Origin of the sequence: Actinokineospora bangkokensis (genome assembly GCF_001940455.1) — a bacterium.
In the GTDB taxonomy this organism is placed as follows: domain Bacteria; phylum Actinomycetota; class Actinomycetes; order Mycobacteriales; family Pseudonocardiaceae; genus Actinokineospora; species Actinokineospora bangkokensis.
The window spans coordinates 718,259-760,655 of record NZ_MKQR01000028.1; the positions used below are offsets into that span (position 1 = coordinate 718,259).

Consider the following 42,397-nt stretch of genomic DNA (forward strand, 5'->3'; position numbering starts at 1 on the left):
CGCGCGGGTTAGAAGCCCAGGCCGGGGCGGCGCCCCGCGCGCACGGCGAGAGCGGCCGGAGCGAGGATGGGGCCATGGCCAGCTTCGGGCCGCGGCTGGCTGGGGTGGGCCCCAGGCTGGCTGGGGTGGGCCCCAGGCTGGCTGGGGTGGGACAGGTAGCCGGTTGGGGCGAGTGCGGCAGGCGCGGGTGGTTGGTTGGCCGCTTGGGCGGCCTGGTCGGGCCGAGCCGGTCGGGCGGCTGGGTCGGGTCGTGAGTGGGCGGGTAGGGGATGGGATTGGCGTGCGGGTGGTTGGGCGCGGGGTGGGTGGGTGGTGGGGCCGGGGTGGGGGAAAGGCCTGATCAGGGGCACCTAGACTCGCCCGAATGGATGAGGTTGGCGGGCTGGGTGGGGTGTGGGGGTTGCGGCACCACGGGGATGTCGACGCGGAGCCGGGGTTGGTGGACTTCGCGGTGAACGTGCGGCCCGGGGGGCCGCCGGGGTGGTTGCGGGAGCGGTTGGTGGGGGCGTTGGGGCGGGTCGGGGCGTACCCGTCCGCGGGGGATGACCTGGGGGCTCGGGAGGTCGTGGCTGGGCGGTTCGGGCGGGGGGTGGATGAGGTGGTGGTGTTGAACGGGTCGGCGGAGGGGTTCGCGCTGTTGCCGAACCTGCGGCCGCGCAAGGCGGCGTTGGTGCACCCGTCGTTCACCGAGCCCGAGGTGGCGTTGCGGCAGGCGGGGGTGCCGGTGGAGCACGTGCTGCTGGATGCGGCGGACGGGTACGCGCTGCACCCCGGGCGGGTGCCGGAGGACGCGGACCTGGTGGTCGTCGGGAACCCGACGAACCCGACGTCGACGTTGCACCCGCGGGAGGTGGTGTTGGCGCTCGTGCGGCCGGGGCGGACGGTGGTGGTGGACGAGGCGTTCATGGACGCCGTGCCGGGGGAGCCCGAGTCCGTCGCCGCGGTGAGCGGGGTGGGGGTCCCCGGGCTGATGGTGTTCCGGAGCCTCACCAAGACCTGGGCGATCCCCGGCCTGCGCGCCGGGTACGCGCTGTCCGACCCGGGCACCCTCGCCCGCCTCACCTGGAACCGTCCACAGTGGCCTGTCGGCACGCTCGTCCTCGAAGCCGTCCGGGCCTGCGAGGAACCCCGGGCCGTCGCGGAGGCGCGAGCGGGGGCCGTCCGGCTCGACGAACACCGGGTCGAGTTGCAGAAGGCGCTGGCGGAGATCCCCGGTGTGCGCGTCGAAGGCGACCCCCGGGCACCGTTCCTGCTGCTCCGGGTGGACGACGGCGCCGGGCTGCGCGCGCACCTGCGGGGTGTGGGGATCGCCGTGCGGCGGGGCGATACGTTTCCCGGGCTCGGGCCCGATCACCTCCGGGTCGCGGTGCGGCCGCCTGGGGAGTTCGGGGTGTTGGTGGAGGCGGTTCGGGACTACCAGGAGGGGTTGTCGTGAGCACTGTCGGTGACGCTGTGGCGGCTTTGGAGCGGGCCTACCCGCCGGAGTTGGCCGAGAGCTGGGACGCGGTGGGGCTCGTCTGCGGTGACCCCGCGGAGGTCGTCGACACGGTGCTGGTGTGCGTGGACCCGGTGGAGTCCACTGTGGAGGAAGCGGTGGAGCTCGGGGCGCAGTTGGTCGTCGCCCACCACCCGCTGCTGCTCAAGGGGGTGCACGGGGTCGGGGCGGACACGCAGAAGGGCAGGCTGGTGCACCGGATGATCCGCAGCGGGGTCGCCCTGTTCTGCGCGCACACCAACGCCGACTCCGCCGACCCCGGGGTGTCCGACGCGTTGGCTGCGGCGTTGGGGCTCACCGTCACCGGGCCGCTGGACCCGAAGGCGGACGGGCGGACGGGGATCGGGCGGGTGGGGGAGCTGGCGGAGGGCGAGCCGTTCTCGGCGTTCGTCGAGCGGGTGGCGGCGGCGCTGCCCGCGACGGCGTGGGGGGTGCGGGCGGCGGGGGACCCGGGGCGGTCGGTGCGGCGGGTGGCGGTGTCCGGGGGTGCCGGGGACTCCTACCTCGGGGCCGCGACCGCGGCCGGGGTGGACGTGTTCGTCACCGCCGACCTGCGCCACCACCCGGCGGCGGAGCACCTGGCCCGGCCGGGGGCGCCCGCGCTGGTGGACGTGGCGCACTGGGCGAGCGAGTGGCCCTGGTGCGAGCAGGCGGCCTCCGTCCTGCGCTCGGCCCTCGGCGGTACGGTCGGGGTCGTCGTCTCCACGCGCCGCACCGATCCCTGGACCGCCCAGGTCGCCGGGGCGGTGTCCCGAACCGGGAGGTCCACCGGGTGAAAGCCGAACCCGCCGCCCAGCGCCGCCTGCTCGACCTCGCCGAGGTCGACACCGAGCTCGCGCGCGTGCTGCACCGCCGCACGACCATGCCCGAGCTGGCCGAGATCGCCGCCGCCGAGCAGGCGGTGCGGGCCAAGGCCGACGCCAGGGTCGCGGTGCAGACCCAGCTCGACGACCTCGACCGCGAGGTGGCCAGGCAGGAGAAGGAGATCGACGCGGTGCGCGCCCGCACCGATCGCGACCGGGCGATGATGCAGAGCGGCAAGCTCGGCGCCAAGGCGCTGACCGACGTGGAGCACGAGCTGGGCACCCTCCAGCGCCGCCAGTCGGTGCTGGAGGACGACCTGCTGGAGCTGATGGAGCGCCGCGAGGCCGTCGAGATGGACGCGCAGCACGCCTCGGTGGAGCTGGCCAAGGCCGAGGAGGCGCTGGCCGGGGCCACCGCCCGCCGCGACGAGAACCTCAAGGACCTCGACACCCAGCAGGCCCGCCGCGACGCGGAGCGGGCCACGATCGTCCCCGGCCTGCCCGAGGGCCTGCTGGCCCTCTACGAGCGCAAGCGGGCGAGCCGGGGCACCGGGGCGGCGCTGCTGCGCGCCCGGCACTGCGGGGCGTGCAGGCTGGAGATCGACCGGCGGGAGCTGAGCCGGATCAAGGAGACCGCCGCCGACGAGGTGGTCGAGCACGAGGAGTGCGGGGCGATCCTGGTGCGCACCGCCGAGTCCGGCCTCTGATGCGGGTCGCGGTCGAGGCCGACGGCGGGTCCCGGGGCAACCCGGGGCCCGCGGGCTACGGGGCCGTCGTCTTCGGCCCCACCGGCGCGGTCCTGGCCGAGCGCGCCGAGCCGATCGGGGTGGCCACCAACAACGTCGCTGAGTACCGGGGCCTGATCGCGGGGCTGCGGGCGGCCGCGGAGCTGGGGGCCGACGAGGTCGACGTGCGGATGGACTCCAAGCTGGTCGTGGAGCAGATGGCCGGGCGCTGGCAGGTCAAGCACCCGGCGATGAAGCCGCTGGCCGCCGAGGCCAGGCAGCTGGCTGCCGGGTTCGCCGAGGTGACCTACAGCTGGGTGCCGCGGGCGAGCAACGCCCACGCCGACCGGTTGGCCAACTCCGCGATGGACGGCTCGCCGGTGGACTTCACCGCGGGCGCGGAGGTGGGCGAGCCCGCCCCCGCCGCCACGCGCACCTCGCCGTCGGGCTGGACCGGGGCGGTGGGGACGCCGACGAAGCTGCTGCTGGTGCGCCACGGCCAGACGCCCATGTCGGTGGAGCGGCGCTACTCCGGCCGCGGCGACGTGCCGCTCACCCCGCTGGGCGAGGCGCAGGCCGCCGCCGCGGGCCGCCGGGTCGCCGGGCTCGACGGCGTGGACGCCTCGACCCCGGTGCTGACCTCGCCGCTGGGCCGCACCCGGCAGACCGCGCAGGCCATCGCCGCCGCCACCGGCGGCACCGTGCGGGTGCTCGACGACCTGGTGGAGACGGACTTCGGCACCTGGGAGGGGCTGACGTTCCGGGAGGCGGCGGCGCGCGACCCGGAGCTGCACGGGCGCTGGCTGTCGGACACGTCGGTGCCGCCGCCGGGCGGGGAGAGCTTCGACGCCGTGCACCGCCGGGTCGCCAGGGCGCGCGACGAGGTGCTGCGCGAGCACGGGGGGCGCACGGTGGTGCTGGTCAGCCACGTCACCCCGATCAAGACGCTGCTGCGCCTGGCCCTGGACGTGGGGCCCTCGATCCTGTTCCGCCTGCACCTGGACCTGGCGTCGCTGTCGATCGCGGAGTTCTACCCGGACGGCAACGCCTCGGTGCGCCTGGTCAACGACATCGCGCACCTCTGAGCCCGCTCACAGGGCCAGCCACAGCGCGGTGGTGGCCCCGGCGAGCGCCAGCGGGGTGGTGGCCAGGCCCAGGGCGGTGAACTGGCCGAGCCGGGGCCGCACGCCCGCCCCGAGCAGCACCCGCCGCCAGAGCAGGGTGGCCAGCGAGCCCACGTAGGTCAGGTTCGGCCCGATGTTGACCCCGAGGAGCACCGCCAGCAGCGGCCCGGGGTGTCCCTGCACGACCGGCAGCAGGATCAGCGTGGCGGGCAGGTTGTTCACCAGGTTCGCGGCCACCGCGGCGATCCCGGCCACGGCGAGCAGCGCGGGCAGCGACGCCCCGGTCGGCAGCACCGCGTCCAGCAGGTCGCGGGCACCGTTGTCCGCGACGGCCTCGACCACCACCGCCAGCGCGGCGACGAACAGGCACAGCAGCGGCGCCGCGGCCGAGACGACCTGCCCGGGGGTGACCCGCCGCCGGGCCAGGGCGCGCCCGGCGAGCACCACCGCGGCGGCGACGGCCACGGCCACCGCGGGCACGTGCACCAGCGGCCCCGCGCAGAACCCCAGGAGCATCACCCCGAGCGCCACCAGGGCGAACACCGGCGCGTCGCCGGGCGGTTCTGCCGAGGGGGTGCCCGGCCGCAGGTCCGTGCGGAAGAACCACCAGAACACCGCGAACTCGACGGCGATCGCCACCAGCCACGGTCCGGCCATGAGCCCGGCGAAGGAGAGGAACCCCAGGCCGCTGGCGTTGAAGGCGAGCAGGTTGGTCAGGTTCGACACCGGCAGCAGCGTCGAGGCCGAGTTGGACAGGTGCGCGCAGGCGTAGGCGGGCGGGGTGGCCGAGACCCGCAGGTGGCGGGCGGTCACCAGCACGACGGGGGTCAGCAGCACGACGGTCGCGTCCAGGCTCAGCACCGCCGTGGTCCCGGCCGCGGCGGCGAACGTCAGCCCCAGCAGCCCGCGCGCCGACCCCCGGCAGGCCGCCCCGACCCGCGCCCCGAGCCATCGGAAGACGCCCTCGGTGTCGGCCACGTGCGCGACCACCAGCACGGCGGCGAGGAACAGCAGCGTGTCGCCCAGTTCCACCACCCGCGCGAGGGCCGCCGCGGGCCCGACCAGGCCCAGTGCGAGGACCACCACGGCCCCCGGCACCGCGGCGACGGCCTCCGGCCACCCCCGGGGCCGCGCCACGGCGAACCCCAGGACCAGCAACAACACCACCACGGCCGCGACCGTCCCGCCCACCCCGTGCACAGGGGGAACGGTAGCCCGCCGGCCGCGCTCGAACCGCGCGAGGCGGGCCCCGGGGAGGGGCGGGCGGGGGAGATCAGGCAGGGAGGGTCAGGCGGTGAGGGCGGAGGCCTTGCGCAGGGCGTCCTGGAAGGGCACCAGGGCGTCCTCCAGGGCCTTGCGGGCGGGGGCGAGCACCGCGCCGGTGCCGGTGCCGGGCTCCTCGATCATGCGGTCCGGGACGAAGTGGCCGGGCAGGACCTTGGTGGCGCCCATGGCGAAGAGCAGGGGGCGCAGGACGAAGTCCAGCGCGACGAGGTGGCCCTGGGAGCCGCCGGTGGCCAGGGGCAGCACCGCCTTGCCGACGAGCGCGCCGGTGGGCAGCAGGTCGAGCAGGGACTTGACCAGGCCGCTGTAGGCGGCGCGGTAGACCGGGCTCACCACCACCAGGCCGTCGGCGGACTCCACGGCGGACAGGGCGGCGCTGATGGCGGGCTCGGCGCGGTCCTCGGCCAGCAGGGCCACGGTGGGCAGGTCGCGGACGGCCAGGAGGTCGGCGGAGTGGCCCGCCGCGGTCAGGGCGGTGGCGACCAGCGTGGCCACGACGCCGGGGCGGGCGGTGCTCGACGGGCTGCCCGAGATGATCAGCACGGTGCTCACGGTCTGGCTCCTCACTCAGCTGCGGGACGGTCGGCGGCGGGCGCCGCGACAGATCCCGTCGGCGAGGCGGCCGTAGTCGAGGTGCCTGCGCCGGGTGAGGTGGTCACCGGACATGGTCGGCAGTAGAGCAGCAGCGCGCGGCGGCCCTCAACGCCGTCCACAGCATGGGACGTCGGGCCCATCCAGCGGACGGCGTATCCTCTGCTGCGCGGGCGAGTCGGCCGGGCGGCCGCGGCGGGGGGTTCCCCCGACGAGGAAAGTCCGGACTCCGCAGGGCAGGGTGGTTGTTAACGGCAACCCGGGGTGACCCGCGGGACAGTGCCACAGAGAGCAGACCGCCTGGTGGCGACACCAGGTAAGGGTGAAACGGTGGTGTAAGAGACCACCAGCGCCCCGGGTGACCGGGGCGGCTAGGTAAACCCCACCCGGAGCAAGGCCAAGAGGGGGTCCTCGCGGACCCCTGCGCAGGCGTTCGAGGGCTGCCCGCCCGAGCCTGCGGGTAGGCCGCTGGAGCCTGCCGGCGACGGCAGGCCTAGATGGATGGCCGCCACCGGGGCCCCGCGCCCCGGGACAGGATCCGGCTTACACGCCGGCTCGCCCGCACCCCCGGGGTTAGTCCGGTCGGCAGTACACCGATCGGAGTAACTTCGCTCGTGTAGTAGTGGAAGAAGTGCTGTGATTCGCCACACCCAGGGTGAGCGGACCTCGGGCAAGCGGGTGAAACCGCCCCGCCACCCGATTTTTCCCGCTCTGCGGGGTCGTCACCGGCCCTCCCCGGATGATGATGGGTGTGGTCAGATAGCAGCCGCACGGCACCGGAGGGGTGGTCGCAGCACACGGAACGCGTTCTCGCAGCTACCCCCCGTAATGACAATCATGTGCTTGTCGTGCTGTACTTCCCTGGTGCAGCACGAGGCACAGCCGACAGACCTGCCGCGCAGGAGCACCGCCCCCCGACCGACCGGCTTCCGCGCACTTGGGAGATCGACATGAGCACCCCCGCCCTCCAGGCCATCGTGGAGCTGGCCCAGAACGAGCAGACCGCCATCGACACCGGCGGTGTCCGGGACTGGATCCTCAACAACATCATCCCGCTGCTGCTGCTGGCCGTCGCGCTGACGCTGCTGTACCTCGGCGGCGGCAAGGGGGACAACTCCGGCGTCATGCGCCGCCTCGGCGGGGTGGTGATCGCGCTGGGCATCATCGGCCTGGCGGTGACGACCGACGCGGGCAAGAACATCGGCACCTGGATCGCCGGCCTGTTCACCGGCTGAGAAGAAAGCGCCGGTGAACCGTGCGGATCCGCACCGACGACGAGGTCTACCGGGTCGACGCCGTGTGGCTCGGCCCGCCGAAGGCGACCTTCCCCTGGCGCGCCCGGTACGTGGCGTGGGGCGTGGGCTCCGTCGTCTACCTCCTCCTGCTGACCGTCCTGCGCAACCTCGGCGTCGGCCTGTTCTGGTCGTTCGCCTGGGGCATGGTGGGCACCATCGCCCTCACGATGCTGATCACCTCCCGGATCAGCCACGAGCGGCCGCTGACCGCCGTGCTGACCATGTGGGTGCGCGAGCTGAACACGCCCCGGGAGGACACCACCGCCCAGGGCGGGGCGGTCAGCGCGGCGGCGGTGCGCGTGCGCGCCGAGTACCCGCGCAAGCGCGACAAGCAGAAGCGCCGGGCCGAGCGGGCCCGTGAGCGCAGCCGCGCCAAGCGGCAGCAGGCCCCCGGCACCCCCGCCGGGCAGCACGAGCAGAAGCAGACCAGGCAGCGCCGCCCGAGGAAGAAGGAGGTCAGCGGTGTTCGGACGCCGTAAGGGCGAGCGGGACGCGCTCTCCCCGTACCCGGCGGGCCACCCGCAGGACCTGTCCGGGCGCTACGAGCACGCCCAACCCCGCAAGCGCGGCAAGCGCCTGCCGGGGGAGCAGGGCATCCCCAGCTACACCCCGGAGATCGCCGCCCGCTCCATCGACGGGCACCTGCTGCGCACCGGCTCCGACGTCTTCGCCTGGTACCGGCTGGCCCCGCAGCGCTGGTCGTTCCGCTCGGACTCCCAGCGCCAGGACCTCATCTCGGCCATCGCGGGCCAGTACGCCGAGCTGTCCGGCCGGTGGATGCACCTGCGGGTGACCACCCGGCCGTACCCGATCCGCATGTGGGCCGAGGCGCACGTGCACAACGCGATCAACCGGCTGCCCGACGTCCCCGGCGCGCTGAGCTTCGACGACTACCTCGTCGGCGAGCAGCAGCAGCTGCTCGGGCACTCGATGGCCGAGAAGGAGGTCTACCTCGGCGTCCAGGTGCAGACCCGCAACGTGGTCGACCGGGCCGTCGAGCGGGCCGCCCCGCTGCTGCGCAAGGTGTTCCCGGACGCCGTCGACGCCGAGCTGATGGCCATCGAGTCCGAGGTCGAGCACCTCGACCAGGTGATCGGCTCCGCCGGGCTGGAGGGCCGCCCGGTCACCGCCGACGAGATGTCCTGGCTGATGCACCGCTCCTGCTCGCTGGGCCTGCCCGCGCCGCGCAACATGCCCGCGGTGCCCGGCGCGGCGTGGGAGCCCGAGGACCTGGCCAGCTTCACCGACGCCGCCGACTTCCACCAGGACCCCTACGCGCCCACGGTCACCGTGCGCGGCCGCACCGGGTCCAACGCCGGGGTCACCCGGCACGTGGCGGTGCTGACCGTCGGGCAGATGCACGGCCTGACCATCCCCGAGGTCGACGACCCGTGGGTGCAGCACAGCGACCGGCTGCCCGCCGCGGTGGAGTGGTCGGCGCGGATCTACGTGCGCCGCCCCGAGGAGGTCCAGGGCGAGCTCCAGCGGCAGATGAACAAGGTCCGCTCGCAGGTCAAGCACTACACCGACGAGCACGAGCTGGAGCCGCCGCAGTCGCTGGCCCGGCAGGCCAGCCGGGTGCTGGAGATCGACGACGAGATGACCTCGGGCTTCACCGCCCTGGCCACCCGGGTGCGCTCGTGGTGGCGGCTGGCCGTCTCGGGCCCCACCGAGCGCGACGCGCTGCGGCTGGCCCAGCAGTTGCTCGACCTGTACAAGCCCAAGGTCGCCATCGAGCACCCCGAGGCCCAGTACGCCCTGGCGCGGGAGTTCATCCCCGGCGAGCCGCTGTCCTCCAGCGCCTACCTGCGCCGCGGCTCGGTGATCTGGGCCGCCTCCTCGGTGCCCACCGCCACCGCCGAGGTCGGCGACCGGCGCGGCATCCTGCTCGGCGAGACGGTCACCGCGACCCGCCGCCCGGTGGCCTGGGACCCGTGGATGGCCCAGGAGATCCGCGACGCCTCCGGCCTGACCGCCATGGTCGCCGGGCTCGGCGGCGGCAAGTCCTTCCTCGGCGGCGGCATCGTCTACAAGACGCTGCGCGCCGGGGCGCACTGGACGGTGCTCGACCCGTCCGGCCCCCTGGCCAAGCTGTGCGACCTGCCCGAGCTGCGCCCCTACGCCCGGCCGATCAACCTGCTCAACGCCCAGGCGGGCATCCTCAACCCGTACCGGGTGGTGGCCGAGCCCAAGATCGACCACTTCCTCGACGACGACGACCCCGAGCGGGCCTGGCGCCGGGAGAAGGCGCTGGCCGCCGCGACCCGCCGCCGCCTGGTGCTCGACGTGCTCACCGGCCTGCTGCCCTACGAGGTGGCCAGGCTGCCGCAGTCGCGGATCGTGCTGCTGCGCGCGGTGCGCACGGTGGGCGGGCGCGCCGACGCCGACCCGTCGCTGGTGTTCGACGCGCTGCGCCGCGACGCCTCCGAGCACCACGAGCACGCCACCGTCGTGGCCGACTTCCTCGACGAGATGAAGGAGCGGATGTCGCTGCTCATCCCCGAGCGCGGCGCCGACCCCTACGACGAGCAGCGCGACGACCGGATGACCGTGCTGACCATGGCCGGGCTGACCCTGCCCAAGGACGGCGTGGCCCGCGAGCACTGGACCGACGCCGAGGCGCTGGGCGTGGAGATGCTGAACCTGGCCGCCTGGCTGACCCAGCGCTCCATCTACGACAAGCCCAAGGACATGCGCAAGGGCGTCTGGATCGACGAGGCGTTCTTCCTCTCCGAGGTGCCGACCGGGCGCGTGCTGATGAACCGGTTCGCCCGCGACTCCCGCAAGTGGAACGTGCGCGTGCTGCTGTCCTCGCAGATCCCCGCCGACTTCCTGCGCATCCAGGGGTTCGTGGCGCTGCTGGACTCGGTGTTCATCGGCCGCCTCGACGACGACCAGGCCCAGGCCGACGCGCTGCGCCTGCTCAAGGTGCCCGTCGGCGCCGGGTACGAGTCGGTGGTGGCCAGCCTGGGCCGCCGCCCCGGGGTGCGCCGCGGCGAGGTCGAGCGCGACACCGCGCCCCGCCAGTTCATCTTCGGCGACGGCGCAGGCGGCGTGGAGCGCATCCGCGTCGACCTGTCCGGCGCGCACCTGGACCACCTGCGCGCCGCCATGGACACCACCCCCGACGCCGGGCGCGACCTGGCCAGGGGCCTGCCGGACGCGGACCTGCCGCACGCCCCGGAGATCCCCGAGCCGGAGCCGGACGAGGTGCCCAGCGCCCCGATGCCCTCCGACGAGGAGTTCGAGCGGGCCGCGGAGTTCGAGCTCGGCCTGACCGAGGACGACTACCTGGACGCGGGCGCCCTGGAGGGCACCCTGGTCGTGGACGAGGACCCCGGGCCGGACGGGCCGGGCACGAAGGAGAAGAAGCGCGGCCGCGAGGACGCGGCGTGAGCGCGCGGGCGGGGGACGGCCCTGTCCCCACCCCGGCCCCGTTGGCTAGGTTGATCAAGCTCGGCGCATCGCTGGAACACAGGCCCGGTCACCGGACGAGGTGGGTGGACGTCAGATGATCACCGTCATGGCCCTGCTCGGCATCACGGCGCTGTGGAAGCTGCGCCGCGTGGTGGTGCGCGGCGTGCGGCACTCGCCCAACCCGGGGCGCAAGGCGGCCATCGGGCTGGTCTCGGCCCTGGTCGCCATGCAGGCGCTGCTGGGCACCCCGGCGATGGCGCAGGACAACACCAGTTGCGTGCCCAACCCCGAGCGGCCCGGCGCGGGCATGGTCGGGGCGCTGGACCCGCCGCAGGGCAACGGTGAGGCGGGCAGCGCCTACATCGACTACGGCTACGCGGGCATGGTCTGGCACGTCTACGACGACTCCTGCGGCGGCCTGGTCCCGCAGGGGGTGTCCGACCCCGGCGCCACCATCGACACCTGGGTCGGCAACGAGCTGTTCAACGTCGCCAAGAACATCGTCGGCGCCACCAACTCGCTGCACTACACGCTGCTCACCGGCGGTGTCCTCGGCGGGCTCAACGAGCAGATCGGCAAGGCCGCCGACGCGGTGTTCAACAACGTCTACGCCCAGCTGTTCAGCGTCGCCGCGCTGGTGCTGGCCGTGCTGATGTTCCGCCAGATCTACTCCGGCGACCTGGCCTCGGTGAGCAAGAAGGCGCTGTTCGCGCTGGCGGGCATGTGGCTGGCGGCCTCCGGGGCGGTCCTGGTCAGCCAGTACGACCGCATCGACGACCTCATCGTGCGCACCACCACCGGCATCCAGGCCGGGTTCGTCGACCCGCAGGAGGACCGGGTGGTGCGCCACGTGCTGCCCACCGAGCTGCACGACAAGATCGTCTACGAGAACTGGGAGCGCGGCGAGTTCGGCTCGCCGGACTCCCCGCAGGCCGAGCAGTTCGGCCGCAGGCTGCTCGACGCGCAGGCCTGGAAGCGCGAGGACCTGATCAACGGCCGGGACGCCGACAACGCCGCCGAGCAGGCCAAGAAGAACGACTACAAGGCCATCGCCACCTCGCTGGGCCCGGCCACCGGTTACTTCAAGGGCACCGACGGCTCGCGCACCGGCGCGGGCATCCTGGCGCTGTTCCAGTCGATCGTCTACTCGCTGTTCCAGCTGTTCGCCAAGCTCGCGGTGCTGCTGGCGCAGCTGCTGCTGCGCATCCTCGCGCTCACCGCGCCGGTCATCGGCCTGGTGGCGCTGATCCACCACGACATCCTGCGCAAGGTGGGCCGGGCGGTCGGCGCCGTGGTGCTCAACGTGCTGGTGCTGGCGATGCTCGCCGGCGTGCACTTCAAGTTCCTGGAGCTGATCTTCAACCCGGACGCCGGGCTGTCGCTGCTGACCCAGATGCTGCTGGCCGCGGCCGTCACCATCGTGTTCTTCCTGGTCGGGCGGCCCACCCGGCGGATGTGGCAGATGCTGGAGCTGTCGGTCAACGCCGCCGGGGCGTCCATGCCCACCGCGGGCGGCGGGATCTTCTCCCGGTTCCGGCGCGGCAAGTTCGACGGCCCCACCCCGCAGGACGAGTTCTGGGAGACCGTGCGCGACGGCGAGGCCGCCGACCGCGACGCGCTGGTCACCACCTCCGGCCGCAGGCCGCGCCCGGAGGCCAGCAACCCGATCACCGCCACCGCCGAGCGCACCGACGCCCGCCCGCGCAGGCAGTCGGCCATCGGCGGGTCCCGCCCGCTCATCGAACCCGCCCAGTCCGGCTCCGGGGCGCTGGTGGTCTCCCCCGGCCGGGGCACCCCGGGCACCCAGATCGTCGTCGGCGAGGGCGGCAGCCGGGTCGTCGACATCAGCCCGGTGGCCGACCGGGGCTGGGACCGCGGCGAGGACGCGGTGGTGGTGCCCTCGATGGTGTCCCGCCGCTCCGAGGGCCTCAGCGCCCCGGCCGAGCCCGCCCCGGCGCCCGCGACCCCGCGCTCGGCCGAGGTGGAGATGGTCCAGGGCCGCCCGGTGCACGTGGTGTACCGGCCCTCGCGCGGCCTGGAGGTCGCCCCGCCCACGCCCCCGCGCCGGGTGCCGCTGCACGACGGCCCGCGCGAGACCGACTCGGCGGTGAGGTGAGCCGATGCCGATCCGCACCAACCGCGGCCGCGCCGCGGTCTACCGCAAGCTGTGGGGCTGGCCGCTGCGCTCGCCCCGCCACCTCGCGGCGACCGCGTTCGTCCTGGTGCTGCTGATCGGTGCGATCGGGTTCGCCGCGCCCAAGCTGCTCGGCCGCAAGGGGGTGCAGCAGGCGCAGGACCCGGTGGCGGCGGCGGCCTCGGCCGTGCCGTCCAGCGGCCCGCGCGCCACCACCGCGCCCCCGGCCAGTTCCGCGCTGCCCACGCTGACCCGCATCACCGAGGCGCCCACCCCCAGTTCGGCGCCGCCGTCGAGCGCGGGCGTGGACGTGGCGGTGCAGTGGGCCAAGGAGTACGTCAACCACCCCAGCGGCACCACGCTGGAGGAGTGGACCAAGCGGCTGGAGCCGTACACCACGCCCGAGTACCTCGGCCAGCTGCGCAGCTCGGTGGACCTGGCCAACGTCTTCCCCACGCAGGTCCTCGGGCAGCCGGAGGTGCGCGAGTCGCACCCCAAGTCGGTCGTGGTGGACGTGACCACCGACGACGGCAAGCTGCGGATCACCGCCGTGGAGACGCCGGTGGCGAAGGGGCCGCAGACGCAGGCGCCGACGGGCACGCCGCAGTGGCGCGTCGACGAGCACGAACCGGTGGAGTAGGGGAGGCGGGAGTGAAGGGCGCGGTCATCGTCGGCGGGGCCACGGTCGTGGTCGCCGCCGTCGTCGTGGGCCTCGGCGTGGTCAACACCGTGGTGACCACCTCCGAGCAGGCGGCGCAGGTGCGGCTGGCCTCGTGCAACGCCAGCCTGGGCCCGTCCTCGACCGCCCCGGCGGCCTCCGGCGCCGAGGCGGCGCAGCGGCTCAACCCCGAGCAGCAGGGCACCGTGGCCGCGATCATCACCATCGGCAAGCAGCGGGGGCTGCCGCCGCTGGCCTGGCAGGTCGCCATCCAGGCCGGGATGACCGAGTCCGGGCTGCGCAGCCTGGGCTACGGCGACCGGGACTCGCTGGGCATCTTCCAGATGCGCCCGTCGATGGGCTGGGGCAGCCCCGAGCAGGTCACCAACCCCGAATACGCGATCAACAAGTTCTACGACGTGCTCACCAAGCTGCCCGATTGGGAGCAGCAGCGCCCCGGCGACTCCGCCCAGGACGTCGAGCGCTCGGCGTTCCCGGAGCGCTACCACCGGTGGGAGGCCATGGCCGCCCACCTCATCGGCACCACCGGCGCCGTCGCCAACCCCACCGGCTGCGGGCAGGGCGTCGGGGCCCTGCTGCCCGCCCCCACCCAGGCCGCGGGGGCGGCGATCCAGTGGGCGCTGGGCCAGCAGGGCAAGCCCTACCAGTGGGGGGCGGCCACCACCCAGCAGGACTCGTTCGACTGCTCCAGCCTCATGGTCCAGTCCTACCGGTCGTCGGGCATCCAGCTGCCGCGCACGTCCCGGGAGCAGTACCGCGCGGGGGCGATGCTGCCCATCGAGCAGGCCCAGCCCGGCGACCTGCTGTTCTGGGCGACCGATGAGTCCGACCCGCGCACCATCCACCACGTCGCCATGTACCTGGGCGACGGCAAGATCGTCGAGGCCCAGCAGGACGGCGTGCCGGTGCACATCCGGGACGTGAAGTTCAGCGAGGGTGAGCTGATGGCCCAGGCCGTCCGCCCCGGCGTGTAGCAGACGTCAGAGGGAGTCACGATGTACAACTCCGGTCAACCGCTGCGCGAGTACCTGGAGTCCTCGCGCAAACCGGGGGTCAGCCAGCAGTACGCGGTGCTCCCGCGGTCGCTGGCCGAGGCCATGCCGCTGCCCTGGCAGCAGCAGATGGCCCAGCTCCTGCACGAGTTCCACCAGGTCTACGCCCACCTGGGCTGGCCGGAGTACCGGGTCGTGCCCTCGCGCCGCGAGCGCCTGGTCGACCTCGACGAGGACCAGCTGGCCGAGGTCGGCTGCTTCGTCGAGATCGACGTCGACGGCGACCTGGTCTACCGCGAGCGCAACGGCAAGCGCATCGAGAACCCCGAGCAGCACACGGTGCTCGTCTCGTGCCTGGACCCCATCCCCAGCCAGCACCAGAACGCCAACCAGGACACCCCGCCCCGGGGCATCCCCATGCAGCAAGCCCCCGGTTGGAGTTGAGTCATGGGCATGTTCACGAAGAAGAAGGACCCCAACCCCGACGAGGGCTGGTACTACAACACCAAGACCAACCAGGTCGAGCACGGCGACGTCGGCAAGGCCATCGACCGCCTCGGCCCCTACCCCGACCGCGCCTCCGCCGAGCGCGCGCTGGAGACCGCCCACGAGCGCACCCAGGCCGCTGACCAGGCCGACAAGAACTGGGGCTCGGGGGCGTAACCGGTGCTCGTCGTCCACGCCCCCACCGAGGCGGACGCCGCGGCGCTGGCGGGTTTCCTGCGCAAGCGCCGCGGTGTGCGGGTCGAGGTCGAGGGTCTCGCTGTCCGGGTGACCGCCCGGCGCGAGGACCGGGCCGCCGCGGCGCTCGACGCCGCGCTGCCCGACTTCCCGTGGGCCCAGTACGAGGACGGCCAGGCGCCCGCCCGCGGTGTCCCCGACCCGACCTGGCCGGAGGAGGACCGCACGCCCACCGGGTCCGACCCGGACACCGGCTACGGCGGGTACGCGGTGCCCGCCTACGGCGGCTACGCCGAACTCGGCAACCAGGGCGGGTACGCCGTGGCGGGCCCCCGGTCCGGGTACGGGCCGCCGCCCGCGCTGCGCCGCGACCACCCGGGCGAGGTCGAGGTGTCGGTCTACCTCGACTCCGCCGAGGGCCACGAGCGGGTGGAGGCCGCCGTCGAGGGCTTCCTGGCCCACTACGGCGCCCGGGTGAGCAGCCGGGAGGACCCGGTGCTGGGGTCGTGGTTCCGCCGCATGGGTGCCCGGCTGCGGGTGGCGGCGGGCTCGGAGCTGGGGCTGGAGGCCCGGTTGGCGCTGGAGCAGAAGCTCCAGCAGCAGAACGCGGCCAACGCCGCCGCGCTCATGCAGAACCTCGGGCCGCTGCTCACCGCCATCCAGGCCCAGCGCGAGGCGGTCATCCGGCTCGGGCCGGTGCTGGTGGTCAAGGTGGAGGACCAGGTGGTCGTCCACCAGCTCACCACCCAGCAGCAGCTCGCGCTCGACCACCGGCCCGGTCTGCTCAAGGCGCCCCGGGACGTGCTCGCGGCCATCACCGACCCGGCGCCCGTCCCCGAGCTGGAGCGCCCCGCCCCGCCCGTGATCGGTGGTTGACGACCGCCCGCGCGGACGCCGGAGCGGATAGGGTCGCGGGCGTGGGCCAGGACTTCTCCGCCATCCGCCGCGACTTCGACCTGCCCGAGCACTTCCCGCCGGGGGTGCGGGCGGAGGCGGAGCGGGCCGTGGTGCGCCACGAGCGGCGCGACGCCACCGACATCCCGCTGGTGACCATCGACCCGCCGGGGGCCAGGGACCTCGACCAGGCCATGGCCATCGAGCGCACCGGGTCCGGGTACCGGGTGCACTACGCGATCGCCGACCTCGGGTCCGTCGTGGCGCCCGAGGGGGAGCTGGACCGGGAGGCCCGGCGGCGCGGGCAGACGCTGTACCTGCCGGACGGGAAGGTCCCGCTGCACCCGCCGGTGCTGTCCGAGGCGGGGGCGAGCCTGCTGCCCGACCAGGACACCCCGGCGGCGCTGTGGACGATCGAGCTGGACGAGCGGGGCGAGCCGGTCAGCGCCCACGTGGAGCGCGCCCTGGTGCGCTCGCGCGCGCAGCTGGACTACGACACCGCCCGGCACCCGTCGATGGAGCTGCTGCCCGAGGTGGGCAAGCTGCGCCGCGCGGCCGCGGTGGCCCGCGGCGCGGTGGAGCTGCACCTGCCCGAGCAGCAGGTGGAGGGCGACGGGTCCACCGGGTACCGGCTGGTGCTGCGGCCGCGGACCGAGCTGGAGGCGTGGAACGCCGAGATCTCCCTGCTCACCGGCATGTGCGCGGCCCGGATCATGCTCGACGCGCGGGTCGGGATCCTGCGCACGCTGCCCGAACCCGACGACGGCGCCGTGCGGGGCCTGCGGCGCTCGGCCGCCGCGCTGGGGCTGCCCTGGCCCGCGGGCACGCCCGCCGGGGAGTTCCTGGCCGGGCTCGACCCCGCCCGCCCCGCCGCGATGGCGCTGTTCATGGACGCCACCCGGCTGCTGCGCGGCGCCGGGTACACCGCGTTCGACGGCGCCGAGCCCGAGCAGCGCCTGCACGCCGGGGTCGCCGCCCCGTACGCGCACGTCACGGCCCCGCTGCGCAGGCTCGTCGACCGGTTCGGCACCGAGGTCTGCCTGGCGCTGTGCGCGGGCGAGCCCGTCCCCGACTGGGTGCGCCGGGCGCTGCCCGAGCTGCCGGGCCTGATGGAGACCTCCGACGCGCTGGCGGGCAAGGTCGACCGGGCCTGCCTGGACCAGGTGGAGGCGTGGGTGCTCGCCGACCGGGTGGGCGAGGTGTTCGACGCGGTGGTGCTGCGGGCGGAGGCCACCGGGGGCGAGGTGTTCCTCGCGGACCCGCCGGTGCTCGCCAAGTGCTCGGGGGAGGGGCTGCCGGAGGGGGAGACCACCCGGGTGCGGCTCACCGCCGCCGACCCCGACCGCAGGCGCGTGGGCTTCGAGCGGGCGACTAGCGTCGGTGCCGACACCGAGTGGAAGGACACCCCGTGACCGAGGTCAGCAAGCTCAAGGTCGGCGTGCTCGGCGGCACCGGACCGCAGGGGAAGGGCCTGGCGCTGCGCTGGGCCGCGGCGGGCCTGTCGGTGGTGCTGGGCTCGCGGGCGGCCGAGCGGGCCGAGTCCGCGGCCGCCGAGCTGCGCGAGCAGGCGGGCGTCGAGCACATCACGGGCGCCGACAACGCCGGGTGCGCCGCCGAGGCCGACGTGGTGCTGGTCGCCGTGCCCTGGGACGGGCACCGCGAGCTGCTGGAGTCGCTGCGCGAGCCGCTGGCGGGCAAGATCGTCATCGACTGCGTGAACCCGCTCGGGTTCGACAAGCAGGGCCCCTTCGCGCTGCCGGTCGAGGAGGGCAGCGCCGCGCAGCAGGCCGAGCGGGTGCTGCCGGACTCCCGGGTCACCGCCGCCTTCCACCACGTCTCCGCGGTGTCCCTGGCCGACCTGTCGATCACCGACCTGGCCATGGACGTGCTCGTGCTCGGCGACGACCGCGAGGCCACCGACGTGGTGCGGGCGCTGGCCGACACCGTCCCCGGCTTCCGCGGCGTCTACGGCGGCAGGCTGCGCAACGCCCACCAGGTCGAGGCGCTGACGGCCAACCTCATCGCCATCAACCGCCGCTACAAGGCCCACGCGGGCCTGCGCATCACCGACATCTGACCGCGCGCGTGCGCGACGACCTGGGCGCCGACGTCCCGCTGACCACCGCGCCGCGGCGGGTGGTCAGCCTCGTCCCCTCGCTCACCGAGGTGGTGGCCCCGACCGGGACCCTGGTCGGGGCCACCGACTACTGCACCCACCCGCCCGAGCTGGCCGTGCCCAGGGTCGGCGGGTCCAAGTACCCGGACGTGGCCGCCGTCCGCGCCCTGGCCCCCGACCTGGTGATCGCCAACTCCGAGGAGAACCGGCCCGAGGAGGTCGGCGCGCTGCGCGCGGCGGGGGTGCCGGTGTGGGTGACGCGGGCGCCGGAGACCGTGCCGATGGCGCTGGCGTCGGCCCGGCGGCTGTTCACCGAGGTGTTCCGGGCACCGGTCCCGGGGTGGCTGCCGCGGGCCGAGCAGCTGTGGGGCCGGGAGCTGCCCGAGCGCGCGGTGGCGGTCGTCCCGGTGTGGCGCAAGCCGTGGGTCGTCCTCGGCCGGGACACCTTCGCGGGCGACGTCCTGCTGCGGCTGGGGGTCCGCAACGCCTACGCCGACCACGCCGAGCGCTACCCGCGCCCGCCGCTGGAGGAGCTGCGGGCGAGCGCGGCGGACCTGGTCGTGCTGCCGGACGAGCCGTACGAGTTCACCGCGGACGACGGCCCCGGGTTCTTCCCCGGCAAGAAGCCGGTGCTGGTCAACGGCCGCTACCTGACCTGGTACGGGCCGTCGCTGCTGGCGGCGTGGACAGCGCTCGACGAGGCCATCGGGCGCGCGCTCTGAGGACAGGCCCTAGGGGCGGAACTCGTCGGTGGCCTCGCGGATCGTCTCCAGGACGCCGGTGTCGGAGGTGGCGTGCCCGGCGGCGGGCAGGATCGCCAGCCGCGAGTCGGGCCACGCCTGCCGCAGCTCCCAGGCGGTGATCGGCGGGCACACCACGTCGTAGCGGCCCTGGATCAGCCTGCCCGGGATGCCGGTGAGCTTCCCGGCGTCCTTGAGCAGCTGGTCCTCGGCCAACCAGCCGTCGTGGGCGAAGTAGTGCAGGGCCAGCTTGGCGAACGCGACGGCGAACCGGGGCTCGGCGTACTGGGCGATCAGCCCGGGGGCGGGCAGCAGCGACACCGTCGCCCCCTCCCAGGTGCTCCACGCCGTCGCCGCGGCCAGCCGGGTCGTCTCGTCCTGGCCGAACACCATGTCCCGGTAGGCGGTCAGCAGGTCGGCCCCGGCGGGCACCAGCGAGCGGAACTTGGCCCACGCCTCGGGGAACAGCGCCCCCGCCCCGCCGCCGTAGAGCCAGTCCAGCTCCCGGGGCCGCAGCAGGAAGACCCCGCGCAGGATGATCTCCGAGACCCGCTCCGGGTGCCGCTGGGCGTAGGCCAGCGCCAGCGTGCAGCCCCAAGACCCGCCGAACAGCTGCCACCGGTCGACGGACAGGTGCTCGCGCAGCCGCTCCATGTCGTCGACCAGGTGCCACAGGGTGTTGGCCGACAGGTCGTCGTCGTCGGCCACGTGCGGGGTGCTGTGCCCGGACCCGCGCTGGTCGAACAGCACGATGCGGTACACCTCGGGGTCGAAGTGCCTGCGCTGCCCGGGGTTGGTGCCCGCGCCGGGGCCGCCGTGCAGCACCACCACCGGCTTGCCGGTGGGGTTGCCGCTGACCTCCCAGTACACCCGGTGGCCGTCACCGACGTCGAGCATGCCGCGGGCGTGGGGGTCGATCGGCGGGTACAGGGCGGGGGCCATGCCCTCATGCTGCCCCATGCGGGCGCCCGCGCCCCCGGTCGGTGCGCCGGGGACGCGGGAAACCGCCGCCGCGGCCGAGCTGGACAGGCCACGGCCGTGAGAGGGGTTCCGGGCTAGTGGAACACGTGCTCCGGGCCGGGGAACTGGCCGCCGCGGACGTCGTCGGCGAACTCGCGCGCCGCGCCCAGCACCACCGACGCCAGGTCGGCGTACCGCTTGACGAACCGGGGGCCCTTGCCCCGGCGCAGGCCCATCATGTCCTGCCACACCAGCACCTGGCCGTCACAGTCGGGCCCGGCGCCGATGCCGACGGTGGGCACCCGCAGCTCGTGGGTCACCCGCTTGGCGACCTCGGCGGGCACCATCTCCATGACGACGGCGAACGCGCCCGCCGCCTGCAGGGCCAGCGCGTCGGCCACCACGTCGTCGCCCGCCTCGCCGCGGCCCTGCACCCGGTAGCCGCCCAGGTTGTGCTCGCTCTGCGGGGTGAAGCCGATGTGGCCCATCACCGGGATGCCCGCCGCGGTGAGCGCCTTGACGTGCGGGGCGAAGTGCGCGCCGCCCTCCAGCTTCACCGCGTGCGCGCGACCCTCCTTCATGAAGCGCACCGCGGTCGCGACGGCCTGCTCGGGGGAGACCTGGTAGGAGCCGAACGGCAGGTCGGCCACCACCAGGGCGCGCTTGGCGGCGCTGGTCACCGCCCGCACCAGCGGCAGCAGCTCGTCGACGGTCACCGGCAGGGAGGTCTCGTAGCCGTAGACGTTGTTGGCGGCGGAGTCACCGACGAGCAGGACGGGGATGCCCGCCTCGTCGAACAGCTCGGCGGTGTACATGTCGTAGGCGGTGAGCATCGGCCACGGCTCGCCGCGGTCCTTCAGCTGCTGGAGGTGGGGGATGCGGACCCGCTTGGCTGGCGTCGCGGCGGGGGCCGACCCCGTGCCGTAGGGCGCGCTGACTTCGGCGTTCTCGGACATCGTCGTTCGACCGTCCTTCCCTCGAGGCCCGCTTCGGTGCGGGTCCCCGGGTTCGCGCGGATGGCTTGCCCGCCCAGGGTGACAGCGGGGGCCTGCCCCGGCGAGGACAAGCGACGGACCTCACAGGCCCGCCCGCGGCCGCGCGCGCCCGGCCCCGGTCGAGCGGCCGTGACATCATCGCTGGCGGATGCCGGTCACATTTTCGCCCGTGAGGCGAAAACTTGATGGAGGATGGCGCCATGCCGCAGCTTCGCATCGCCCTCGCGCAGGTCAACCCCACGGTCGGGGACCTGGCGGGCAACTCCGCGCTGATCGTCGAGTGGGCCCGCCGGGCGGTCGGGGAGGGCGCGCACGCGGTCGTGTTCCCGGAGATGGCCCTCACCGGCTACCCCGTGGAGGACCTGGCGCTGCGCAAGTCCTTCGGCGCCGCGGCCCGCACCGCGCTCGACGACCTGGCGGTCGCCCTGGCCGAGGCGGGCGCGGGCGACATCGCCGCGTTCGTCGGCTACCTCGACCGCGACGCGGTGGGCCCGCGCAACGCCGCCGCGGTGCTGCACGGCGGGCGGGTCGTGGCCAAGCAGTACAAGCACCACCTGCCCAACTACGGCGTCTTCGACGAGCGCCGCATCTTCCAGCCCGGCCACGAGCTGGAGGTGGTGCGCCTGCACGGGGTCGACATCGGCGTGGTCATCTGCGAGGACATCTGGCAGGAGGGCGGCCCGGTCGCCGCGCTCGGCCAGGCGGGCGTCGACCTGGTGGTCTCGCCCAACGCCTCCCCCTACGAGCGGGCCAAGGACGACCAGCGGCTGCCGCTGGTGGCCCGCCGCGCCGCCGAGGCGGGCGCCCCGCTGGTCTACGTCAACCAGGTCGGCGGCCAGGACGACCTGGTCTTCGACGGCGACTCCATGGTGGTGTCCCTGGCGGGGGAGCTGCTGACCCGCGCCCCCCAGTTCGTCGAGCACCTGGCCGTGGTCGACCTCGACCTGCCCAGCGTGCCGCGCTCCGACGCCGTCGACGGCTTCAGCCTGCGCCGGGTCACCCTGTCCGACGACCCGCTGCCCGCCTACGACCCGCTTCCCCTGCCCGCCCCGGCCGAGCCCCTGCCGGAGGAGGCGGAGGTGTGGTCGGCGCTGGTCACGGGCCTGCGCGACTACGTCGGCAAGAACGGCTTCCGCTCGGTGGTGCTGGGCCTGTCCGGCGGCATCGACTCCGCCGTGGTGGCCGCCCTGGCCGCGGACGCGCTGGGCCCCGACGCCGTCCACGGGGTCTCCATGCCCTCGGTGTACTCCTCCGACCACTCCAAGTCCGACGCCGCCGACCTGGCCCAGCGCATCGGCCTGCACTACGAGGTGCAGGAGATCAAGCCCATGGTCGCCACCTTCGTCGACCAGCTCGGCCTCACCGGCCTGGCCGAGGAGAACGTCCAGGCCCGCTGCCGCGGCGTCACCCTGATGGGCCTGTCCAACCAGCACGGCCACCTCGTGCTGGCCACCGGCAACAAGACCGAGCTGGCGGTGGGCTACTCCACCATCTACGGCGACGCCGTGGGCGGCTTCGCCCCCATCAAGGACGTCCCCAAGACCCTGGTCTGGTCCCTGGCCCGCTGGCGCAACGCCGAGGCCGACAAGCGCGGCGAGACCCCGCCCATCCCCGACAACTCCATCTCCAAGCCCCCCTCCGCCGAACTGCGCCCCGACCAGAAGGACAGCGACTCCCTCCCCGACTACGAGCTGCTGGACGCCGTCCTCGACGACTACGTCGAAGGCGACTCCGGCTACGACGACCTCGTCGCCGCCGGTTTCGAGCCCGACCTCATCGACAAGGTCCTGCGCATGGTCGACAAGGCCGAGTACAAGCGCCGCCAGTACCCGCCGGGCACGAAGATCAGCTTCAAGGCGTTCGGCCGGGACCGGCGGTTGCCGATCACCAACTCCTGGCGGGAGGGCAGGCCCCTGCCGCTCTGACTTCCGGCTGCGCTCTGCTCGCCGCTGCGCGGGCTCCTTCCGGCTGGCGCCGGGGCCGCTGCGCGGGGCTTACCGGCTGCCGCCGGGGCCCCGGCGTTCGCCGGGGATGGCGGGTTGGGTGGGTGGCCCGGTTGGGTGGATCCGCTTGGTCGGGGCCCTATGACGATCATGTGCTGTCGGGCGGGGAAAAGGCGGGCTGAAAAGACGCCCGCCCGTCCCGTTTGGGTAGCACATGATCGTCACCCCCGACCAAGCGGATCCACCCAACCGGGCAGTGCCTGCTGTCCGGGCTCGGCTTGTGGGGGTGGGCGCCTTCTCGCCATTGCCCAGCTCCTACAACCCACGCTGGCGCGGGGGTAGCCCGGGCAAGGGGACCCCTGTTTTCAACGTTAGCGGCGGGGGGCGACGGAACTCGACCCCCGCGGAAGGGCTGTGGATAAACCGCGGGGTGTGGATAGCCCCGTGGGCGTGGCAGCGAACGGAGATCACCACAGAAGCCCGTCGCGGAGCGACCGGCAGGGGGAAGCGGGGGGTCAGCGCTTGGGGGGCTTGGCTGCCTTCACCTTCTTGACCATGGCCCGGACGCGTTGGAGGGCTTGTTCGGCCTCGGAGTCGAAGGGGTTGTCGTGGACCATGTAGGTCCACGTCGAGGTGGGGCGGTTGAGGCCCGCGCCCGCGAGGTCCGCGCCGGAGTCGGTGATGGGGACGGTGTCGAGGGATTCGGCGGCCAGGTCCCCGATCTCCTTCATGATGCCCTTGAACTCCCCGATGGCGACGCGGTGGAACTCGTCGATCGGGGTTTCCCTGGCCAGGGCGCGCAGGTGGATGGTCTCGCGGACGTCGGAGAGGAAGGCCAGGTGCTGGGACCAGCGCTGGTCGAGGTGGAAGAGCAGGATCTGGCGGGCGGCGGTGGCCATGACCTCCTCGGAGTGCTCCTCGACCAGGTCCTTCCAGCGGTCGGGGGAGCGCTCGGCGAGCTGGCGGGCGGCCAGGTCGGTGCGCAGGACGTCGTCGCGGAAGGCCAGGACGAGGTCGCGCTGGCGCTCGACGAGGCGGGTGTAGCGCCAGGTGTTGCGGTGGATGTCGAGGTGGACGCCCTCGGCGACCTTCTGGGCGTGCTCGACGTAGCGGGCGGAGGTGACGTCGTCGAGCCTGCCGTCCTCGCCGGGGATGGAGCCCGGCTCGGCCTCCGGGGCGTACTGCACGACCAGTTCGTCCTCCAGGCTGCAGAAGACCACCGAGCCGCCGGGGTCGCCCTGGCGGCCGGAGCGGCCGCGCAGCTGCGAGTCGAGCCTGCTGCTCGGGTAGTGGCCGCAGCCGATGACGAACAGGCCGCCCAGGGCCGCCACCTTGTCGTGGTCGGCGTCGGAGCCCGCCGCGCCGCCGAGCCGGATGTCGGTGCCGCGCCCGGCCATCTGGGTCGAGACCGTCACCGCCGCGTGCGCGCCCGCGTCGGAGACGATCGCGGCCTCCTCGGCGTCGTTCTTGGCGTTGAGCACCACGGCCTCCACGCCCGCCTCGGCCAGCAGCGAGGCGATCCGCTCGGACTCGGCCACGTCCAGGGTGCCGACCAGGATCGGCTGGCCGGTCTCGTGCCGCGCCACGATCTCCTCGATCAGCGCGGCCTCCTTGTGCTCGACGGTGTCGAACACGGAGTCCTTCTCGTCGACCCGCACGCAGGGCTTGTTCGGCGGGATCACCGCGACCTTGAGCTCGTAGAACTCGCGCAGCTGCTCCGCGACGGCCTGCGCGGTGCCGGTCATCCCGCACACCCGCTGGTACCGGTTGATCAGCCCCTGCACCGACAGCGAGTCCAGCACCTCGCCGGACTCGGTGGGCTTGAGCCGCTCCTTGGCCTCCACCGCCGCCTGCAGCCCGTCCGGCCAGCGCTGGAGCAGCGCGATCCGGCCGCGGGAGGTGTTGATCAGGTGCACCTTGCCGTCGCGGACGATGTAGTCGACGTCCCTGGTCAGCAGGGCGTGGGCGTGCAGGGCGGCGTTCACCGCGGCCAGCCGGTCGGAGTGGTCGCCGGAGTACAGGTCGATGTCGCCGAGCGCCTTCTCCACGACCTTCGCGCCGCGGCCGGTCAGCCAGGCGTTGCGGTTGTCCTCGTCGCGCTCGTAGTGCTGGCCGGGGCGCAGGGTCCGCACGATCGCGGCGACCTCGGGGTCGGCCTGGGCGTCGTCGGTGGAGCCCGCCATCACCAGCGGCACCCTGGCCTCGTCGACCAGCACCGAGTCGGCCTCGTCCACCAGCGCCACGTCCGGCTCCCGGTGCACCAGGTCGGCCACCGAGGTGCACAGCCGGTCGCGCAGGACGTCGAAGCCGATCTCGCTGACCGCGCCGTAGGTGACGTCGCAGGCGTAGGCGGCCCGCCGGTCCTCCTGCGAGGACTCCTGGTCCACCCACCCCACGGACACGCCCAGCAGCTCGTACACCCCGCGCATCCACTCCGCGTCGCGGCGCGCCAGGTAGTCGTTGACCGACATGACGTGCACCGAGCGGCCCTGCAGGGCGTACCCGGCGGCGGCCAGCGCGCCCGCGAGGGTCTTGCCCTCACCGGTGCCCATCTCCACCACGCGCCCGGCCAGCAGCTCCGCCGCCCCGACCAGCTGCATGTCGTAGGGCCGCTGGTCCAGCGCGCGGCGGGCGGCCTCGCGGCCCAGCGCGCACAGCTCGACCAGCGCCTGGGAGTCCAGCGAGGCCTTGCCCGCGACCTTCTCCCGCAGCGCGGCGGCGGCCTCGGTCAGCTCGGCGTCCGAGAGCGCCTCGACCTTCTCCTCCCGCCACCGCACCGAGGCCAGGACGTCCTTGTACCTCTTGAGGTCGACCGTCGACGGCCGCTCCAGCAGGCGCTGGAACCCGCCCTTGACCCTGGTCAGCAACGCAGCCACGACTCCGGCCACCCCTTCGCTCCGTCGAACAGTGACGCAATTCTCGACCCTGGTGTCCAACGTTGGACCACGCCGGGTGAGTTCCGCATCTGGATGGCAGTATCGGGCGCGTGCACCGCCGGACACCCGCCCTCCTCGCCGCCGCCCTGCTCCTGGCCGGGTGCACCACCACCGCGGGGACCCCGGTCGCCCAGACCGAGCGGCGCGGGCCCACCGGCGCGGTGCCGCAGGGGCTGGAGAGGTTCTACGGGCAGTCGCTGACCTGGGAGGACTGCGCCGGCTACGCCGAGACCGACGACGACCGCAAGACCATCACCGCCGACGGCATGCGCTGCGCCCACCTCACCGTGCCGCTGGACTACACCAAGCCCGGCGGCGACACGATCACCATCGGCGTGCTGCGCAAGCAGGCCACCCGGCCGCAGGACCGGATCGGCTCGCTGGTCATCAACCCCGGCGGCCCGGGCGCGGCGGGGCTGAGCACGGCGGCGCGGCTGTCGTCGGAGGCCGGGCTCAACGAGCGGTTCGACTTCGTCGGGTTCGACCCGCGCGGCGTCGGCTCCAGCGACCCGGTCATCACCTGCCTGACCGACCGCGAGCGCGACGAGGAGCGCGCCGAGGACGACGAGGTGGACACCTCCGCCGCCGGTGTCGCCAAGCAGAACGAGGAGAACAAGGACTTCGCCGCCAAGTGCGCCCAGCGCACCGGCAAGGGCGCGGCGATGCTGGCCAACGTCGGCACCCGCGACGTGGTCAAGGACATCGACGTGCTGCGCTCGGCCCTGGGCGACGAGAAGCTGACCTACCTGGGCTTCTCCTACGGCACCCGGATCGGCACCACCTACGCCGAGACCTTCCCGGCCAACGTGCGCGCCATGGTCCTCGACGGCGCCCTGGACCCCTCGCAGGACGTGGTGGACGAGCTGGTCGCCCAGGGCCAGGGCTTCCAGAAGGCGTTCACCGACTTCGTCGGCTGGTGCGTGCAGCGCCAGGACTGCTCGCTGGGCCGCGACGCCTCCCAGGCCCAGGCCGCCTTCCAGGCCCTCGTGCGCCCGCTGGAGACCCGCCCGGTGACCCTGGCCGACGGCCGCAAGCTCTCCTACGGCGACGCCACCACCGGGGTCGTGCAGGCGCTGTACTCCGAGCAGCTGTGGGAACCGCTGAACACCGGCCTCAACGAGCTCAAGCAGAACCAGGGCCGCTACCTGATGCTGCTGGCCGACGCCTACGAGGAGCGCGACCAGACCACCGGCGAGTACTCCAGCACCCAGGACGCCTTCACCGCCATCCGCTGCGTCGACGACCCCCGCGTCACCGACCCGGCCGTCGTCCTGCAGGCCCAGACCCGCTACAAGCAGGCCGCCCCCTTCCTCGACGACGGCAACCCGCCCTCCGCCGCCCTCGACGCCTGCGCCTTCTGGCCCGTCCCCAACACCGGCGAACCCCACCTCCCCCAGGTCCAAGGCCTCCCTCCGACCCTGGTCATCTCCACCACCGGCGACCCCGCCACCCCCTACGAAGCGGGCGTCAACCTCGCCAAGGCCCTCGGCGGCGGCCTCCTCACCTACGAAGCCACCCAGCACACCGCCTTCCTCCAGGGCGACTCCTGCGTCGACGACGCGGGCAAGGCCTACCTGGAGGACCTCACCCTCCCCGCCGCGGGCAAGCGCTGCTCCTCCTGACCAGCGTTCCCCGAACCCACCCCGCGTCCCCGCCTGGTCTGCCTGTTCCTGGAACGGCGTGCGCTGGGCACCCACAACGCGGCGGCGTGTGGGAAACGCGAGTGGGGGGTGCGGCGACTGGCAAGTAGGTTCATCTGGCTGGGGGGTCTTCATGCGGCGCGCGCTCGTCCTCGTCCTGCTCGCCGTCCTGGGGGTGAGCGGCTGCACGGCCGTCGTCCCGGGGACGGCCGAGCCCGGGAAGATCGAGGTGAAGGGGCCCAAGGGGCCGGTGCCCGCCGGGCTGGAGGCGTTCTACGGGCAGGCGCTGGTGTGGCGGGACTGCAAGGCGCTGGGGCGCAGCGCGGCGGCGAAGGCGTCGTTCGGACGGCGCGGGACCGAGTGCGCGATGGTCGAGGTGCCGTTGGACTACGCCGAGCCGGGGGCGCGGGCGATCTCGCTCGGGGTGCTGCGGGTGAGGGCGAGCGGGGAGCACGGGCGCATCGGGTCGCTGGTGATCAACCCGGGTGGGCCGGGGCAGTCGGGGATGGTGGCGGCGGCGATGTTGAGCAGCAGGCTCAGCGACAGCCCGCTGCGGCAGTCGTTCGACCTGGTGGGGTTCGACCCGCGCGGGGTCGGCATCAGCGAGCCGCGGATCACCTGCCTGACCTCGGCGGAGCAGGAGGCGGTCCGGCAGGTCGACGCCTCGACGGTGGAACTGCGGGAGGCGCAGGCGGCGGACTTCGCGGGCAAGTGCGCCGAGCGGACCGGGACCCGGGAGCTGGCCAACATCGGCACCCGCGACGTCGCCAGGGACATGGACGTGCTGCGGTCGGCGCTCGGCGACGACCAGCTCACCTACCTGGGCTACTCCTACGGCACCCGGCTCGGCACCGCCTACGCCGAGGCGTTCCCGCGCAACGTGCGGGCCATGGTGCTCGACGGCGCGGTCGACCCCGAGGCTTCCCTGGTCGACGGGGTGGTGCTCCAGTACAAGGCGTTCGACGCCGCGCTGGACCGCTACCTCGACTGGTGCACCGACCAGTGCGCGGTCAGCACCCGCGACGACCTCAAGCAGCTCGTCGACGACCTGCGGCAGGACCCGGTGGACGTCGGCGGGCGCCGGGTGCTGCCCGAGGACGTCATCACCGCCATCGTCGCCGCCCTGTACTCCGAAGACGCCTGGCCGGTGCTGGAGAGCGCGCTGGACGCGCTGAGCGCGGGCGACGCCACCGAGGTCATGGGCCTGTCCGACACCTACCAGGGCCGCGGTCAGGACGGCGAGTACGACGGCGCCTCCACCGCCCTGACCGCCATCCGCTGCGTCGACGACCCGCCGGTGCGCGACCGCGCGCGGCTCGCCCCGGTGGTCGACCAGGTCAAGGGCACCTTCCTGGCCTACGCCCAACCCCCGCTGCCCAGCCTGGACGCGTGCGCGTTCTGGCCGGTGCCCAACACCAGCACCCCGCACAAGCCCAACACCCCCGGGCTCGTCACCCCGGTCGTCATCTCCACCACCGGCGACCCGGCCACCCCCTACCAGGCGGGCGTGCAGCTCGCGGAGGACCTCGGCGGCGTGCTGGTCAGCTTCCAGGGCAACCAGCACACCGCCTACCTGCAGGGCGACCCGTGCGTCGACCAGGTGGGCGACGACTACCTGATCCAGGCGAAGGTGCCGACGACCTGGCTCACCTGCTAGGGCAGGCCGCAGGCGTGCGCTGGAAGGCGTGCGCCTCCACCCGGTCGAGGTAGCCGAGGGTGCGGTACCAGCCGCGCGGCCACCCGGTCGCCTCCGCCACCAGGAACCGCACGTCGTCGCCCGCCGAGCGGGCCAGGGCCTCGGCCAGCAGCGCCCGGGCGTGCCCGCGGCCGCGGTGCGCCGGGTGGGTGATCAGGTTCTCGAACTGGGCCACCCCGTCGCGCCGGTACAGCTCGCCGCGCGCCACCACCCGGCCCGCGGGGGTGCGCACGCCCAGGAAGGCCACCTCGGCGCCGCGCCCGGCCAGCAGCGACCGGTCGGCCAGCTGCTCGATGTCGGCCTCCGGGTCGTCGGGGAAGTCCGCGCGCCAGTCGGCCAGGAGCGAGGGGCGCAGCTCGGCGAAGGTCAGCGCCTCCACCCTCGCCCGGTCGCCGTGGACCGGCCCACCGCCGTGCACCATCGTCACCAGCCGCTCGTGGGTGCCGTACCCGGCGGCGGCGAACGCGGGCGCCGCCCGCTCGCCCTCGGCCGCGTCGAGGTAGGTGACGAGCCGGTGGCGGCACCCGGCGCCGCCGAGCACGAGGTCCGCGGTGGCGATGGCGGTCTCGGCGTCCACCGGCGCGGTCACCACGAGCCGGTTGTGCGCCCAGGACACCGGGAAGTCGTGCTGGAGCAGCGCGTACCCCCACGGCAGGTCGACCACCTCGGTGGCCTGGGCGCGGGCGAACTCGCGCTCGAACCGGGCGACGCGCCCCAGGGCGCCGTCCACGCCTACGCCGCGGCGGGCACGGGCCCGTCCTGTGCCCGCTCGCGCACCACCACCGCCAGCGACAGCAGCGCGCCCGCCGCGCACACCACCGCCGTGATCAGGAAGATCTCGGTGTACTGGGTGAGCAGCGCGCCTTCCAGCGCCGACTGGTACTCCCGCAGCTCGCGCTCGGCGGTGGCCGGGTCCTTGCCGAACGGGAACGGCGTCACCAGGCCCGCGGTGAGCGAGTGGAACCGGTGCAGGCCCCACGCCGACAGCGCGGCGAGCCCGACGAGCATGCCGGTCATCCGCGCCACGACCACACCCGCGGACGCCACGCCGTGCCGCTCGGAGGGCACCGCCTTGAGCACCGCCGCCGACAGCGGCGCGATCACCAGCCCGAGGCCCAGCCCCGCCACCACCAGGTCGGTGTCGACGTGCGACAACCCCGGGAACCAGCCCGCGGCCAGCGGGTCCTTGGGCCAGGTCGACATCAGCAGGTAGCCCGCGGCGGCGATCGCCATGCCCGCCAGCGACACCACGCGCTCCCCGACCCGGTTGGCCAGCCACCCGCCCGCCAGCGCCCCGACCGGCAGCGCCACGAGGAACCGCAGCAGCAGGAACACCCCGCCCTGGTCGTCGCGCCCGAGCAGGGTCTGCGCGAACAGGTCGACGTCCACCAGGGTCACCATCAGCGCGGCGCCCGCGGTCACCGAGACGCCCAGGGCCGCCAGGAACGGCCGCAGCTGCACCCCGGCGGGGTCGATCAACCGCGTCTTGGCCCTGCTCTCCCACACCAGGAACAACGCGAACGCGACCCCGGCGCCGATCAGCGCGGGCACCCCCCAGCTCGGCAGCACGGCGTTGCGCGGGTCCGGGTTGTAGAGGCCCACCACCGCCAGCGCGAGCGCCACCGCCAGCAGCAGCCCGCCGCCCACGTCCACCTTCGTGCCCGACTTCTCCGCCTTCGGCACGCTCACGTGCACCGCGACCATGGCGAGCACGGCCAGCGGGACGTTCACCCAGAACACCCCGCGCCAGTCGGTGACGGCCGCGATCGCGACCCCGTAGAGCGGCCCGAGCACGCTGCCCAGCTCCTGCGCCCCGCCCACGGCGCCGAGCACCGTCGCCCGGTCGCGGCTGGCCCACAGGTCCGCGGCCAGCGCGAGGGTCACCGGCAGCAGCGCGCCGCTGGCCACCCCCTGCACCACCCGCCCGGCGACGAGCACGCCCAGGTCGGCGGCCAGCGCGGTGACCACCGACCCGACCAGGAACCCGGCCAGGCACACCTGCAGCAGCGCCTTGCGGCCGAACCGGTCCGAGGCCTGCCCCAGCAGCGGCATCGCCGCGATGTAGCCGAGCAGGTACCCGGTCACGATGGGCGTGACCTGCTCCAACCGGTTCACCGGGATCTGCAGGCTCTGCATGATCTGCCGCAGCAGGCTGACCACCACGTAGGTGTCCAGCGCGCCGAGCAGGACCGCCAGGCCCCCGGCCCCGATCGCGATGCGCCGCCGCCGCCCCATCAGTTGGGCGCGCTGATCGTGACGGGCTTGCCGACGTCGCTGATCCGCAGGTCCACAGTGGCGGTCTGGTCGCCCTGGGGCACCTGCACCTGCGCCTTCGTCGGCCGCTTCGACGACGGGTCCACCCACACGTCCAGCTCGACGTCCTGGTTCACCCCGGGCACCACGTCGGTGATGGCGTCCTTGGCCACCCGCCCGTGCACCTTGTACCCGTCGTCGTCCTGCCCGGTGGTCCTCGGGTCCTGCACGCTGTCGAGCACCTTGGCCACCCCGCCCTCCGGGTCGAGGATCGCGGTCGGGTCGTAGATGCTGGTCACCAGCCCCGCCGACAGCTTCTGGTACCCGCCGGTCGGCCCCTGCAGGTACAGGTCGTCCTTGGTCAGGACGAACTTCCCCTCGATCAGCTGCCCGAACGCGGTCAGCTTCACCGACCCCTGGGCCCCCTGCTCCCGGTTGATGTCCCCCTCGGCGTTCTGCACCGGGATCCCCGAGATCGACCCGTTCACCTGGATGCTGAAGTGCGCCGTCTCGATCTTCCGGGTCTCCTGCGCCGCCCCGCTGAGCAACGCCTTCCCGTCCGGCAACCCCGCCCCGCCCGCGGGCGCGTCCCCCTCCGAGGTGCACCCGCCCGCCACGACGGCCAGAGCGCACACCCCCACCAACAACCTCAGCCGCATCGCCATGCGCGCGATGGTAGGGCGTCTCCCCTGAGACCCGCCCGACCTCATCACCATTGCGCACCTGATGAGCGCTCCCCCACCCGAAAGTGCGCCCCACCCCCCAAAGCAGCGCCGGGGGATGTCTCGAACCCCGACACGAGACCAGGGCGAGGTGGCTACGATTTGGCGCAGGGGTGATCCGGGGGGAGACCTGACATGAGCACGGGGGATGCAGCACGCCTGACCGCCATAGGCGCATCGGTGAACGCCTTCGCGCAGTCGGCAGCGGCAGGCCACTTCGCAGTCAATGAAACAGGCGGCCAAGCCCTGCTGTCCGCCATCCGCCGGTTGGCTGGCTGGATCGAGGAGCAACGCGCCTCGCTCGTGCGGTTGGAGCAAGAACCGCTGCTCGGGGGGAGCAACTCAGCCAAGGTGATGAGGCCTTATGTTCAGCAGGTGGCCTCGGACCCGCAGGGCTTCGTCACTCAGCTGATGGCGCTCTACGACTCGCTGGGCAAGGCCGACAAAGCGATCTGCTCCGCGATGGCCAACTACCACGATGTCGACAACACGATGGCGAGCCGCTTGGGCTCGGAGGAGGGCTTGTGAGGGCCGGGCGATTGCTGGTCGTGTCCGTGGTGGCTGTCACGGCTGGGTGTTCGACCGCCACCCCCGGGCAGCCGGTGCCGCAGGAGGTTGGGGCGGCGCCGAGCGCGTCTGGGAGCGCTCCGGTCGACCTGGCCGACCTCGACCCCTGCGGGCTGCTCACCGAGTCGGCCCGCGCGGAACTCGACGCCGCGCCGGGCAAGCGTGCTCGCGATCTGCCGTCTTCCACTGGTTGCCAGTGGAAGGTCAACCCAGGGGCGGCCATCTCCGAGAGCTACACCGTCGACGTCGCCATCTATCCCGAGCTGGGCACGGACCGGATCACCTCGACCGGGGCCAAGACACCCATGTCGGTGAACTCCCGGCCCGCGGTCCGCTTCCTCGGCGCCGGGGGCAGCGTCTGCGTCATCTCCTTAGAGGTCAGCGCCACCTCTCGCGTCGACGTCAGCGCCAACGGTGCGGGCACGAACGACGGGGCGCTGCTGTGCCCGCGGGCGGAGACGGCGGCGGAGTTGATCGAGCCGGAACTGCCGCCCGCGAGCTGAGAGGGATTCTGATGGGAGCGCGTACCGCGTTCGTGGCGCTAGCCCCGGTGGTTCTTGCAGCGGGGTGCACCAGCGGTGTTGCTGGTCAGGCGGTGCCGCGGGCGGTGGGGGCAGTCCCGGGTGCGTCTGAGAGCGCGCCGGTCGACTTGTCCGACCTCAACCCGTGCGACTTGCTCACCGGTGCGGCACGTTCCGCCCTCAACGCCGCGCCGGGCAAGCGCGCTCGCGACCTGCCCTCCTCCACGGGGTGCCAGTGGAAGATCAACCCTGGTGCGCCCATCGCTGAGAGCTACACCCTGGGTATCGCCATCTATCCCGAGCTGGGGACCGGTCGGATCAACTCGACCGGGGCGAAGACGCCCACGTCGGTGAACTCGCGCCCGGCGGTCCAGTACCTGGGTGCCGCGAACAGCGTGTGCGTCATTTCCCTTGAGGTCACGGCCGCCTCTCGGGTTGATGTCACCGCGAACCGTGCGGGCAGTGGTGGCTCGGAGGTGTGCCCGCAGGCGAAGGCGGCGGCGGAGTTGGTCGAGCCGGAACTGCCGCCCGAGGGCTGAGGAAGATCCTGATGAAAGCGCGACTAGCGCTAGTTGCCTCCGCGTTGATGGTCCTTGTCGCGGCATGCACCAGTGAAGCTGCTGGTCAGCCGGTGCCGCAGGGGACAAGCGGCCAGCGCCCGCCGACGTCCGTCGGGCCCGGCAGCCCTGACTTGGCCGACCTCAACCCCTGCGACCTTGTGACCGACGCGATCAGCACCGAACTCGGCACCGGCCCCGCCGAGCGCGCCCGCGACCTCAAGTACTCGACGGGCTGCCGCTGGAGGGTCACCAAGGACACCTCCGCCACCAGCTACACCCTCGGCGTGGCCATCTACCCCGAGTTGGGCACCGACCAGATCAACGCCACGGGGGCGAAGACACCGATGTCGGTGAACTCGCGCCCGGCGGTCCAGTACCTCGGTGCCGCGAACAGCGTGTGCGTCATCTCCCTGGAGGTCACCGCCACCTCCCGTGTCGATGTCACCGCGAACCGCGCTGGCAGTGACGGCTCCGAGGTGTGCCCGCAGGCGAAGGCGGCGGCGGAGTTGATCGAGCCGGAACTGCCGCCCAAGGGCTGAGGAAGATCCTGATGAGAGCGCGCCAAGCGCTGGTTGCCTCCGCGCTGATGGTCCTCGCAGCGGCATGCACCAGCGGCGAGGCTGGGCAGCCGGTGCCGGGGGAGGTTGGGGCGGCGCCGAGCGCGTCTGGGAGCGCTCCGGTCGACCTGGTTGATCTCGACCCCTGTGCGCTGGTCACGCCCTCGATCAGGTCGCGGCTGGGGGTCAGGGGGGAGGCGGATGAGGGTGGGACTGCATCGGCGCGGTCGTGCCAGTGGACGGTGGAGCGGGGGAGTGCGCGGGACAGCTACGTCCTCGGGGTGGCGGTCTTCCCGACGCTGGGGTTGGACGAGGTGAGCGCGTCGGGCGGGGTGGCCGATGTCGAGATCGGGGGGAGGCGGGCGCTGCGGTCGCTGCGGCTCAACGGGACGGTGTGCGCCATCTCCCTTGAACTCACGGCGACCTCGCGGGTCGACGTGCAGGCCAACAGCGCGACCCAGCGCGACGGGGCGCTGCTGTGCCCGCGGGCGGAGGAGGCCGCTGGGTTGATCGAGGCGGAGCTGCCCTAGCCCGGCTGGAAGGTCTTGCGGTAGGCCAGCGGTGACACCCCGATCGACGTGCGGAGGTGTTGGCGGAGGGAGGCGGCGGTGCCCAGGCCCGCGGCGGTGGCGACGCGGTCGACGGGCCAGTCGGTGGTCTCCAGCAGGTGGCGGGCGTGGTGGAGGCGTTGTTGGAGGAGCCAGGCGCCGGGGGACAGGCCGGTCTCGGCGCGGAAGCGGCGGGAGAAGGTGCGCACGCTCATGGCGGCGTGGGTGGCGAGGGTGGCCAGTTCGAGGGGGTGGTCGAGGCGCTGGAGGGCCCAGTGGCGGGTGGCGGAGGTGCCGCCGCCGGGGGTGGGGAGGGGGCGGTCGATGAACTGGGACTGGCCGCCCTCGCGGTGGGGTGGGACGACGCAGTGGCGGGCGGCCCGGTTGGCGGCTTCGGCGCCGACGTCGCGGCGGACCAGGTGCAGGCACAGGTCGACGCCCGCGCCGAGGCCCGCTGAGGTGAGCACGTCGCCCTCGTCGACGAAGAGCACGGACGGGTCGAGCGAGACCCGGGGGTAGAGGGCGCGGAAGTCGTCGGTGTAGCGCCAGTGGGTCGTGGCTCGGCGGCCGTCGAGGATGCCCGCGGCGGCGAGGACGAAGGCGCCGGTGCAGATGGACACCATGCGGGTGCCGGGGCGGACCAGGGCGAGCGCGGCGGCGAGGTCGGGGGGCAGGGTGCCCTCGCGGCGGGGTCCGGGGCACAGGGTGCCGGGGACGATGACGGTGTCGGCGGTGGCCAGCGCCTCCGGGCCGTGGTCGAGCAGGGCGGTGAAGCCGCTGGTCATCCGCACCGGCCGCGCGTCGACGCCGCAGACCAGGACCTCGTAGTGGGGGGAGCCGTCGGCGGCCACCGCCGAGCGGAAGATCTGCGGCGGGATGGCCAGGTCGTAGCCGACCGCCTCGTCGACGGCCAGGACGACCACGCGGTGCACCATGGCCGGATCCTTGCACATGTTGGCGCTCCGGCCACTTCCCGAGCCCGCCCGCGTCGCGCAAGCTCTGCTGCGTGACGCAACTCCAGAGCACCCGGGCGGCGAACCGCTGGCCGTGGTTCGTCGCCGCCGTCGCGTTCGTGGCGCTGGTGGGCGCGGCCGGGTTCCGGGCCGCGCCCAGCGTGCTGATCGAGCCGCTGCACGCCGAGTTCGGCTGGTCGACCAGCACCATCTCGGCGGCGGTGTCGGTCAACCTCGTCCTCTACGGGCTGATCTCGCCGTTCGCCGCGGCGCTGATGGAGCGCTTCGGGATGCGCCGGGTGGTGGCCTGCGCGCTGCTGCTGGTGTCGGCGGGCAGCGGGCTCACCGTCTTCATGGACGCCAGCTGGCAGCTGCTGCTGCTCTGGGGCGTGTGCGTGGGCGTCGGCACCGGGAGCATGGCGCTGACGTTCGTGGCCACGGTCACCAACCGCTGGTTCGTGCGGCACCAGGGCCTCGTCAGCGGTGTGCTCACCGCCGCGGGTGCCGCGGGCCAGCTGGTGTTCCTGCCCGTCATCGCCGCCCTGGCCGAGGACCACGGCTGGCGCCCGGCGTCGCTGTCGGTGTCGTTCGCCGCGCTGGCCGTGGTGCCGCTGGTGGTCATCGCCCTGCGCGACCGGCCCGAGGACGTGGGCACCACCGCGCTCGGGGCCACCCCCGAGGACGCCCCGCCGCCCGCCGCGCACCCCGGGCGGGCCGCCACCCGGGCCGTCACCGTGCTGCGCCAGGCCGTGCGCGTGCCGACGTTCTGGCTGCTCGCGGGCGGGTTCGCCATCTGCGGCGCGTCCACCAACGGGCTCATCGGCACCCACTTCGTGCCGGCCGCCCACGAGCACGGCATGCCCGTCACCACCGCTGCGGGTCTGCTCGCCCTGGTCGGCCTGTTCGACGTCGTGGGCACGGTCCTGTCCGGCTGGCTCACCGACCGCGTCGACCCGCGCTACCTGCTCGGCGCCTACTACACCCTGCGCGGCGCCTCGCTCATCGTGCTGCCCAGCCTGTTCGCGCCCACCACCGAGCCGCCGATGTGGGCGTTCATCGTCTTCTACGGGCTGGACTGGGTCGCCACGGTGCCGCCCACGGTCGCCCTGACCCGCCGGGTCTTCGGCGCCGACGGCCCGATCGTGTTCGGCTGGGTGTTCGCCGCGCACCAGGTGGGCGCCGCGGTGGCGGCCACCGGCGCCGGGTTCATCCACGACCACCACGGCGGCTACGGCCCCGCCTGGTACACCGCCGGGGCGCTGTGCGCGGTGGCGGCGGTGATGTCGCTGCGGATCGGGTCACAGCGGCGGGCCGCGGCAGCGCCCGGCTTGTCCTGACAATTACGCTGCGGGCATGGATCGCCAGCAAGAGTTCGTCCTGCGCACGCTCGAGGAGCGCGACATCCGGTTCGTCCGGTTGTGGTTCACCGACGTGCTCGGCTTCCTCAAGTCCGTCGCCGTGGCACCGGCGGAGCTGGAGGGGGCCTTCGCCGAGGGCATCGGCTTCGACGGCTCGGCGATCGAGGGCTTCTCCCGGGTGTACGAGTCGGACATGGTCGCCAAGCCCGACCCGGCCACCTTCCAGGTCCTGCCCTGGGAGACCCCGGAGGGCGAGCCGTACTCGGCGCGGATGTTCTGCGACATCGCCATGCCCGACGGCTCGCCGTCGTGGGCCGACCCCCGGCACGTGCTGCGCCGGGCGCTGTCGAAGGCCAGCGAGGCCGGGTTCACCTGCTACGTGCACCCGGAGATCGAGTTCTTCCTGCTCAAGAACCTGCCGGTGGACGGGACCGAGCCCGAGCCCGCGGACAACGGCGGCTACTTCGACCAGGCCTCGCACGCCGACGCGGTGCACTTCCGCCGCCACGCCATCGAGACCCTGGAGGCGATGGGCATCTCGGTGGAGTTCAGCCACCACGAGAACGCCCCCGGCCAGCAGGAGATCGACCTGCGCTACGCCGACGCGCTCACCATGGCCGACAACGTGATGACCTTCCGGTACGTGGTCAAGGAGGTCGCGCTCACCCAGGGCGTGCACGCCTCGTTCATGCCCAAGCCGTTCGCCGACCAGCCCGGCTCGGGCATGCACACCCACCTGAGCCTGTTCGAGGGCGACCAGAACGCCTTCTACAACAGCGCCGACCCCTACGAGCTCTCCGACACCGGCAAGGCGTTCGTGGCGGGCCTGCTGCGCCACGCCAGGGAGATCTCCGCGGTGACGAACCAGTGGGTGAACTCCTACAAGCGGCTCATCGTCGGCGGCGAGGCCCCCACCGCGGTGTGCTGGGGCCACGCCAACCGCTCCGCCCTGGTCCGGGTGCCCAACTACTCGCCGAACAAGTCCTCCTCCCGGCGGGTGGAGATCCGCTCGCTGGACTCGGCGTGCAACCCGTACCTGGCCTACTCGGTGATCCTGGCCGCGGGCCTCAAGGGCGTGGCCGAGGGCTACCCGCTGCCGCCCGCGGCCGAGGACGACGTGTGGTCGCTGTCGGACCGCGAGCGCCGCGCCGCCGGGTACGCCAACCTGCCGCAGAACCTGGGCGAGGCGCTGGCGGAGATGGAGAACTCCGAGCTGCTCGCGGAGACCCTCGGCGAGCACGTCTACGACTACTTCCTGCGCAACAAGCGCACGGAGTGGGACGCCTACCGCCGCAGCGTCACCCCCTACGAGCTGCGGACGCTGCTGCCCGTCCTGTGAACTCCGGGCGACGGGCGGGGCTCAGGCGTCGCGCTCGGGCGGGGTGACCGGTTAGGTTGGCCGGGTGCCAGACGCCGTCGAGCCCGGTGCGGTGACCGCCTGCACGGTGGTGCACCGCGCCGACCTGCCCGCCGCCCGGGAGACCGCCCGGACGTTCCGCGCGCAGCACCCGGGCGCCGCGTTCGTGACCCTGCTGGTCGACGCCGAGGACCCGGACGCGCTCAGCCCCGCCGACCTCGGCGTCGGCCCGGGGGAGCTGGCCGCGCTGGCCACCGGGCACACCGCCGAGGAGGCCTGCGCGGCGCTGCGGCCCCGCCTGCTGGAGCAGCTGCTCGACCAGGGCGCGCGCGCCGTGCTCTACCTGGCCCCCCGGGTGCGCGTGCACGCCCCGCTGGTGCGCGTGGTCGACGCCCTGGCCGACGCCGCCGTGGTGCTGGTGCCCAAGGTGCTGCGCCCGCTGCCCTCCGACGGCCTGCGCCCCACCCCCGCCGACCTGCTGGCCGCGGGCGTCTACGACGACGGCCTGCTGGCGGTGGCCCCCGGCGCCGAGCAGTTCCTCCAGGCCTGGGCCGAGGCGTGCCTGGCCGACCCCGGCCGGGCCAGCGCCTTCCTCGACAGCGCCCCCGCCCTGGTCGACCACCGCGTCCTGCGCGACCCCGGGCTCGCGGTGTCGCGGTGGAACGCCGGGCAGCGCCCCCTCGGCCGCGACGCCGACGGCAACCTGACCGCGGGCGGCGCCCCGCTGCGCACCCTCGACCTCACCGGCTTCGACCAGCGCAAACCGTGGCTGCTCACCGCCGCCTACGCCGAGCACCCCCGGGTCCTGCTCTCCGAGCACCCGCTGCTCAACCAGCTGTGCGCCGAGTACGCCGAGGACGGCGACCCGCCCCCGGCCACCACCCGCTTCGGCTGCCTGCCCGACGGCACCACCTTCCCGCCGTCGCTGCGCGCGGCCTACCGCGCCGAGCGCCCGCCCGCCGCCGGGGTCGACGCCGCCGCCTTCCTGCGCTGGGCCTGCGCCTGCCCGGCCGACCAGCCCGACGCGACCCGCTGGGCGCTGGCCCTGTGGACCGACGACCCGGACCTGCGCGAGCGCTTCCCCGAGCCGTTCGGCGCCGACGCCACCGCCTACCGCGACTGGTGCGCCGCCGACGGCGTGCTCACCGGGCGCCTGCACCAGCGGGCCGTGCCCGGCCAGGCCGCCGACGTCGCGCTCATCGACCAGATCGGGGTGTCGGTGGTGGGCACCGGCCCGCTGGCCGACCGGCTCCGGCTCGCCGCCGCGGCCTCCGGCCTGCCCACCTCCGACGACCCGGTGTACCCGGTGGTGCTGGCCACCGACGGGGTGGCGGGCATCCCCCGGCAGCGGCACGTGGTGGTGGTGCGCGAGGAGTACGGGCCGGTGCCCGTCCGCGCCGACGAGCGCTGGCTGGTCTGGCCCGCCACCTCGCCCGCCCCCGATGGGGTGGCCACGCACACCGTCCCGCTCCCGGTGGCCGACCCCGGCGCCCGCGACGACCTGGCCCGCGACGAGGCCCGCGCGCACCTGGGCCTGGGCGCCGAACCCGCCTTCGTCGCCCTGGCCGACCAGGCCGATGACGTGCTGGCCGCCTTCCGCGCGGCCTTCCCCACCCGCGACGACGTGCGCCTGCTGCTGCTGGTGCCCGACGCGCTGGCGCGCACCGAGGCCGCCGAGCGCCTGCGGCTGTCGGTCGCGCACGAGCCGCGGGTGCGGCTGGTCACCGAGGAGGGCGCGTTCGCCCGCGCCGCCGACGCCGCGACCTGGGCCGTCTCGCTGCACCAGCCCGGGGACCCGCACACCGCCCGGGTGAACCGCTGGCTCACCGGGCTGTCCCTGCGCGGGGTGCCGCTGATCACCGTCGGCGGCGGCACGGCCGCCGAGCTGCTGCACGGCGACGGCTGCGTGGTGCTCCCGGTGGACGAGTTCGCCGCCGACACCATGGTCGCCGGGGCCGTCCGCGACCTCGCCGACGACCACGTCACCGCCGACAAGCTCGGCCAGGCCGCCCGCGCCCACCTGCTCGACGCGCTGGCCCCCGCCGCCACCGGCGAGGTGGTGCGCCGCCGCGTCGAGCTGGCCTACCGCAGCTGGCGGGCCGGCCGGGCGCTGGCCACCGCCGCCGAGGACGACCCGCTGCGCGCGCTGCGGGCCGCCCGGCACGCCCTGCACCGGCGCCCGGACACCGAGGCCGGGTACAAGATCCCGATGGCGCCGCAGCTGCGCCGCGCGGTGCTGCGGGTGCTCGCGCACTACGACTCGCACCTGACCTCGGTGCTTGGCTCGCTGGTCGACGGCATCGAGCGCACCGCGGTCGAGCTGGTCGAGCGCCAGGAGCGGTTCGCCGCTCCCGACTCCGACCTGCTGCGCGCCGACCTCGACCTGGTGGTCGACCGGACCTCCGCGCTGGGGCGGCAGGTGTCGGCGGTGCACGACGAGGTGCTGCGGCTCAAGACCGCCGGGGTGGGCCCGCTGCCCCCCGCGCCTGTGCCGGACGAGGTCGCGCAGCTGCGCGACGCCCTGGCCGCCGCGCAGACCCGGATGGACGCCCTGGAGGCCAGGCTCTCGTCGGGCCAGTCGTCATCGTGGGCCGCCGACCACGCGCTGCGGGCGACCGACGCCCTGCGCAGGGTCGTTGTGCGGCAACAGGAACGCGCGCACCCGACGGACACGGCCAGTTCGCTGGTGCTGTGCGACGCGGGGTTGCTGCGGTTGCCCGCGCGCGACTCGGTGATGTCGGCGGTGCTGTCGAGCAACGGGGTGTGGGAGCCCGAGGTGTGCGACCTGGTCGACGCGCTGATCGAGCCGGAGAGCGTGTTCCTCGACATCGGCGCGTACGTGGGCTACCACGCGATCCGGGTGCTGAGCAGGCTCGGCACCGCGGGCACGGTGGTCGCCGTCGAGCCCGACCCGGACGCGGTGGCGCTGCTGCGGCACAACGTCGAGGAGAACGTGGCGGAACCGGTGGCCGCGCGGCTGGGCGTCGTGGCCGCCGCCGCGTGGGACGCCCCGACGACCCTGGCGGGGTCGCTCGCCGCAGGGGGCGGGCTCTCGGTTGCGCCGTCCGTGGCGCCACCTTCGGCCGAAAGTGTGACCACGGATACACCCGGTGATGTCACTGTCCCGGGCGTGCGGCTGGACCGCGAGCTCGACGCCGTGGCGGCCGCGTCCGGGCAGCGGTTGTCGGTCGTGAAGGTGGACGTGCCGGGCCGCGGGCACCGGGCGCTGGGGGGTCTCGTGCGGCGGTTGCGCAAGGACCGGCCGCACGTCATCTTCGGCATCGACGGGCCGATGACCAGCGGTTTCGGTGACGACCCCGCCGTGGTCCTGCGGGAGTTCCAGACCTGGGGCTACGAGCTGGTCCCGCTGGGTTCCGAGGTCGCGGCGGGGGTCGGCGAGGTGGTCGCCGCGGTGTCCTCGGGCGCGCTGCGCACGGTGTGGCTCCGACCGGTCACAGGCCGCTGACCAGCCGATTTGACTTCGCATTTCGACGTGGGTAACTTTCTCCATGTCGCACGGAGCGCCGGACGGAAAGCCCCCAGGGGCCCGGACGGAAACCGGGACGGAACACCTTCGGGTCGAGCGGGTTGACACCGCGAACCGAACCGGGTAGAGTTCTGCGGCGTTGCGAGAGACTGAAACCCTGCGGGTTCTTCCCCGCGGCTAGCGCGGTCTTGAGCGAAAACCAACGTGGCAATACCAGCCTCGGATGAGGCCGCTCCGGATTCGGAGTCGGTTGAAACGGTGTGCGTGTGTTGTTTGAGAACTCAACAGTGTGCCGATTTAAGCCAGTAGAGCTTGAATATGAAATCCCTGTCAGGGATTTCCTTTGAGATGACTCTTTATGAGTTGTCAGGACA

At 73.8% G+C, this 42,397-nt stretch carries 36 protein-coding genes and 1 other RNA gene; 28 read left to right on the top strand and 9 right to left on the bottom strand.

Features of this window, described 5'->3' with window-relative positions; genetic code table 11:
* The first annotated feature begins 364 nt into the window (after positions 1-364).
* From cobC to BJP25_RS30330, 4 genes are read left to right on the top strand one after another with little or no spacing between them, the layout of a single operon-like run.
* The gene (cobC, locus tag BJP25_RS30315; RefSeq protein ID WP_075978388.1) at positions 365-1,435 is read left to right on the top strand and encodes an Rv2231c family pyridoxal phosphate-dependent protein CobC; all 1,071 of its coding nucleotides are present in this window, start codon (positions 365-367) and stop codon (positions 1,433-1,435) included.
* Positions 1,432-2,271: a Nif3-like dinuclear metal center hexameric protein gene (locus BJP25_RS30320; RefSeq protein WP_075978389.1), complete on the top strand. Its 840-nt coding sequence runs from the start codon at positions 1,432-1,434 to the stop codon at positions 2,269-2,271. The genes cobC and BJP25_RS30320 overlap by 4 nt, the downstream gene beginning before the upstream one ends.
* Positions 2,268-3,005: a zinc ribbon domain-containing protein gene (locus BJP25_RS30325; RefSeq protein ID WP_075978390.1), complete on the top strand. Its 738-nt coding sequence runs from the start codon at positions 2,268-2,270 to the stop codon at positions 3,003-3,005. The genes BJP25_RS30320 and BJP25_RS30325 overlap by 4 nt, the downstream gene beginning before the upstream one ends.
* Complete coding sequence (locus BJP25_RS30330) at positions 3,005-4,108, top strand: bifunctional RNase H/acid phosphatase (protein WP_075978391.1); 1,104 nt, start codon at positions 3,005-3,007, stop codon at positions 4,106-4,108. Before BJP25_RS30325 ends, BJP25_RS30330 begins: the two co-directional genes overlap by 1 nt.
* 6 nt (positions 4,109-4,114) lie before the next feature.
* Here the strand turns inward: BJP25_RS30330 and BJP25_RS30335 are convergent, their stop codons facing one another.
* Positions 4,115-5,338 carry an SLC13 family permease gene (locus BJP25_RS30335; RefSeq protein ID WP_408607237.1) on the bottom strand — a complete coding sequence of 408 codons (1,224 nt, stop codon included), beginning with the start codon at positions 5,336-5,338 and terminating at the stop codon, positions 4,115-4,117.
* Positions 5,339-5,434: 96 nt separating this feature from the next.
* Complete coding sequence (locus tag BJP25_RS30340) at positions 5,435-5,983, bottom strand: NAD(P)H-dependent oxidoreductase (RefSeq protein WP_075978393.1); 549 nt, start codon at positions 5,981-5,983, stop codon at positions 5,435-5,437.
* Positions 5,984-6,196: 213 nt separating this feature from the next.
* On the opposite strand from BJP25_RS30340, the gene rnpB reads away from it, so the two are divergent.
* The 13 genes from rnpB (at position 6,197) to BJP25_RS30405 (ending at position 18,952) form a co-directional block, all read left to right on the top strand.
* Positions 6,197-6,584, top strand: an RNA gene (gene rnpB, locus BJP25_RS30345) — RNase P RNA component class A.
* Between the two features lie 388 nt (positions 6,585-6,972).
* A complete protein-coding gene (locus BJP25_RS30350) occupies positions 6,973-7,257 on the top strand; it encodes a hypothetical protein (RefSeq protein WP_075978394.1) in 285 nt (94 codons plus the stop codon).
* A gap of 20 nt (positions 7,258-7,277) precedes the next feature.
* Positions 7,278-7,796, top strand: a complete 519-nt coding sequence (locus BJP25_RS30355; RefSeq protein WP_075978395.1) for a hypothetical protein — start codon at positions 7,278-7,280, stop codon at positions 7,794-7,796.
* Positions 7,780-10,713: an ATP-binding protein gene (locus BJP25_RS30360; protein ID WP_075978396.1), complete on the top strand. Its 2,934-nt coding sequence runs from the start codon at positions 7,780-7,782 to the stop codon at positions 10,711-10,713. Before BJP25_RS30355 ends, BJP25_RS30360 begins: the two co-directional genes overlap by 17 nt.
* A 115-nt stretch (positions 10,714-10,828) precedes the next feature.
* Positions 10,829-12,850 (top strand): hypothetical protein, encoded by a 2,022-nt coding sequence (locus BJP25_RS30365; protein WP_075978397.1) that lies wholly within the window; start codon positions 10,829-10,831, stop codon positions 12,848-12,850.
* Positions 12,851-12,854: 4 nt separating this feature from the next.
* Positions 12,855-13,508: a hypothetical protein gene (locus BJP25_RS30370; RefSeq protein ID WP_075978398.1), complete on the top strand. Its 654-nt coding sequence runs from the start codon at positions 12,855-12,857 to the stop codon at positions 13,506-13,508.
* Between the two features lie 11 nt (positions 13,509-13,519).
* Positions 13,520-14,521, top strand: a complete 1,002-nt coding sequence (locus BJP25_RS30375) for a C40 family peptidase (protein WP_075978399.1) — start codon at positions 13,520-13,522, stop codon at positions 14,519-14,521.
* Between the two features lie 21 nt (positions 14,522-14,542).
* Positions 14,543-14,983, top strand: coding sequence for a hypothetical protein (locus tag BJP25_RS30380; protein ID WP_075978400.1), 441 nt, complete (start codon positions 14,543-14,545; stop codon positions 14,981-14,983).
* Positions 14,984-14,992: 9 nt separating this feature from the next.
* The gene (locus BJP25_RS30385) at positions 14,993-15,202 is read left to right on the top strand and encodes a hypothetical protein (RefSeq protein WP_075978561.1); all 210 of its coding nucleotides are present in this window, start codon (positions 14,993-14,995) and stop codon (positions 15,200-15,202) included.
* A 3-nt stretch (positions 15,203-15,205) separates the two neighbouring features.
* Positions 15,206-16,096 carry a hypothetical protein gene (locus BJP25_RS30390; RefSeq protein WP_075978401.1) on the top strand — a complete coding sequence of 297 codons (891 nt, stop codon included), beginning with the start codon at positions 15,206-15,208 and terminating at the stop codon, positions 16,094-16,096.
* 41 nt (positions 16,097-16,137) lie between these two features.
* Entirely contained in the window at positions 16,138-17,526 is a 1,389-nt protein-coding gene (locus BJP25_RS30395; RefSeq protein WP_075978402.1) for an RNB domain-containing ribonuclease, read from the top strand.
* Entirely contained in the window at positions 17,523-18,191 is a 669-nt protein-coding gene (gene npdG / locus BJP25_RS30400; RefSeq protein WP_075978403.1) for an NADPH-dependent F420 reductase, read from the top strand. Before BJP25_RS30395 ends, npdG begins: the two co-directional genes overlap by 4 nt.
* An 8-nt stretch (positions 18,192-18,199) precedes the next feature.
* A complete protein-coding gene (locus BJP25_RS30405; RefSeq protein ID WP_075978404.1) occupies positions 18,200-18,952 on the top strand; it encodes a helical backbone metal receptor in 753 nt (250 codons plus the stop codon).
* Positions 18,953-18,961: 9 nt separating this feature from the next.
* On the opposite strand, the gene pip is transcribed toward BJP25_RS30405, so the two are convergent.
* Positions 18,962-19,912 (bottom strand): prolyl aminopeptidase, encoded by a 951-nt coding sequence (gene pip, locus BJP25_RS30410; RefSeq protein WP_075978405.1) that lies wholly within the window; start codon positions 19,910-19,912, stop codon positions 18,962-18,964.
* 113 nt (positions 19,913-20,025) lie between these two features.
* Entirely contained in the window at positions 20,026-20,886 is an 861-nt protein-coding gene (gene panB, locus BJP25_RS30415; RefSeq protein ID WP_075978406.1) for a 3-methyl-2-oxobutanoate hydroxymethyltransferase, read from the bottom strand.
* Between the two features lie 239 nt (positions 20,887-21,125).
* Here panB and BJP25_RS30420 point away from each other — a divergent pair, with 239 nt between their 5' ends.
* Entirely contained in the window at positions 21,126-22,850 is a 1,725-nt protein-coding gene (locus tag BJP25_RS30420; RefSeq protein ID WP_075978407.1) for an NAD+ synthase, read from the top strand.
* Between the two features lie 533 nt (positions 22,851-23,383).
* Here BJP25_RS30420 and secA2 read toward each other — a convergent pair.
* Positions 23,384-25,744: an accessory Sec system translocase SecA2 gene (gene secA2 / locus BJP25_RS30425; RefSeq protein WP_084794722.1), complete on the bottom strand. Its 2,361-nt coding sequence runs from the start codon at positions 25,742-25,744 to the stop codon at positions 23,384-23,386.
* Positions 25,745-25,854: 110 nt separating this feature from the next.
* Here secA2 and BJP25_RS30430 point away from each other — a divergent pair, with 110 nt between their 5' ends.
* Together BJP25_RS30430 and BJP25_RS30435 are read left to right on the top strand one after the other, a co-directional pair.
* Complete coding sequence (locus BJP25_RS30430; protein WP_075978408.1) at positions 25,855-27,426, top strand: alpha/beta hydrolase; 1,572 nt, start codon at positions 25,855-25,857, stop codon at positions 27,424-27,426.
* 151 nt (positions 27,427-27,577) lie between these two features.
* Entirely contained in the window at positions 27,578-29,101 is a 1,524-nt protein-coding gene (locus tag BJP25_RS30435; protein ID WP_075978409.1) for an alpha/beta hydrolase, read from the top strand.
* Here the strand turns inward: BJP25_RS30435 and BJP25_RS30440 are convergent.
* From BJP25_RS30440 to BJP25_RS30450, 3 genes are read right to left on the bottom strand one after another with little or no spacing between them, the layout of a single operon-like run.
* Entirely contained in the window at positions 29,091-29,870 is a 780-nt protein-coding gene (locus BJP25_RS30440; protein ID WP_084794723.1) for a GNAT family N-acetyltransferase, read from the bottom strand. The genes BJP25_RS30435 and BJP25_RS30440 overlap by 11 nt on opposite strands.
* A 2-nt stretch (positions 29,871-29,872) precedes the next feature.
* Entirely contained in the window at positions 29,873-31,375 is a 1,503-nt protein-coding gene (locus BJP25_RS30445; RefSeq protein ID WP_075978410.1) for an MFS transporter, read from the bottom strand.
* Positions 31,375-32,058 carry an LppX_LprAFG lipoprotein gene (locus BJP25_RS30450; RefSeq protein WP_075978411.1) on the bottom strand — a complete coding sequence of 228 codons (684 nt, stop codon included), beginning with the start codon at positions 32,056-32,058 and terminating at the stop codon, positions 31,375-31,377. The genes BJP25_RS30445 and BJP25_RS30450 overlap by 1 nt, the downstream gene beginning before the upstream one ends.
* 192 nt (positions 32,059-32,250) lie before the next feature.
* Between BJP25_RS30450 and BJP25_RS30455 the strand changes: the two genes are divergently transcribed.
* Genes BJP25_RS30455 through BJP25_RS30475 form a run of 5 tightly spaced genes read left to right on the top strand, consistent with a single transcriptional unit; the run spans position 32,251 to position 34,850 of the window.
* Positions 32,251-32,643: a hypothetical protein gene (locus tag BJP25_RS30455; protein ID WP_075978412.1), complete on the top strand. Its 393-nt coding sequence runs from the start codon at positions 32,251-32,253 to the stop codon at positions 32,641-32,643.
* Entirely contained in the window at positions 32,640-33,185 is a 546-nt protein-coding gene (locus BJP25_RS30460) for a DUF3558 domain-containing protein (protein WP_075978413.1), read from the top strand. Before BJP25_RS30455 ends, BJP25_RS30460 begins: the two co-directional genes overlap by 4 nt.
* A gap of 11 nt (positions 33,186-33,196) precedes the next feature.
* Positions 33,197-33,742, top strand: a complete 546-nt coding sequence (locus tag BJP25_RS30465; RefSeq protein ID WP_075978414.1) for a DUF3558 family protein — start codon at positions 33,197-33,199, stop codon at positions 33,740-33,742.
* 47 nt (positions 33,743-33,789) lie between these two features.
* Complete coding sequence (locus BJP25_RS30470) at positions 33,790-34,302, top strand: DUF3558 domain-containing protein (protein WP_158075732.1); 513 nt, start codon at positions 33,790-33,792, stop codon at positions 34,300-34,302.
* A gap of 47 nt (positions 34,303-34,349) precedes the next feature.
* A complete protein-coding gene (locus tag BJP25_RS30475) occupies positions 34,350-34,850 on the top strand; it encodes a DUF3558 domain-containing protein (RefSeq protein WP_233158360.1) in 501 nt (166 codons plus the stop codon).
* Here the strand turns inward: BJP25_RS30475 and BJP25_RS30480 are convergent.
* Positions 34,847-35,803 carry a GlxA family transcriptional regulator gene (locus BJP25_RS30480; RefSeq protein WP_075978417.1) on the bottom strand — a complete coding sequence of 319 codons (957 nt, stop codon included), beginning with the start codon at positions 35,801-35,803 and terminating at the stop codon, positions 34,847-34,849. The two genes, BJP25_RS30475 and BJP25_RS30480, sit on opposite strands and share 4 nt — an antisense overlap.
* Before the next feature lie 71 nt (positions 35,804-35,874).
* Between BJP25_RS30480 and BJP25_RS30485 the strand changes: the two genes are divergently transcribed.
* From BJP25_RS30485 to BJP25_RS36400, 3 genes are all read left to right on the top strand, one after another.
* Complete coding sequence (locus tag BJP25_RS30485) at positions 35,875-37,158, top strand: MFS transporter (RefSeq protein WP_075978418.1); 1,284 nt, start codon at positions 35,875-35,877, stop codon at positions 37,156-37,158.
* Between the two features lie 16 nt (positions 37,159-37,174).
* Positions 37,175-38,518: a type I glutamate--ammonia ligase gene (gene glnA / locus BJP25_RS30490; protein ID WP_075978419.1), complete on the top strand. Its 1,344-nt coding sequence runs from the start codon at positions 37,175-37,177 to the stop codon at positions 38,516-38,518.
* Between the two features lie 64 nt (positions 38,519-38,582).
* Entirely contained in the window at positions 38,583-42,002 is a 3,420-nt protein-coding gene (locus tag BJP25_RS36400) for an FkbM family methyltransferase (protein WP_075978420.1), read from the top strand.
* Positions 42,003-42,397 lie beyond the last annotated feature (395 nt).

Excerpts from the sequence above, each read along its gene's own strand:
- cobC (WP_075978388.1), top strand. The coding sequence starts at position 365 with ATGGATGAGGTTGGCGGGCTGGGTGGGGTGTGGGGGTTGCGGCACCAC.
- BJP25_RS30480 (WP_075978417.1), bottom strand. The coding sequence starts at position 35,803 with ATGGTGCACCGCGTGGTCGTCCTGGCCGTCGACGAGGCGGTCGGCTAC.
- BJP25_RS30470 (WP_158075732.1), top strand. The coding sequence starts at position 33,790 with ATGGTCCTTGTCGCGGCATGCACCAGTGAAGCTGCTGGTCAGCCGGTG.
- BJP25_RS30465 (WP_075978414.1), top strand. The coding sequence starts at position 33,197 with ATGGGAGCGCGTACCGCGTTCGTGGCGCTAGCCCCGGTGGTTCTTGCA.
- pip (WP_075978405.1), bottom strand. The coding sequence starts at position 19,912 with ATGGCCCCCGCCCTGTACCCGCCGATCGACCCCCACGCCCGCGGCATG.
- BJP25_RS30420 (WP_075978407.1), top strand. The coding sequence starts at position 21,126 with ATGCCGCAGCTTCGCATCGCCCTCGCGCAGGTCAACCCCACGGTCGGG.
- panB (WP_075978406.1), bottom strand. The coding sequence starts at position 20,886 with ATGTCCGAGAACGCCGAAGTCAGCGCGCCCTACGGCACGGGGTCGGCC.
- BJP25_RS30330 (WP_075978391.1), top strand. The coding sequence starts at position 3,005 with ATGCGGGTCGCGGTCGAGGCCGACGGCGGGTCCCGGGGCAACCCGGGG.
- glnA (WP_075978419.1), top strand. The coding sequence starts at position 37,175 with ATGGATCGCCAGCAAGAGTTCGTCCTGCGCACGCTCGAGGAGCGCGAC.
- BJP25_RS30365 (WP_075978397.1), top strand. The coding sequence starts at position 10,829 with ATGATCACCGTCATGGCCCTGCTCGGCATCACGGCGCTGTGGAAGCTG.
- BJP25_RS30380 (WP_075978400.1), top strand. The coding sequence starts at position 14,543 with ATGTACAACTCCGGTCAACCGCTGCGCGAGTACCTGGAGTCCTCGCGC.
- BJP25_RS30445 (WP_075978410.1), bottom strand. The coding sequence starts at position 31,375 with ATGGGGCGGCGGCGGCGCATCGCGATCGGGGCCGGGGGCCTGGCGGTC.
- BJP25_RS30455 (WP_075978412.1), top strand. The coding sequence starts at position 32,251 with ATGAGCACGGGGGATGCAGCACGCCTGACCGCCATAGGCGCATCGGTG.
- BJP25_RS30385 (WP_075978561.1), top strand. The coding sequence starts at position 14,993 with ATGTTCACGAAGAAGAAGGACCCCAACCCCGACGAGGGCTGGTACTAC.
- BJP25_RS30370 (WP_075978398.1), top strand. The coding sequence starts at position 12,855 with ATGCCGATCCGCACCAACCGCGGCCGCGCCGCGGTCTACCGCAAGCTG.
- BJP25_RS30435 (WP_075978409.1), top strand. The coding sequence starts at position 27,578 with ATGCGGCGCGCGCTCGTCCTCGTCCTGCTCGCCGTCCTGGGGGTGAGC.
- BJP25_RS30450 (WP_075978411.1), bottom strand. The coding sequence starts at position 32,058 with ATGGCGATGCGGCTGAGGTTGTTGGTGGGGGTGTGCGCTCTGGCCGTC.
- BJP25_RS30350 (WP_075978394.1), top strand. The coding sequence starts at position 6,973 with ATGAGCACCCCCGCCCTCCAGGCCATCGTGGAGCTGGCCCAGAACGAG.
- BJP25_RS30475 (WP_233158360.1), top strand. The coding sequence starts at position 34,350 with ATGGTCCTCGCAGCGGCATGCACCAGCGGCGAGGCTGGGCAGCCGGTG.